Source organism: Microcoleus sp. Pol17C6, assembly GCF_036701145.1.
Taxonomy (GTDB): Bacteria; Cyanobacteriota; Cyanobacteriia; order Cyanobacteriales; family Microcoleaceae; genus Microcoleus.
In genome coordinates, this window is sequence record NZ_JAUBQH010000006.1 from 115,343 (window position 1) to 173,013 (window position 57,671).

At 46.6% G+C, this 57,671-nt stretch carries 51 protein-coding genes and 2 rRNA genes (2 of these 53 running past the window's edge); 30 read left to right on the forward strand and 23 right to left on the reverse strand.

Annotated features, from left to right (window positions below):
* On the reverse strand, positions 1 to 711 hold the 5' portion of the coding sequence (locus QUA25_RS05215; protein WP_333036114.1) for a thiamine phosphate synthase. 372 nt of this gene lie to the left of the window's left edge; the window shows 711 of its 1,083 coding nt (coding positions 1-711); it begins with the start codon at positions 709 to 711; its stop codon lies beyond the left edge, outside the window.
* A 222-nt stretch (positions 712 to 933) separates the two neighbouring features.
* On the opposite strand from QUA25_RS05215, the gene QUA25_RS05220 reads away from it, so the two are divergent.
* Complete coding sequence (locus tag QUA25_RS05220) at positions 934 to 2,811, forward strand: DUF1565 domain-containing protein (RefSeq protein ID WP_333036116.1); 1,878 nt, start codon at positions 934 to 936, stop codon at positions 2,809 to 2,811.
* 829 nt (positions 2,812 to 3,640) lie between these two features.
* Here the strand turns inward: QUA25_RS05220 and QUA25_RS05225 are convergent.
* Positions 3,641 to 4,318, reverse strand: a complete 678-nt coding sequence (locus QUA25_RS05225) for a peptidoglycan-binding protein (protein ID WP_333036118.1) — start codon at positions 4,316 to 4,318, stop codon at positions 3,641 to 3,643.
* Between the two features lie 263 nt (positions 4,319 to 4,581).
* Here QUA25_RS05225 and QUA25_RS05230 point away from each other — a divergent pair, with 263 nt between their 5' ends.
* The 4 genes from QUA25_RS05230 to QUA25_RS05245 all read left to right on the forward strand — a co-directional run bounded on the left by QUA25_RS05230 (position 4,582) and on the right by QUA25_RS05245 (position 11,010).
* Entirely contained in the window at positions 4,582 to 6,516 is a 1,935-nt protein-coding gene (locus tag QUA25_RS05230) for an SdrD B-like domain-containing protein (protein ID WP_333036119.1), read from the forward strand.
* A 181-nt stretch (positions 6,517 to 6,697) separates the two neighbouring features.
* Entirely contained in the window at positions 6,698 to 6,898 is a 201-nt protein-coding gene (locus tag QUA25_RS05235) for a hypothetical protein (RefSeq protein WP_333036121.1), read from the forward strand.
* 276 nt (positions 6,899 to 7,174) lie between these two features.
* Entirely contained in the window at positions 7,175 to 9,751 is a 2,577-nt protein-coding gene (locus QUA25_RS05240; protein ID WP_333036122.1) for an SdrD B-like domain-containing protein, read from the forward strand.
* A 398-nt stretch (positions 9,752 to 10,149) separates the two neighbouring features.
* Positions 10,150 to 11,010 (forward strand): SDR family oxidoreductase, encoded by an 861-nt coding sequence (locus QUA25_RS05245; RefSeq protein ID WP_333036124.1) that lies wholly within the window; start codon positions 10,150 to 10,152, stop codon positions 11,008 to 11,010.
* Between the two features lie 371 nt (positions 11,011 to 11,381).
* Here the strand turns inward: QUA25_RS05245 and QUA25_RS05250 are convergent, their stop codons facing one another.
* Positions 11,382 to 12,410 carry a hemerythrin domain-containing protein gene (locus QUA25_RS05250; protein WP_333036125.1) on the reverse strand — a complete coding sequence of 343 codons (1,029 nt, stop codon included), beginning with the start codon at positions 12,408 to 12,410 and terminating at the stop codon, positions 11,382 to 11,384.
* A gap of 302 nt (positions 12,411 to 12,712) precedes the next feature.
* Between QUA25_RS05250 and QUA25_RS05255 the strand changes: the two genes are divergently transcribed.
* From QUA25_RS05255 to QUA25_RS05265, 3 genes are all read left to right on the forward strand, one after another.
* A complete protein-coding gene (locus QUA25_RS05255; protein ID WP_333036126.1) occupies positions 12,713 to 13,978 on the forward strand; it encodes a pitrilysin family protein in 1,266 nt (421 codons plus the stop codon).
* A gap of 281 nt (positions 13,979 to 14,259) precedes the next feature.
* A complete protein-coding gene (locus tag QUA25_RS05260) occupies positions 14,260 to 15,528 on the forward strand; it encodes a pitrilysin family protein (RefSeq protein WP_333036128.1) in 1,269 nt (422 codons plus the stop codon).
* 100 nt (positions 15,529 to 15,628) lie between these two features.
* Positions 15,629 to 15,844, forward strand: coding sequence for a hypothetical protein (locus tag QUA25_RS05265; RefSeq protein WP_333036208.1), 216 nt, complete (start codon positions 15,629 to 15,631; stop codon positions 15,842 to 15,844).
* A gap of 19 nt (positions 15,845 to 15,863) precedes the next feature.
* Here QUA25_RS05265 and QUA25_RS05270 read toward each other — a convergent pair whose 3' ends face one another.
* Complete coding sequence (locus tag QUA25_RS05270; RefSeq protein WP_333036129.1) at positions 15,864 to 16,241, reverse strand: DUF6632 domain-containing protein; 378 nt, start codon at positions 16,239 to 16,241, stop codon at positions 15,864 to 15,866.
* 306 nt (positions 16,242 to 16,547) lie between these two features.
* On the opposite strand from QUA25_RS05270, the gene QUA25_RS05275 reads away from it, so the two are divergent.
* Entirely contained in the window at positions 16,548 to 18,368 is a 1,821-nt protein-coding gene (locus QUA25_RS05275) for an efflux RND transporter periplasmic adaptor subunit (RefSeq protein WP_333036130.1), read from the forward strand.
* Between the two features lie 303 nt (positions 18,369 to 18,671).
* On the forward strand, positions 18,672 to 19,937 hold the full coding sequence (locus QUA25_RS05280) for an ABC transporter permease (protein ID WP_333036131.1): 1,266 nt from the start codon (positions 18,672 to 18,674) through the stop codon (positions 19,935 to 19,937).
* Positions 19,938 to 20,261: 324 nt separating this feature from the next.
* Here the strand turns inward: QUA25_RS05280 and QUA25_RS05285 are convergent, their stop codons facing one another.
* The gene (locus QUA25_RS05285; RefSeq protein ID WP_333036133.1) at positions 20,262 to 21,464 is read right to left on the reverse strand and encodes a hypothetical protein; all 1,203 of its coding nucleotides are present in this window, start codon (positions 21,462 to 21,464) and stop codon (positions 20,262 to 20,264) included.
* 1,043 nt (positions 21,465 to 22,507) lie between these two features.
* Between QUA25_RS05285 and apcA the strand changes: the two genes are divergently transcribed.
* The 3 genes from apcA to QUA25_RS05300 all read left to right on the forward strand — a co-directional run bounded on the left by apcA (position 22,508) and on the right by QUA25_RS05300 (position 24,124).
* Positions 22,508 to 22,993 (forward strand): allophycocyanin subunit alpha, encoded by a 486-nt coding sequence (apcA, locus tag QUA25_RS05290; protein WP_333036136.1) that lies wholly within the window; start codon positions 22,508 to 22,510, stop codon positions 22,991 to 22,993.
* A 176-nt stretch (positions 22,994 to 23,169) separates the two neighbouring features.
* Positions 23,170 to 23,655 carry an allophycocyanin subunit beta gene (gene apcB / locus QUA25_RS05295; protein WP_006634930.1) on the forward strand — a complete coding sequence of 162 codons (486 nt, stop codon included), beginning with the start codon at positions 23,170 to 23,172 and terminating at the stop codon, positions 23,653 to 23,655.
* 265 nt (positions 23,656 to 23,920) lie between these two features.
* Complete coding sequence (locus QUA25_RS05300) at positions 23,921 to 24,124, forward strand: phycobilisome linker polypeptide (RefSeq protein WP_006634929.1); 204 nt, start codon at positions 23,921 to 23,923, stop codon at positions 24,122 to 24,124.
* 110 nt (positions 24,125 to 24,234) lie between these two features.
* Here QUA25_RS05300 and QUA25_RS05305 read toward each other — a convergent pair whose 3' ends face one another.
* A complete protein-coding gene (locus tag QUA25_RS05305; protein ID WP_333036138.1) occupies positions 24,235 to 24,657 on the reverse strand; it encodes an EamA family transporter in 423 nt (140 codons plus the stop codon).
* Between the two features lie 36 nt (positions 24,658 to 24,693).
* Between QUA25_RS05305 and QUA25_RS05310 the strand changes: the two genes are divergently transcribed.
* The gene (locus QUA25_RS05310; RefSeq protein WP_333036139.1) at positions 24,694 to 25,914 is read left to right on the forward strand and encodes an FtsW/RodA/SpoVE family cell cycle protein; all 1,221 of its coding nucleotides are present in this window, start codon (positions 24,694 to 24,696) and stop codon (positions 25,912 to 25,914) included.
* A 389-nt stretch (positions 25,915 to 26,303) separates the two neighbouring features.
* Here QUA25_RS05310 and QUA25_RS05315 read toward each other — a convergent pair whose 3' ends face one another.
* The gene (locus tag QUA25_RS05315) at positions 26,304 to 26,531 is read right to left on the reverse strand and encodes a hypothetical protein (protein WP_333036140.1); all 228 of its coding nucleotides are present in this window, start codon (positions 26,529 to 26,531) and stop codon (positions 26,304 to 26,306) included.
* Between the two features lie 143 nt (positions 26,532 to 26,674).
* Here QUA25_RS05315 and QUA25_RS05320 point away from each other — a divergent pair, with 143 nt between their 5' ends.
* Positions 26,675 to 28,924, forward strand: a complete 2,250-nt coding sequence (locus QUA25_RS05320; protein WP_333036141.1) for a CHAT domain-containing tetratricopeptide repeat protein — start codon at positions 26,675 to 26,677, stop codon at positions 28,922 to 28,924.
* An 18-nt stretch (positions 28,925 to 28,942) separates the two neighbouring features.
* Here the strand turns inward: QUA25_RS05320 and QUA25_RS05325 are convergent, their stop codons facing one another.
* Entirely contained in the window at positions 28,943 to 29,596 is a 654-nt protein-coding gene (locus QUA25_RS05325; protein ID WP_333036143.1) for a Crp/Fnr family transcriptional regulator, read from the reverse strand.
* A gap of 406 nt (positions 29,597 to 30,002) precedes the next feature.
* On the opposite strand from QUA25_RS05325, the gene hslO reads away from it, so the two are divergent.
* The 3 genes from hslO (at position 30,003) to QUA25_RS05340 (ending at position 33,682) form a co-directional block, all read left to right on the forward strand.
* Entirely contained in the window at positions 30,003 to 30,902 is a 900-nt protein-coding gene (gene hslO / locus QUA25_RS05330) for an Hsp33 family molecular chaperone HslO (RefSeq protein WP_333036144.1), read from the forward strand.
* Positions 30,903 to 31,148: 246 nt separating this feature from the next.
* A complete protein-coding gene (locus QUA25_RS05335; RefSeq protein ID WP_333036145.1) occupies positions 31,149 to 33,212 on the forward strand; it encodes a hypothetical protein in 2,064 nt (687 codons plus the stop codon).
* Between the two features lie 59 nt (positions 33,213 to 33,271).
* Complete coding sequence (locus tag QUA25_RS05340) at positions 33,272 to 33,682, forward strand: ester cyclase (RefSeq protein WP_333036147.1); 411 nt, start codon at positions 33,272 to 33,274, stop codon at positions 33,680 to 33,682.
* A gap of 137 nt (positions 33,683 to 33,819) precedes the next feature.
* On the opposite strand, the gene QUA25_RS05345 is transcribed toward QUA25_RS05340, so the two are convergent.
* Positions 33,820 to 34,293 (reverse strand): TspO/MBR family protein, encoded by a 474-nt coding sequence (locus tag QUA25_RS05345; protein ID WP_333036148.1) that lies wholly within the window; start codon positions 34,291 to 34,293, stop codon positions 33,820 to 33,822.
* Positions 34,294 to 34,594: 301 nt separating this feature from the next.
* Complete coding sequence (locus tag QUA25_RS05350; RefSeq protein ID WP_333036150.1) at positions 34,595 to 35,176, reverse strand: hypothetical protein; 582 nt, start codon at positions 35,174 to 35,176, stop codon at positions 34,595 to 34,597.
* A 364-nt stretch (positions 35,177 to 35,540) separates the two neighbouring features.
* Here QUA25_RS05350 and QUA25_RS05355 point away from each other — a divergent pair, with 364 nt between their 5' ends.
* The gene (locus QUA25_RS05355) at positions 35,541 to 35,855 is read left to right on the forward strand and encodes a zinc ribbon domain-containing protein (RefSeq protein ID WP_333036151.1); all 315 of its coding nucleotides are present in this window, start codon (positions 35,541 to 35,543) and stop codon (positions 35,853 to 35,855) included.
* A gap of 163 nt (positions 35,856 to 36,018) precedes the next feature.
* On the opposite strand, the gene QUA25_RS05360 is transcribed toward QUA25_RS05355, so the two are convergent.
* On the reverse strand, positions 36,019 to 36,903 hold the full coding sequence (locus tag QUA25_RS05360) for a DUF1232 domain-containing protein (RefSeq protein WP_333036153.1): 885 nt from the start codon (positions 36,901 to 36,903) through the stop codon (positions 36,019 to 36,021).
* A 79-nt stretch (positions 36,904 to 36,982) separates the two neighbouring features.
* Here QUA25_RS05360 and QUA25_RS05365 point away from each other — a divergent pair, with 79 nt between their 5' ends.
* A complete protein-coding gene (locus QUA25_RS05365) occupies positions 36,983 to 37,810 on the forward strand; it encodes an NAD-dependent epimerase/dehydratase family protein (RefSeq protein WP_333036155.1) in 828 nt (275 codons plus the stop codon).
* 285 nt (positions 37,811 to 38,095) lie between these two features.
* Here QUA25_RS05365 and QUA25_RS05370 read toward each other — a convergent pair whose 3' ends face one another.
* The 7 genes from QUA25_RS05370 to sufB all read right to left on the reverse strand — a co-directional run bounded on the left by QUA25_RS05370 (position 38,096) and on the right by sufB (position 45,844).
* Positions 38,096 to 38,719 (reverse strand): SAM-dependent methyltransferase, encoded by a 624-nt coding sequence (locus QUA25_RS05370; RefSeq protein ID WP_333036157.1) that lies wholly within the window; start codon positions 38,717 to 38,719, stop codon positions 38,096 to 38,098.
* A gap of 324 nt (positions 38,720 to 39,043) precedes the next feature.
* On the reverse strand, positions 39,044 to 39,460 hold the full coding sequence (locus tag QUA25_RS05375) for a hypothetical protein (RefSeq protein ID WP_333036159.1): 417 nt from the start codon (positions 39,458 to 39,460) through the stop codon (positions 39,044 to 39,046).
* A 96-nt stretch (positions 39,461 to 39,556) separates the two neighbouring features.
* On the reverse strand, positions 39,557 to 40,501 hold the full coding sequence (locus QUA25_RS05380; RefSeq protein WP_333036160.1) for a hypothetical protein: 945 nt from the start codon (positions 40,499 to 40,501) through the stop codon (positions 39,557 to 39,559).
* A 114-nt stretch (positions 40,502 to 40,615) separates the two neighbouring features.
* Positions 40,616 to 41,878, reverse strand: a complete 1,263-nt coding sequence (locus QUA25_RS05385; protein ID WP_333036162.1) for a SufS family cysteine desulfurase — start codon at positions 41,876 to 41,878, stop codon at positions 40,616 to 40,618.
* A gap of 121 nt (positions 41,879 to 41,999) precedes the next feature.
* Entirely contained in the window at positions 42,000 to 43,334 is a 1,335-nt protein-coding gene (gene sufD / locus QUA25_RS05390) for a Fe-S cluster assembly protein SufD (protein WP_333036164.1), read from the reverse strand.
* Positions 43,331 to 44,122: a Fe-S cluster assembly ATPase SufC gene (gene sufC, locus QUA25_RS05395; RefSeq protein WP_333036165.1), complete on the reverse strand. Its 792-nt coding sequence runs from the start codon at positions 44,120 to 44,122 to the stop codon at positions 43,331 to 43,333. The genes sufD and sufC overlap by 4 nt, the downstream gene beginning before the upstream one ends.
* A gap of 282 nt (positions 44,123 to 44,404) precedes the next feature.
* A complete protein-coding gene (sufB, locus tag QUA25_RS05400; protein ID WP_333036166.1) occupies positions 44,405 to 45,844 on the reverse strand; it encodes a Fe-S cluster assembly protein SufB in 1,440 nt (479 codons plus the stop codon).
* Between the two features lie 186 nt (positions 45,845 to 46,030).
* On the opposite strand from sufB, the gene sufR reads away from it, so the two are divergent.
* The 6 genes from sufR (at position 46,031) to QUA25_RS05430 (ending at position 49,965) form a co-directional block, all read left to right on the forward strand.
* Complete coding sequence (sufR, locus tag QUA25_RS05405) at positions 46,031 to 46,702, forward strand: iron-sulfur cluster biosynthesis transcriptional regulator SufR (RefSeq protein ID WP_333036168.1); 672 nt, start codon at positions 46,031 to 46,033, stop codon at positions 46,700 to 46,702.
* Positions 46,703 to 46,784: 82 nt separating this feature from the next.
* A complete protein-coding gene (locus QUA25_RS05410) occupies positions 46,785 to 47,192 on the forward strand; it encodes a hypothetical protein (RefSeq protein ID WP_333036170.1) in 408 nt (135 codons plus the stop codon).
* 196 nt (positions 47,193 to 47,388) lie between these two features.
* Positions 47,389 to 47,505: ribosomal RNA gene (gene rrf, locus QUA25_RS05415) — 5S ribosomal RNA — on the forward strand.
* Positions 47,506 to 47,639: 134 nt separating this feature from the next.
* Entirely contained in the window at positions 47,640 to 47,960 is a 321-nt protein-coding gene (locus QUA25_RS05420) for a hypothetical protein (RefSeq protein WP_333036171.1), read from the forward strand.
* A 79-nt stretch (positions 47,961 to 48,039) separates the two neighbouring features.
* Positions 48,040 to 48,156: ribosomal RNA gene (gene rrf / locus QUA25_RS05425) — 5S ribosomal RNA — on the forward strand.
* Positions 48,157 to 48,387: 231 nt separating this feature from the next.
* Positions 48,388 to 49,965, forward strand: a complete 1,578-nt coding sequence (locus tag QUA25_RS05430) for a cytochrome P450 (RefSeq protein ID WP_333036172.1) — start codon at positions 48,388 to 48,390, stop codon at positions 49,963 to 49,965.
* 237 nt (positions 49,966 to 50,202) lie between these two features.
* Here the strand turns inward: QUA25_RS05430 and QUA25_RS05435 are convergent, their stop codons facing one another.
* The 3 genes from QUA25_RS05435 to vapB form a co-directional block, all read right to left on the reverse strand.
* The gene (locus QUA25_RS05435; RefSeq protein ID WP_333036174.1) at positions 50,203 to 50,409 is read right to left on the reverse strand and encodes a hypothetical protein; all 207 of its coding nucleotides are present in this window, start codon (positions 50,407 to 50,409) and stop codon (positions 50,203 to 50,205) included.
* A gap of 111 nt (positions 50,410 to 50,520) precedes the next feature.
* Positions 50,521 to 51,747, reverse strand: coding sequence for an FAD-dependent oxidoreductase (locus QUA25_RS05440; protein WP_333036175.1), 1,227 nt, complete (start codon positions 51,745 to 51,747; stop codon positions 50,521 to 50,523).
* 48 nt (positions 51,748 to 51,795) lie between these two features.
* Entirely contained in the window at positions 51,796 to 52,011 is a 216-nt protein-coding gene (gene vapB / locus QUA25_RS05445) for a type II toxin-antitoxin system VapB family antitoxin (protein WP_333036176.1), read from the reverse strand.
* On the opposite strand from vapB, the gene QUA25_RS05450 reads away from it, so the two are divergent.
* Together QUA25_RS05450 and nadC are read left to right on the forward strand one after the other, a co-directional pair.
* Positions 52,010 to 52,159: a hypothetical protein gene (locus QUA25_RS05450; RefSeq protein ID WP_333036177.1), complete on the forward strand. Its 150-nt coding sequence runs from the start codon at positions 52,010 to 52,012 to the stop codon at positions 52,157 to 52,159. The two genes, vapB and QUA25_RS05450, sit on opposite strands and share 2 nt — an antisense overlap.
* A gap of 61 nt (positions 52,160 to 52,220) precedes the next feature.
* On the forward strand, positions 52,221 to 53,084 hold the full coding sequence (nadC, locus tag QUA25_RS05455; RefSeq protein WP_333036179.1) for a carboxylating nicotinate-nucleotide diphosphorylase: 864 nt from the start codon (positions 52,221 to 52,223) through the stop codon (positions 53,082 to 53,084).
* A gap of 178 nt (positions 53,085 to 53,262) precedes the next feature.
* Here the strand turns inward: nadC and QUA25_RS05460 are convergent, their stop codons facing one another.
* Both QUA25_RS05460 and QUA25_RS05465 read right to left on the reverse strand, forming a co-directional pair.
* Positions 53,263 to 54,297, reverse strand: a complete 1,035-nt coding sequence (locus tag QUA25_RS05460) for a C39 family peptidase (RefSeq protein WP_333036181.1) — start codon at positions 54,295 to 54,297, stop codon at positions 53,263 to 53,265.
* Between the two features lie 498 nt (positions 54,298 to 54,795).
* Positions 54,796 to 56,124 carry a pitrilysin family protein gene (locus tag QUA25_RS05465; RefSeq protein ID WP_333036182.1) on the reverse strand — a complete coding sequence of 443 codons (1,329 nt, stop codon included), beginning with the start codon at positions 56,122 to 56,124 and terminating at the stop codon, positions 54,796 to 54,798.
* Positions 56,125 to 56,362: 238 nt separating this feature from the next.
* Here QUA25_RS05465 and QUA25_RS05470 point away from each other — a divergent pair, with 238 nt between their 5' ends.
* Positions 56,363 to 57,220: an ABC transporter permease gene (locus QUA25_RS05470; RefSeq protein ID WP_333036184.1), complete on the forward strand. Its 858-nt coding sequence runs from the start codon at positions 56,363 to 56,365 to the stop codon at positions 57,218 to 57,220.
* Positions 57,221 to 57,595: 375 nt separating this feature from the next.
* Positions 57,596 to 57,671, forward strand: partial view of a DUF2997 domain-containing protein gene (locus QUA25_RS05475; RefSeq protein ID WP_015176940.1) — the beginning only. Its footprint extends 134 nt past the window's final position; 76 of the gene's 210 nt are visible here — the first part of the coding sequence; it begins with the start codon at positions 57,596 to 57,598; its stop codon lies beyond the right edge, outside the window.

The window sequence follows — 57,671 nt, forward strand, 5'->3', positions numbered from 1 at the left end:
CTTGCGCGCTTCCGCCACAGGCCAATCTCCCTGCCCTAAGTGTACGCCGTCGGCATCCGCTGCAATCGCCAAATCCACGCGATCGTTCACAATCAGCAAAGCATCGTAGCGGTGACAAAGTTCGCAAAGCTGGCGCGCGTTAGCCAACTTTACCCCGTCGTCTGAGCTTTTGTCGCGGTACTGCACCAAAGTCAGTCCGCCTTGCAAAGCAGCTTCCACAACTCCCATCAAGTTGTCTCTCGGCGAAGTTACAAGATATAACTGCGATCGAAGTAACTGCTGGTAGCGCCGGTAAGCCAGCAAATTGCTTTCGAGAGTATAAACCCGATAGCGCATCTGCTTAAAAGCCGCGCCCATATTCCGATCGTAAATTTTGCCATACTCTTCGAGTACCCGCAGAGCTTCTTCCACCCTACAGAAATTCGCTTCCAGTAGCTGCTGAATGCTCGAACGCTGCTCTTCCTGCGGGTGAGTCAACTCCGTACCCGGATCGGCAGGTGTATCCCTAGCACTGCGAAGTTCTGCGACGTGCCAAGCAGCCAATTCTTGACGCAGTTGCTTGCACTCGCCAGCTAAATCGGCGCTGTTAAGACCAAACCTGCACCATTCTTCAATAATTCTCAACCCTTCGCGCGATCGATCTAAATTTGCATCTAAAATCCGGCAGAGGGCTGGCTGTGCCGGTAAAGTTCTGTTTTGTTTGTCGGTCATTCAGAACCACCCTAATTATAATTAATCTTACCAATCAACCCGCTATATTCTCCCACGCCGTCAAGATTGTGGCAAAGCAGGCGGCTTAATTTTGGCATAAACCGATGTAAATTAGACAATAATTTTTTAAGTTTTATTGAATTTGATGAAAACAAAGCATAATAGATCAAACTTGATGAGAGTGGAATCGTTAAACTGCATACCACACTTCGGAGGAGAGCCGTGAGGTTAGCAGAACAACACAAAAGATTAACAGAAGAAAACCCCAGCAGGCGGGTGAAATCAAAGTTCGATCGCGAAAACCCGACACCGAACTCGGGAAGCGGAACTCGGACCGCAAATCAGTGGGGTTTATTTATGCTCCTAAATTCTCAATATAGCGAGTGCAAAGAAAAGCGATCGCAAAAATCTTGTTTGAGTTCTTGCCTTCTGCTCGTTTTTGCGATGACCGCCCTTTGCAACCCCCAACCGTCAGTTATCGCTGCCGGGATACCGGGAGTGCAGCTACTTTCTCAGACCCTGGAGAGCGAGATTAACATACTGTACGTCAGCTCGACAGGGGGCAGCGACACAGGAGGCAACGGCAGCGATCGAGCTCCCTTTAAAACCCTCACCTACGCCTTAAGCGTGGCCCCGCCCAAAACAGCGATTTTGCTAGCGCCCGGTACTTACAGCGAGCAAACCGGGGAAAAATTTCCATTAATGCTCAGGCCCAGCGTGACAGTTCAGGGAAATCCCAACACTCGCGGTCAGAATATTGTCATCAAAGGCGGAGGATACTTTATCAGTCCGACTTCGGCGGGTCAAAATATTGCGATTTTAGGCGCAGACGGGGCGGGACTCAGCGGGGTGACGGTGACCAATACCAACTATCGCGGTTACGCTTTGTGGATCGAATCGAGTTCTCCAACGGTTGTCAACAATACTTTTTCTGGCAGCACTCACGACGGAATTTCGGTAGTGGGTACTTCCAGGCCGACGATTGGCGGGAATGTTTTCTCGAAAAATGGAGCTAACGGCATTACTATTTTTGGCAGTTCCCAGCCGGAAGTTCGAGATAATGTGTTTGAAAACACGGGATTTGGGGTGAATGTAGCGCAGAACGCTTCGCCTCTGCTAATCGGTAACAAAATTACTCGCAATAAAGATGGCGTGGTGGTGCAAGCTAATGCTAGACCTGTGCTGCGTAACAATTATATCGAGAGTAATCGCCGGGACGGAATTGTGGCGATCGCGAGCTCTCTGCCGGATTTGGGAACTGCCGCCGAACCGGGGGGCAATGTCATTCGCAACAACGGTCAGTACGATGTCAACAATGCGGCTAAAGGTCAAGTAATCCCAGCTTACGGCAATCAATTGTTGAGCAGCCGGACGACGGGCTCGGTTGATGTGGCGGGAACTTTTACCCCTCCGCCAATGGGGGGAAGTGCTTTGCAGCTAACGATCGATCGACCTCCCAGCATCGGTGGCCCAGACACTTCTCTCCCGGCTTACACTCCCGGGCGGCTAAGCCCCAGAGTAGAAAGAGCGCCACTTCCCCCGCCTGCGCCAGTTTCCAGGCGACCAGTGCAAACTCGACCCGTACAGCCAAGCGCTGAGTTGCAGCAAGAACTTTCTCCGAGAAATGCCGCTGCTTCAGCAGTGGTCCCAGGGGCGATCGCAATTCCTGTTCCCGATCCGAATTTTCGATCGGTTTCGGAAAGTTCGGTACAGCAACCAATGATTCCTCCCAATTTTGATAGTTCGAGTTCGGTTTCTTCCGAGGGTAGATTGCCCGTTCCGGCCCGCAACATTCCTATCGGAAGGGGTGGCTATGTACCTGCACCTTTAGGGGGGAATTCTTTGCCCGATGCTGAGGATAATTCGCCGTCATTCGATCGAGCCAGAGCTTTGGGTTTCCGGTATCGAGTTGTGGTGGATACCGACAGTTGGCGCGATCGAGAAAAAATGCAATCCCTCGTTCCCGATGCTTTTCGCTCTTTTTCCAGCGGGCGATCGGTGATGCAGGCCGGTGCTTTTCGGGAACGCGAAAAAGCTGATGAATTGCTACAAATGCTCAGCGCTAACGGTTTGAATGCTCGAATTGAGGAGATTAAATGAAATGGTCATTAGTCATTAGTTAACTGTTGACTGTTGACTGTTGACTGTCAAAAACTACTGATATTAATTCCGCCCTTCATCGGAATTATTCATGTCTCTCATCTCTCTCTGCGTTCTCTGCGTTCTCTGCGGTTAAATTATTCGGATGTAACCGGAAGTGATATGATATCGTTGCCGGTTGCACGAGGGACATGATATAAAAGCCACAGCGCTGTCTCGAAAGCTGTGGGTAATATTAATTCTGATGCTACCGGATTTGATATCACAGCCAAAGGCTGCTGACTACTTCAAAAAAAAATCAAAATTTTAGGGCCTAGCATATCGGATGCCAGACCCTAAAAAGTTTGTAAATTAAGTTGATCCAAGTGGGTTTTTAGCTCTGCTGAGTTTCAGCAAACTACAACTAAGGTGGACTTTTTGGCAACTACTCTGTAGACGAGCTAGCTATCAGCGGAGTCTATTCAGACTTCTGTGTTTGACTGTTGTGCGATCGCCACTTTTGATTAATCCAATAGCCTCAAGCTATCTAACCAATACGAATCGCAATATCAACCTTTCTTTGCTAATAAGCTACACGGTTCAGGCGTTGCCTGCGGACTAGAGCCGAGCGGGACAAATACTCTAATTCCAAATTTTTTATCCAAGTTTTTTGTGCTTCTTGGTTTTGCCCCTCATGTTTTTAAGTTAACACCAACTGCGCGCATAAAAACAATTTGTTTACCAAACTTGACACTTTTTGATGTGATGAAATACTTCCAAAAGCGATTATTAACAATTTGTACGATCGCCCGATCGCGCAACGTGCATAGTCGGCACTATTCGTTGGCTGTCAACGCAGCAGAGCTTCCCAAGTTGCGCGGCCGACAATGCCGTCTGCTGGCAGTTGATATTGTCGCTGAGCCGCCTTCACAGCAGCTTGAGTTTCCGGGCCAAACACGCCGTCAGCACTCACCCGCAAAAATCCCTTGGCCCGCAGCCGTTCTTGCAAATCTCTGACTGCGGCCCCCCGCATTCGTCTTCTCAAAACCGGAAAATTTGTTGGCTGCCCTTGGGGGTTAATCTCTGGGTTGTCGGCAGTTACAGGAGCGTTGGCAATCGGGTTTTCTATCGCGCTCTGAGCAGCAGGAAACAGCCGGTTCCAAGTATCTTGACCGACTATGGCGTCGGGAGGCAGACCTGCTGCTTCCTGGAACTGAGACACAGCTCTAGCGGTGCTTTGTGAGAAAATCCCGTCTACAGTGTCAGGGTAAAAGCCCAATAATTTAAGAGCAGCTTGGAGTTCGATCACTTCTGAGCCGCGGCTGCCCAATTTGAGCGTGGGGCGGACGATCGCACCTGTTTGAGCGATCGGGCTGTTAATGTTACGTTGTTCGGAGGTAGGTAGCTGTGCTGCAACACGAGTAGGGGCGATCGAGCCTATTGCCAATAAACCGCACAAACTCCAGCCGAAGAGCAAACTCGGAACCTCGCGGGCTTCATTCGAGCTTGCTGTCAAGTTTTGGGACATTGGGAATTCGACCTCTGCAAAACTGGTAGCGATCGTACATCAAATCTGCAAAAAATAGGGAATTTAGGCATAGGGCATTGGGCTAAGGCATTAACTGATTCCCTGGCTATGTCTGCGAACCAGTTAACTCAAAACTCACTACTTTTCCCCCCTTCCCTTTCCTCAAAATAATTTATCCCCTGAAATAGCTGCAATTGGCAAAAAAACTGCTAGATTGCCCTACAGAAAACATTGAACCGCGTTCATTGGGCCCCAGCAACACCATGTCCGAATCCAGAACCGCCAGCCAAATAGACATCGGCAACGTCAACATCGGGAACTTCCAAGTCGGCAGCATCAGCGGCACTAAATACAACGATTTTAACGCCAACGGCCTCCCTGATCCCGGAGAAGTCCCCATTCCCAACTGGCAAATCTATCTCGACCTCAACAACAACGGCCAGCCAGAATTTAACGAACCTTCCACCCTCACAAACCCGCAAGGCAACTACATCTTCGCCAACCTGCCGCCGGGCACTTACCAAGTTAGGGAAGTCCAGCAGCCGAACTTTCGCCAAACTACCCCTAATCCTGCACCTATCACGATTACTAGCGGCACGAACGCTGGCAATATCAATTTTGGCAACAACTTTAACGCAGGGACGATCGCAGGCACAAAATTCAACGACATCAACAACAACAGCAGCCGAGATCCGGGCGAACAAGGGCTAGCTAACTGGCAAATTTACCTCGACCTCAACCGCAACAACAGGCTAGACGGCGGCGAACCTGTTACTTTGACAAATTTTGAAGGCAATTACGCTTTTGTCAATATTCCCGCAGATACATATTTGGTCAGAGAAGTCCAGCAACCGGGTTTTCTCCAAACCACACCTGACCCCGGTCCGGTTAACGTTACTTCCAACGCCACTGTCAACAACATCAATTTTGGCAATGTCTTTTTTGTTGGCAGCATCAGCGGTCTCAAGTTCAACGACCTCAATGCCAATAGCGTCCGAGATGCGACAGACCCGCCTCTGACCAACTGGCCAATTTACATCGACCTCAACGCCAACAACAGCTTTGATCCGGGCGAACCCAATACCATCACAAACCCACAAGGCAACTACACTTTTGCCAATGTGTCTCCCGGCCGGTATTTGGTGAGGGAAGTCCAGCAACCTGGATGGGTACAGACTACGCCAAATCCAGGCCCGATCGACATCACCGGCAATACCAACGTTGTTGGCGTCAATTTCGGCAACAATTTTCCTACCGGCAGCATCAGCGGCTTCAAGTTCAACGACCTCAACGCTAACGGTATCAACGAACCGACGGAACCGAGAGTTGCCAACTGGCCGATTTACCTTGATTTCAACAACAATGGCAGTTTAGATCCGGGCGAACCTTCAACTTTAACGAACCCCGAAGGTAATTTCTCTTTTATCAATTTGCCTCAAGGAACCTATGTGGTGAGGGAAGTCCCGCAGCCAGGTTTTCGACAAACCACGCCCAATCCGACTCCGATCACCGTGGGTAATGGCACAAATGCCACTAATCTCAGCTTTGGCAACGTGTTGGTGACTGGCACGATCAGCGGTGTGAAATTTAACGATTTTAATGCCAACGGTCGCCTAGATCCTGGGGAACCCCCGATCGCCAACACTCAAATTTACATCGACCTCAACAACAACAGCAGTTTAGATCCGGGCGAAGCGAGTACCTTAAGCGACCTTCAGGGCAATTACAGTTTCCGCAACGTTCCGGTAGGTAGTTATGTTGTCCGCGAAGTTCCGCCGCCCGGTTTCATCCTAACTACTCCGCCTGCGGTGGTTGTTGTCTCGGCAGATATTCGGGCTAGCAGCATCGATTTGGTGACGGGAGATGTGGTAACGGCAGATGCTGAGGGTACGTTGGCTAAATCCTTGAAGGACGACCCGCTGACGAATGCCAGCAGCTATGCGGGACTGGAACCTGCAGGTAATATGGTGGCGGATAGCTTGCCTTGGAGCCAGGGTCGTGATAGGGATCAAATTAGTAAATTTTTGAGTGATGAATTTTTTGCAAATTTAGGCAATATTCCTAACTTTGGGCAACAGAATGTCGGTCGGGAGCCTAATTCACAAGTTAGTAATTTTGTCAAGACCAATGAATTAAATAAAGGGGCGATCGCTCACTGGGTTGTGCCGATGGGCCCGAGAGATTTCTCGGTTATGTAGGGTGACACAAAAGTCGATCGCCCCGAATCCCAAACCGCAGATAAAAATCCGGAAGAGGTGAAAGGGCGATCGCGTGATACCCTATTGTTGGCAACCTCCAACACTCAAGCCTAAGTTCCGGCAAATCCGAAGCAGGCTTGTATATTGGGTGCAATATTCAGAGGCAGTAGCATCTCTGTGAGTGAAAAACTATCAGGTAATTCCCCCAAACCCGATCGGCGTATTTGCAGGCAAAGCAAGTCATATCAAGTCTGGTAGCTCGATCGATGCTGGTTCTCTGTCCTTGGCAATCCCAGAGGAGGCGATCGTCAATGACAGCGAACCAGGACAAACAAGAACGATGCCGCCGGACTTGATATCAGGGGGGAGAAGTCTGTCTTAGGCTTTTTAAAGCTCGAAACAGCAAGTATGTACGGACAGAGAAGGTGTGCAAATCTTGAAGATGTTGCCCTCAAATTGCCAGGGTTCTTCAAAACCTGATATACTTGCCAGCGACAAAGCTTGAGGCATTGTTGTGTGAGATGGGAACATTACCTCAAGTGCAGACGTATGTAAAATCGAGTAGCGGTTGTCAGCTATTAGTAAAAACTACTCAGCAAGTTACAACCCATACAGTAGTCTGTAATTTACGTGGATTTAGGTGTGAAGGAGAGAAATCATGGCAGATTTAGATTTAACTAACGAAGAGCTCAGTGCCAAGCAATTACAGCCAGTTGTGGTTGGGAATGCTGGCCCGGCAATTCTAGGCCTCAAGTTCTTTGACCAGAACCGCGATGGCATCAGACAGCCAACTGACATAGGTCTGGCGAATGTCCCCATCCTTCTCGAATCAGCAACAAGCACCAACGGTGTACTTGATGCTGGTACTGGAGAACTCTTAACCACGACGGACGCTAACGGCGCGTTCTCATTCATAAATCTTGTCCCGGGCAATTACGTACTCACGGAAACCGTAATACCTGGTAATTTGATCCCTACTACTCCCAACCCCCTCGCTGTCACCGTTGGCAACCGAAATGTCAACGTTTTCTTTGGCAACGGCCCAGTAGAAACACCTCTAGGCAGCCGAATCGTTGGATGCAAATACCTAGACATAGATGCCGACGGCTTCCGAGACGGGAATGAACCGGGGATTAAAAATGTCAGGATATATATTGATGCCAATGGCAACGGTCAACGCGATGCAGGGGAACAGAACACTTTAACAGACAAAAATGGTGCATGGTCGTTCAACGTAGCACCCGGAACATACAAGATTCGGGAAGAACGGATTAGACGACAGATTAATTCTGTTACCGGACTAGAAGTTAATGCTACGGACGCAGAACCCTTAGAAACACAAGATTTTCCCCAAAGCACTCCCCCCGGCAACGTTCCGGTACTGGACGTGACGGTAGCAGCAGGTCAAACCTTTGCCTGCGCTCAAGTGGGCGATACTCCGCTCTATCAAATTGAAGTTAACAAATTTCGAGACATAGACCGCAGCGGAACGCGAAATGTTGTTAGTGGAGTCTTGGAACCCCCCATTGCCCGAGTACCGTTTATTTTAGATGTCAACGCGAACGGTCGCTGGGATGGAGCAGGCTCCGAACCGATAGCCATCACAGATGCGAACGGAGTAGTTACCTTCAAGGATTTGCGAGCTGGCGATTACAGAGTGTTGGAAATTTTTCCAGGTGTACTGCCTCCAGAAGTAGGTGGCGGTGTCCCAGGAAACCTCAATGCTCCAGTAGCAACCACTCCAAACCCCACTCTGGTTTCGGCACCAGGGCCGCAGGCACGATTCCAGGGTACCATCAGCAGAGAGCAACCGCTGCTAGTAGCAGACTCAACCTACACGCTGAAACCAAACGACCCTAAATTCATAGACTCCAACCGCGACGGCGTTCAACAACCAGGTGAAAGATCGATCGCCACCACTGGTGAGCGGCCGATTTTTGCAGCGCCAGTTACAACTTTACCAGCCCCCAACCCCTCGCCATCACTTACCTTTACTCCTGTGGGAGCAACTCAGGGTATTGGCAACAATGCCGGTGTGGGCAACACTCGACCGAACATCACTGTCTTCAAATACAATGACCTGAATGCCAATGGTCGCTTTGAACCAACTCAGGGTGAAGCGCCAATTAGCGGTGTCACTGTCTTCCTCGACAACAACAATAACGGCACTCCCGACGCTGGAGAACAGCAAATCCAGACAAATGCCCAGGGTAGAGGAGCCTTTACCAACTTGCCAACAGGCAACTATGTCGTTCGAGAAGTTGCACAGCCCAATTTCTCTCCTTCTACAGCAGATCGCGTCGATGTGACCCTCAGCACTCAGGATGCCAACGTTACCTTTGCCAACACACCTAACAGCAACATCACCGGGTGTAAGTTTGAGGACTTCAACCTGAACGGTTATCGAGATGGGAATGAACCAGCTATTCCTGGTGTCACCATTTTTATCGATAGTAATCGTGACGGTCAGTTGCAAGCAGATGAACCCACTACTACTACCAATGAGTTTGGTGTCTTTGCATTCAACAATTTGCGCCCCGGCAATTACAGCATTCGAGAAGTAACGCCTCCTGGTTACTTCCAAACGACTCAACCAGTAGATGTTGTTCTCGGTGCAAATCAAACCTTTACTTGTGCTTTGGTCGGTAACTCTCGCCGCTATGACCTCTTGGTTCCTAAATTCCGGGACGATAACCGCAACGGTGTACGGGACCCCAATGAAGAGCCCCTTTCCAATATACCATTCACCTTGGATTTGAACGGCAACGGCCGCTATGATGCTGCAACAGAACCGCTGGCGAGAACTGATGCTGCTGGTATTGCTCGGTTTAATAATTTGTCTCCAGCCACTTACTCGGTTTTGGAAGTCTTCGATGCGAGCGTTAATAACCCGTTCCCAATCCCAACTGGGCCCAACCCAGTTAGCTTTGACGTGCCGGGCCCTAACACAGTACCGACAACTCCAGAAAGAGCTATTCAGAGCATCCCTGATGAGCTGACTGGCGGCACGGTTGCTGCTTCTGCGGTAACTACTAATCCCGATATTCTCAATGACAGCGGTTTATTCGCTTCACAAGTCAGCATGACTGATTTGATCGCACCTCAGAGTGCAGGTGTCAGCTTTGTTGATGACATGAGCTGGAGGAGGACCGCGAGTGCACACACTGTATTGTTGCCTGAAGATAAGAAGGAGTTTCTGTTAGCTGCTCCTGTTCCTTCTCCGACTGGTTTCTAATGTTAAGTTGAGTCTCTAGTTCGAGACTCAGCAATTAGCAGCTAGCTTGTTTAAACTGCACGTCAAATAATGTTTTGGCGTGCTTTTTGCTGTTGTGACAATAATTAGAGGCTCGCGCGGCGGGTTTATCGATTTCTTTAATTACCGGAAATATTTTTCGTGAAACCCGCCTCTACAACAAATATATCCCGATGCTCGTAGGGGCGCTTTTTACTGACAATCTTTGAGAAAAACTCACAATTTATATAAACCAGCCCGCCACAATCATGGGTTCGGCTGACGGGTTTATTTATCTCTTTAATTACTGTCTTTAGTCGTAGGGCACGATCGGCAAAAAGAGCGATTCCCTAGTTACAGAAAACCTTTATTTATGGAGGTAGAACGTAGAGGAATTTTTTATGCCAACCGAACAGAAGATTAATCCGGCTCAACATCAAGAACAGCAACCCGGTATTGAATCGCAAATGACCCCGCAACCCCAATCCTTCGCGGAGGGATATCGCGGTAGCGACAAATTGCGGGACAAAGTAGCCTTAATTACGGGCGGAGACAGCGGTATCGGGCGTGCGGTGGCGATCGCCTTTGCCAAGGAAGGCGCTAACGTAGTCATCAGTTATCTTAACGAAGATGATGATGCCAAAAAAACCAAAGAGGCGATCGAACAACAAGGCCGGCGCTGTATTGCGATCGCCGGCGACATCGGCGACGAAAGCGTGTGTCAAAACCTTGTAGAACAAACAGTTAAAGAATTTGGCCATCTCGACATCTTAGTCAACAACGCCGCCGAACAGCATCCCCAAGAAAGCATCGAAAACATCACCGCCGAACAATTAGAGCGCACCTTCCGCACCAACATTTTCTCGATGTTTTATCTCACAAAAGCCGCTCTCAAACACCTCAAAGAGGGAAGTGCAATTATCAACACTACCTCTGTCACCGCCTATAAAGGCAATCAACAATTACTAGATTACTCCTCCACCAAAGGAGCAATTGTTGCCTTTACTCGCTCTTTGTCTCAAAGTTTAGCTGAGAAAGGAATTCGCGTCAACGGAGTCGCCCCCGGCCCGATTTGGACGCCTCTAATTCCTGCAACTTTCTCTGAAGAAAAAGTGGAGAAATTTGGTGCAGACACGGCCTTGGGACGCGCCGGTCAACCCGATGAAGTTGCCCCCAGTTTCGTGTTTTTAGCTTCAAAAGATTCGTCTTACATGACTGGTCAAATTTTGCATCCCAACGGCGGATCTGTTATTAACGGGTAGATTTGGCGCGAGTTAATATATAGCCTTTCTCAGTAACATGAGGTGTTCTTGGGCATTGGGCATTGGGCATTGGGCATTGGGCATTGGACATTGGTCATTGGAAGAGTACCTTACTTTCCTGAGAACCGCTATATAACCGCATTTTTTAGGCGCGGGTGTCACCCACAATCTCACATCATAACTCAGAATCTAAATCAATCCGCCCCTACAACCAGCTTAGCCAGGGCGGGTTTATTCATTTTTTTAGTGAGTTTTTGAACATTTGTGAGTTTACACAAAACAGTAATCCCGCTACCCATGTAGCGGGATTGATAGGTTGCAGTTTAGCTAGTTTTGAGCTCACCTAGAGCTACAATTAGCTCGCTGCTGAATTAGCTCAGGTTAGCCATTTCTTGCTGGATGGTGCTTTTGGCTGCTTTGAATTGAGTAGCCATTTGTTCCATTTGTGCTTCGCTCAAGTTGCGGCGAATTTGAGGGAACATATCGTTTTCTTCTTCTTTTACGTGATCTTTAACTGCTGTTTGGAGCTGTTTGATTTGGGCTTTGAACTCAGGAGAGCTCGGGCTCATTGACTTAATCTTGGCGAGCATTTGCTTCATTTCTGCTTGCTCGTCGTAAAGCTCTTGAGTGTTGCTGTAGTAGCTGCGAATTGCTGGGTAAACAACTTGTTCTTCGGCTTCGGCGTGAACGCTGAGGTCTTTGTAAAGTTGACCGAAGAATTCTTGTAGTTTTTGAGGATCGTCGGTGCTTGCGATTTCCATAAATAGGGTATCGGCTTTGCGGTGATCCATGGAGATGATTTCGGTGATGTTCATCTCATCTTTGCTGCGGGTAACTGCACCGCCGATGATGCCGGTCATGGCTGCCATTGCATCTTGCACGCGGGCCCAAACGCCTTGGTCGGGGTCTTTGCCGGTTAGTTCGCGCACGCCCAAGATTTCCATAACTCCCTTGAGTTGCTCTTGGTGAGCGCGGTTTTCAAAGTTAACTGTGTTGAGGGGAGTAATGGCGGCTTCGATGTCTGCGCCGACTATTTGAGCGGCTTTGTGTACTAACAGACCGGCCATTGTTTGTTTGTGTTTGAGCAGTTCGTGCTGAGCGACTTTTTCAAACAATGTTAGTTCAGAACCTTTCATGAGTTTCTGAACTTCTTCGATCATTTTTGTGAATGTTTCTTTGGGTTCGGTTTGAATTCCGTATTGAACGATTACGGTTTCTAATACGCCCAAGTTTTTGCGATCGTCCTCAAGCATATCCCGGAAACGATCGCACAGTTCGGAGTCGTTGCAGGAATTGATGAACAATTGCTCGTTGGCGATCAACAAGTTTTGCAGCGCTTTCATGTCTGCTAATTTAGTCGCGATCGCTTGGCGCTTGGTATCTTCTAGGGTAGCTACCATCTGTCGTTTCTCCTCTCAATGTCTTTAGTGTTCTTACATCTTTTAATTTATTGATATATTCTGATAACATCCTCTTTCTCCCGACTGATTAATTAATATCCCGCGCAACCTATTGACTTTTGAACAAAAAAATGGTAAGTATTTGAGACTGCTTGAAAAAAAGCAAAAAGCAAAAAATAACTGATGAGTAAGGATTAATGGCAGATGAGTAATGATTTCTGTATCAATTAATCCCGATCGCAGAGCTGTAAAGCGCTACCATAGTTGCAGCCGAAGTTAACTAAAGTTTAAGAATAACTAGCTTGTCTCAACTGCTCACTGCTTTAGAGTTCCCAGCAAATGTCTGGAAGCTCAACAACGGGTTAACGGTCATTCACCAGCGAATTTCGGCCACACCGGTGGTCGCGCTAGACGTGTGGGTGAGGGCTGGCGCTACGCTGGAGCCGGATTCTTGGTCGGGAATGGCTCATTTTCTAGAACACATGATATTTAAAGGGACGGATTCGATCGCCCCTGGAGAATTTGACCAGGTAATCGAAAATCGCGGGGGTGTCGCCAACGCAGCTACAAGTCACGACTACGCCCATTTTTTCGTCAACGCTGCGGCCGATTATTTAGCAGAAACAGCGCAGCCACTGGCAGAATTGCTGCTGCGGGCTTCGATTCCGGATCGGGAATTCGATCGCGAGCGAGATGTGGTGCTAGAAGAAATCCGCCAAGCTCAAGACAATCCCGATTGGCTGGGTTTCCAAGCCATGATGGAAACAGTTTACCAGCGGCATCCCTACAGGCGATCGGTATTGGGCACGGAAGAACTGCTGATGTCGCGAACTCCCCACGAAATGCGCTGTTTCCACCGATCGCACTATCAGCCGGAAAATATGACTGTGGTGATAGTCGGGGGAATTGATGAACAACAAGCCAGAGATATTACGGGGAAAGCATTCGAGCAGTTTTCGGATCGGTGGGATTGTCCCAAATTAACGGCAGAGGCGGAACCGCCACTGATAGAAATTCGCCGTCAGGAACTCTGTCTCCCCCGATTGGAACAAGCGCGGCTAATGATGGCCTGGACAGGCCCGGGAGTTGAACACTTGCAAAGTGCTTGCGGTTTGGATTTGCTGTCGGTGTTGCTTGCAGACGGGCGGACTTCGCGTTTAGTCAGGGAATTGCGGGAAGAATTACAATTGGTAGAGGCGATCGACAGCACTTTCTCGCTGCAACGGGAATCGAGTTTATTTACTATCAGTGCAGTCTTGGACGCGAAAGATATTGAACAGGTGGAATCTCGGATTTGCGATCGACTTTGGGAATTGCAGTCTGAGCCAGTTTCCGAGGTAGAATTGCTCCGCTGTAAGCGTTTGCTGTGCAACGATTTTGCTTTCTCGCTCGAAACGCCGGGACAGCTCGCCGGTCTTTACGGATATTACAATACGATCGCCACTGCGGAATTAGCGCTCAGCTATCCCACCAGGATTAAAGCATTTGGGCCCTTAGACCTCCAGCGCCTAGCTCAACAATATCTCTCTCCCCGACGCTATACAGCCGTGGTACTCAAACCAATCTAATTGGTAAACGGGTGAAAATACATATATTTTTGATACCGGAGAGATGTTCGGCATTTGTCCGGGACTCTTTGTGCTTGTGGCGCACCCTACGGGATAGATGTTGTTACATTTAGATGTTGTGGGTCAGGCCCTGCCCGGTATGACATCATACAAGATCCGCATGGAAAATAGAAAAATGGCAATCAAGTAATTACTAATTACCAATTACCAATTACCAATTACCCATTTTCAATTACCAATACTTCAGCTACTCTCAGTACAAGTTCCCAACTAAATTAACCATGAAAAATGAAATCCAGCGCACGGTTTTAGACAACGGTATTGTTGTCTTAGCAGCAGAAAATCCAGCAGCAGATATTATTGCAGCTAGGATATTCCTGCGGGCCGGCAGTCGCTACGTGCAGCCGGAACAAGCAGGATTGTGTCACTTGCTGTCGGCGGTAATGACTAAGGGAACCGATCAACTGTCTTCGCTGGAAATTGCCGAGCGTGTAGAATCGGTGGGAGCGAGGTTGAGTGCCGACTCTACTACAGACTATTTTTTAGTGAGTTTGAAGACGGTTTCTGCGGATTTTGAGGAGATTTTGGAGTTGGCTGCGCAATTGACGCGATCGCCCAATTTCCCGGAAGCTGAAGTCGAACTCGAACGCCGCATTGCCATATCGGCAATTCGATCGCAACAAGAACAGCCATTTGCGATCGCCTTCGAGCAATTGCGGCACGCGATGTACCAGGAACACCCCTATGCTTTCTCTCCCTTGGGCACGGAAGCTACTATGTCAAAGCTCACCAGAAACGAGCTCGAAGAGTTCCACAAAACCTATTTCCGTCCCGATAATGTAGTTATTTCTGTCGCCGGCAGAATATCCACCGAAGATGCGATCGCCCTGATCGATCGAACTTTTGGGGACTGGAAAGCGCCTTTAACACCCTTACCAACTTTAAACGTCCCCCCTCTCTACCCCTCCCCTGAATCGGTCGTTACGGCGCAAGATACCCAGCAATCAGTGATTATGCTGGGCTACCTCGCACCCTCTGTCAAAAATCCAGACTATGCAGCGATTAAGTTGCTGAATACTTATTTGGGTAACGGTTTGTCGAGCCGGTTGTTTGTGGAACTGCGGGAAAAGCGGGGCTTGGCTTACGACGTTTCTGCGGTCTACGCGACGCGCTTGGACACGGCTCAGTTTGTCGTGTACATGGGTACGGCGCCGGAAAATACGGCGACTGCTTTTGAAGGATTGCGCGCAGAAGTCGATCGACTCGCCAACACCGAACTAAGCGAGGAAGAATTGCAAGCTTGCAAGAATAAAATGCTCGGTCAATATGCTTTAGGAAAACAAACTAATTCGCAAATTGCCCAAGTTTTAGGCTGGTACGAAATTTTGGGATTGGGAATTAAATTTGACCAGCAGTTTCAAGAAGAAATTGCACAGGTGACAGCTTCACAAGCGCGGGATGCTGCTAAGAAATATTTTGTAGAACCGTATATTTCTTTGGTGGGCCCGGAGGCAGCGATTACAGAGTTGGGTGTAGTGGCTGTTTGTTGAGTATGAAATTGGCGATCGAACTTTTCAAAAGTTCGATCTGTTCGATCTGATTATACGCGATCGCCCGGACACGATATAAGCTCCAGCAGAATATGTCAATATCCCACCGATGGTTGAATATTCACTAACATCATTAGGTGAAATTTTCCTTGAGCCGATCGCAACGCTTTACGAGTGGGGTGAGATACATCTTGCTGACTTAGCAGCGATTGCTACTAATAGAGAAAATGCACTATCAGCGATCGAACAAATCAAATCAGCGGCCCTAGATGTCTTTAACTCAGCAGCCCGGGTTTCGTCTGTCTGCTGGATTTGATTTGTTCTGCCGCGCCCGTTCATTCACTTGGCACCACTTCGCGTGACGCTAGGAAACCAAGGACAATTGCCACCAAAATCAATGCTGGAACATCGCCGAGGAGGTGTCCGCGTTCCGCAGAATCAATCACTGCGTGTACCGCCATGATCAGCCCGTGGACTACACTCGACCAGACTGTGAACCAGATTAAGCTGAGATGTGTTTCTGGTTTTCGAGAAGCCCACAGCAAAAAGACACCAAGCGTCGCATAAATGCCGACGATCATCTGTTCGTATTCGTATTGGCCTGGTTGCCATGACCAGCCAGATGACCAAACCTTCATCAGTGGATAGACAAGCAGAAAGGCAATTCCGACAACAACAAGGGCGATTCGCAAGTATCGATGATGCTGATCCATTGCTCTAACCTCCTATTATTTTCCAGTATAGTCTCTACCAACTAGATTCGTATTTGCGCAGTAAATATCTTGAGCTCGATCAAAATCATACCTCCGACGATTGTGGTGCAGTCCTAAACGCTTCTGAATCAACCAGAAAGAAGGTGCTTATAAAGATCGGCTTCCCGCCACACCCCCATAGAGGACTTGTCGCATAACGGTTGATTTGAGCGACAAACGCTCCATCCTAACTAAAAATATCATAATTGAACGTTTTCTGTTCCCGATCGGTCTAAATTGAACAGACGCCCGATATGTCTAATTTATATGTACTTAGTAAAGCACTTTCAGATAAAAAAAGAGCTGACTCCGTGGGTTAGCGGACTCCTCGCCGCTTCCCTGCTTGCAGGAGTAGGCTACACAGCTTACAGCCAACTCACAGTCAAATCCAGCCGCGAAACCAGGCGCAAGGAAAAAACCGTTGCTGTCGAAAGGGTGAACCTGCCGATTACAATTTCGGCAAACGGCACAATAGTGCCCGAACGTTCCGTTAACGTCAGCCCCAAAACTTCAGGAATGCTCAAAAGTTTGCTTGTCAAGGAAGGAGATAAGGTTGAACAAGGGCAGATTCTCGCCTACATGGACGACTCCAACCTCCAAGGACAACTTACCCAAACTCGCGGACAACTCGCAGCCGCCGAAGCAAACCTGCAAAAATTGCTCAACGGCAATCGAACCCAAGACATTGCTGTGGCTAAGGCAGTGTTGGCAGAACAACAGGCAAGTCTGGAAAAATTGCTCAACGGCAATCGAACCCAAGACATTGCTGTAGCTGAGGCAGCGTTAGCTGAACAACAGGCAACGTTGCAAAAATTGCTCAACGGCAATCGAAGCCAGGATATTGCCGTAGCCGAGGCACAACTAGCTGAACAACAGGCAAATTTACAAAAATTGCTCAAGGGCAATCGGCCTGAAGACATCGCCCAAGCGATCGCCAAACTCAGAGATGCCGAATACGCCAAAAACCAAGCAGAGGAAGACTTTCAGAGAAATCAGGAGCTCTATAATGCTGGAGCCATTGCTTTGCAAGTTGTCAACAACTCCCGCACCGCGCGCGATCGAGCTCAAACGCAAGTTAGACAAGCCGAACAAGCTGTAGCTTTGCTGCAAGCGGGTACTCGCCCTGAAGAAATCGCTTCTGCGCGGGCTGCTGTCGAGCAAAAACGGCAAGCTTTGACCCTGGCGCGATCGGGCGCACGCCCGGAAGACATCGCAGCAGGGCGGGCCGCTGTGGAGCAAAAACGGCAAGCTTTGGCCTTGGCGCGATCGGGCGCACGCCCGGAAGACATCGCTGCGGGGCAGGCCGCAGTGGAGCAAAAACAGCAAGCTTTGGCGCTGCTAGAATCTGGTTCCCGCCCCGAAGACATCGCCCAAGCCCGCGCCCAAGTTCTCGCTGCTAGAGGCAGCCTGCAAAGCGTTCAAGCGCAGATTAACGATACTGTGCTGCGGGCTCCTTTCACCGGCACTGTTACCCGCAAGTACGCCGATCCGGGCGCTTTTGTGACTCCCACTACGGCAGGTAGTGCGGTTTCTTCAGCGACTTCTTCTTCGATTTTGTCCTTAGCTTCAAAAAATCAATTAGTAGCAAACGTAGCAGAAACTAATATTTCTCAGATTAAGATTGGCCAGGCTGCATCTATTCAAGCCGATGCTTTTGCGGGAAAGACTTTTACAGGTAAAATCACTCAAATTTCGCCTCAGTCGATCGTCCAGCAAAATGTGACAAGTTTTGAGGTAAAAGCAGCAATTATTAATGACGATAAACAAATGCTGCGATCGGGCATGAATGTAAATGTTGAGTTTAAGGCCGGTGAACTCAAAAATGTTTTGGTAGTTCCGACTGCGGCAATTGTCCGCCAACAAAGGGAATCGGGGGTTTATGTTCCCGGTGGAGAAGATGGTAAACCTGCTTTTATGCCGATTAAGACTGGTGTGACGGTGGATGACAAGACGGAAGTGCGATCGGGTTTGAAAGGAAATGAAAAAGTGCTGATGAGTTTCCCCCCGGGATTGCGGCCTAGATCCCAAAATCCCTCGTCGGGTGGAATTCCGGGTTTGCAACCTGGTGGGGGAACGCGCTTGCGTTAGTGGTCAGTAGTCATTAGTTAGTCCGCGAGAGAGTCCGACAGTCCGACAGGGATTGAAATCCCTGTCTCATAGCGAAAGTCCTCTGAAAGAGGACTGAAGAGTTAGTTGATATACATCAGTTTCAGACGAATTTTCAGTCGGTTTCAAGCGACTTTAGCTATGAGACGGGGGTTTCAACCCCCGGCGGATTGTGCCACAAATCATATCGTTTCCGGTTGCATCGTCAGGTGATAAATTAGGGACTAATTTAGGCATACTTCTTAGAAGTTGCCACCAAATAATAAATAATAAATAACAAACAACATGAAATTACAGACTTGCCCCCGCACCAACAAAATCTCTAATGTTCAAATCGCGTTCATGGCGACAGAGGCGCTGTGGAATAATAAGTTGCGTACCAGTTTAACTATGCTGGGCGTAATTATTGGGATATCTTCGGTAATTGCCATTACTTCGGTGGGACAGGGAGTACAAAAATCAACAGAAGAACAGTTAAAGGCTTTGGGTACAAATGTGCTGTTGGTTTTATCCGGCGCTTCGCGATCGGGCGGTGTCAGTCAGGGAAGCGGTTCTGCTACTACCCTTACTTGGGATGACGCTAAGGCGATCGGCAAACAAGCTCCTGCAGTTAAGGCGATTTCGGCTTATTTGCAGCGCCAAGTGCAAGTCGTTTATGGCGGACAAAATTCATTTACTGCTATTTTGGGAACGGATTTAAACTATCCAGATGTGAAGAACATTCAACCCCAAGAAGGACGGTTTTTTAACGAGGATGAATTGAATGCTGCTGAGCCAGTAGTTGTCCTCGGTTCTAAGGTGCGAGACGAACTTTTTGGAGCCGGAGTTAATGCGCTATCCTCTGATATTCGCATTCAGGGAAACCGCTACAAGGTTATTGGAGTGATGGAAAGCAAGGGGTCTGTAGGGGGAACCGATCAGGACGATCGAGTGTATATTCCCCTGAAAAATATGTCTTCGCGGATTGTGGGGAGAAATTCTTTAGCGGGGATTGCGATCTCGGGTTTTTGGTTGGAAACTGCGGGCGAAGCTGATTTAGCCGATGCTCAATTTCAAGTAGAAAATATCATGCGCTTGCGCCACAATATTTATCCGCCACAACCGGATGATTTTCGAGTTGTCAATCAAGCTGAGATAGTTAATACTTTCAGCAATGTGATAGGTTTATTTACGGTTATGGTGGGAGCGATCGCCGGAATTTCTTTGGTGGTTGGCGGCATCGGTATTGCTAATATTATGTTGGTTTCTGTTGTGGAACGCACTAAGGAAATCGGGATTCGCAAAGCGGTAGGCGCTACTAATGCAGCAATTCTAATTCAATTTATGGCGGAATCTATTTTAGTTTCCACGGTGGGGGGAACGGCTGGTATTGGGTTGGGAATTGCGATCGCCTTTGGGGCCTCGACAGCGTTCAAATTTCCGTTTGTGGTTTCTGTATGGTCTATCGCAGCAGGTTTTGGGCTGTCTTTTACCGTCGGGTTGTTAGCTGGAGTATTGCCGGCTCGGAATGCCGCTCGCTTAGATCCGATCGCAGCCTTGCGGAATGATTGAACTTAGTGACGTTCGCCCCAGTTAAATTGAACAGTCCTGGACGCCAATGTGACAAATATAGTCGTGGACGCACGAGTGGTCGGAGGCGTTGCTGAATACAGGTATTAATTCAAGATTTCCCAATTGCTCTAAGCCAAGTTGGGTGAGTTTTGTAACTTCAATCGAAAAGGTGATTCATACCCTGATTAAGCAACGCCTTGTTTTCCACGTTATCGCTCCTACCTCCTAACATCAGAAAATGCTGTAATTAAATGGGGTCGCAAAATCAAAAACAAGGGTAATGCTTGTATCACAGTTTAAATGTGCAACAGCTTACTCTCTTACTTACACAATTTCGCCCTCTAATTCACCGAATTCGATTTGAGTTCCCAACGCCAAAGTCAGGGTACTTTCAGGTTCTACCATTTTTATATCGCCTTGAATGTCTGTAGCCCACCAAGCGCGATCGCACAAATTGGTCAATCCTAACGAAAGCTCGTTTCTCGATCTAGAAGTGACTATAGCTACAAGACCGTTAGATGCTGCGGCTGTTAAACTCGGTATGTCAGAGGTGAATAGTTGAGTTCCCGCACTCAGAGGAATAACTCGACTTCCTAATTTCAGGGAAAATTGACCGCTGGTAAAAGAATTTACTGCGGGCTGATCTGATATAAAGGTAGGCGGAATATTTGCCGATGTTGGGGCTGGCAAGTCCGAGTTTCCTACTGTAATTGTACAGTTGCCGATTCTCTTTTGGTCGCCCGATCGCAAATAACTAACCGCTCCGCTATCCACATTCTCGCAAACAATTTGACCTGCTTCCAACTGAAACCGCATTGCCAAAGGCGAAACATTAGGAATGCAGATAATAGACAAATTTTCATCACTGCCAAAAGTCACCGGTTCCGAACCCAGAGTGAGAGTGCGATTTGCTCCGGTGTCATAACTAATTACCAGCCAAGCTTTGTTGAACAAAGTTTCAGCTACAACCAACATAATTCCTATCCAAAAACCGATCGCAGCACACCCAGCTAAACGGCCTGCTGTACCGGATAGATTGTAAGCAAACAGAATAAACAAACAGCCGCCCAAAACTCCTCCAACACCGCCGCCTCCCATGCCGCGAAGCGCTCCCAAATTAGGAATCCGCTGTGCCAGCCCCAGTCCTAACAAACTGCCAGCTATTCCCCAGCAAATTACTCGTAATAATTCGTTGTTTCCGTCGCCAATTCCGCTGTAAATACCTTCGGCGATCGCCCCAGAAATTGCTCCTGCTATTAAACCAAACAATCCGCCATTTTTTAAAGCTTGTTTAATTTGAGGCTTGCCTTTGATATAGTAATAATAGCCGAACATGATAGCCGTAGCAATGCCACCGCCTACCAATCCAAACCACCGAGCTGTGGACAATACACTGTCAAAAACAGATTCCGAACCAGTGAGTCCCTGCATGAAAGGTTCGGTGATTAGATTGCCGACGAAACCGCCGACAGCACCGCTAATGCCAAACTGTAAAGCTTTTTTAAGGGCTGATGGATTTCTTTTCACGGCGCACCAGATTAAAAGTGAGAGTCAAATCTAGCTACAAGCTCGAAAGTTACGATTTCCGATGATATTAATATCTGGCATCGCGAGCGAGAACAGCGCCGACGGCCTGTTGCACAAACACAAAGAGTGAGTTTTATTGTGGGTAGTAGGGGTTGGGCAGGAGAGCCCGCCCGTCGAAGACTTATTCAGAATGGTGCAAGATGTGCGATCGTCTCACATCTCCCCCCTCATTGGTGTCAGCTTAAGGTAAAACCGATAGCCCGTCAGGGGGGGAAACAAGAGCCTCAAAGCGAAAGTCCTCGCTTCCGAGGACTAAGGAGTTCTTCAGTCCTCGGAAGCGAGGACTTTCGCTATAAGACAGGGAATTCATTCCCTGGCGGACTGCCTGGTGAGTGGGAGGAATGGTGGACTAAAAGCTTAAGTTGACACCAATGAGCCCCCCTGCCTCCGGCCTGTCTCCCTTCCCTCTGAGGGAAAAGTCTTTGATGGTTGCGCCGTCGCCCGTCACAATTCCAGCTCAATGCTCGATCGCCTGTAAGCATTGCTGCGAGATAATTTTAGCAATTTTTTAACTGTGAAATTTTAACCGAGAACACCCAAGCGAGGGCCCAAATATGAAAAAGAATGTTACAAACTATTACAGTAACACTCAGAATGTGAACATAATGCCTCAAAATACTTGCGAGAGGTAGTTGTGTCAGAGAAGCAATATCCTTACTAACTGCCCGACAGTCACTCGATCGCCACTAAGTGGCCTGCTGCAATCTTGATCATAAATTAAAGATCGCATCAGTCATTTATGGTATTGTAAGCGACAGGCTTAGTGCGAGCACTCACAAGCGCACCGGCGTGAAGAACCAGCGCCGTTAAGCACCGAAGGCAGTCACCCCCCAACAACTTCAACAGTTGCTGATTGTGGAAAGTCCAGCCTTCCCCGTCAAAGCTCCTGCCTGAGCAGGAAAGATACGGGACGCAAGCGCCCGCCTTCGCTAGCTCAGCGCAGAGCAGTTCATATAGCAAAATATCCAGCGGGTACACACAAGATGAGTATCGTCACCAAATCAATCGTCAACGCAGACGCCGAAGCTCGCTACTTGAGCCCAGGTGAATTAGATCGGATCAAGAGCTTTGTCACCTCTGGTGAACGCCGCGTCCGCATCGCCCAAATTTTGAGCGAATCCCGCGAACGCATCGTCAAGCAAGCAGGCGACCAACTTTTCCAAAAGCGCCCTGATATTGTTTCTCCCGGCGGCAACGCTTACGGCGAAGAAATGACCGCAACTTGCTTGCGCGACATGGACTACTACCTGCGTTTGATTACCTACGGAATCGTAGCTGGCGACATTACTCCGATCGAAGAAATCGGTATTGTCGGCGTCCGCGAAATGTACAAATCTCTCGGCACCCCGATTGAAGCCGTCGCCGAAGGCGTTCGTGCTATGAAAAATGCAGCAAGCTCGCTGCTGTCTGGAGAAGATGCTTCCGAAGCTTCCTCTTACTTCGACTACGTTATCGGTGCGATGCAGTAAGGAATTTCGATTTTAGGTTTTCGATTTTAGATTGAAAAATTGGGGGTTGCCGGCAACAAGTTAAAAGCTTTTGCAAATAACCAGCCAGTTAAAAATCTCAAATCCCAAATCCCAAATTCCAAATTCTAGCTCCAAAATTGGACTGACTCAGCCACTTTCTAGGAAACAAGACAACCATGCAAGACGCAATTACCGCCGTTATCAATTCCTCTGACGTTCAAGGTAAGTACCTGGACATCAGCGCTCTAGACAAGCTCAAGAACTACTTTGCTTCTGGCGAACTGCGCGTCCGCGCCGCTACAGCCATCAGCGCCAATGCAGCCACAATCGTCAAAGAAGCAGTTGCTAAGTCTCTGTTGTACTCTGACGTAACTCGTCCCGGCGGCAATATGTACACCACTCGTCGTTATGCAGCTTGCATCCGCGACTTGGACTACTACCTCCGCTACGCCACCTACGCTATGTTGGCTGGCGACCCTTCCATCCTCGATGAGCGCGTGCTCAACGGTTTGAAAGAAACCTACAACTCCTTGGGCGTGCCCATCGGTTCTACCGTACAAGCAATCCAAGCAATGAAAGAAGTCACCGCCGGTTTGGTCGGTTCTGACGCTGGTAAAGAAATGGGCGTCTATTTCGACTACATCTGCTCTGGCTTGAGCTAAGACTCAGGAAGAAGGAAGAAGGAAGAAGGAAGAAAGAAGAAGAAATAACATTTATTTCTTGCCTCTTTTAACTTTTAACTTTGGACTTGTTACCTTTGGCTTTGAAAAGAGGTCAGGGAAGTTGAGAGTGATTGCTAGACCGTCAAAGGCTGGTCGAGAAAGCCCGACGAGTTTTAACGAGCTAGTTTTGACTCCTAACTCCCTGCCTTCAATCTTTAAAAAATCCATCTAATAATCTGTAAACCTACTCAGGAGTTAGTTTCCCATGAGAATGTTTAAGGTGACTGCTTGCGTCCCCAGTCAAACTCGCATCCGCACTCAGCGCGAATTGCAAAATACCTATTTTACTAAGCTCGTTCCTTACGACAACTGGTTCCGGGAACAGCAAAGAATTATGAAAATGGGCGGCAGAATTATTAAAGTGCAACTGGCTACCGGTAAGCCCGGAGCTAATACAGGTTTGCTTTAAGAGCCGAAGCTGGATTAGTAGAGGGGTAAGAGGTCGCATCGACCTCTTTTTTGTTTGTTATTTTAAACGAAGAATGTCCAGCGTTGTTAATCTAATCATTGACAAATATTTCAATAAGCAGAAAGTATAACTGCGATTATGGCTAACAAAACAGCAAGCATTTGCGGTAATGTAATAGCCTCTTTCAAGAATAAATACGATAATAATATAGTAATCAGCGGGTAGATAGAAGTAACACTCACTACATTGGCAACTTCACCTTTGCCAAGGGCTATAAAAAATACTAATGATGCCACCGTGCCACAAACGCCAACTAACATGGCAAACAAAATTCCCCTAACATCTCCCTCAAAACTAAAATTATTAGTGTGGAAAATAATAAATAAAGTAGTTAAAATAGCGCCAATTGCTTCATAAACAAAAGCAGTTTTGTAGTCAATATATTTAGTCGCTAAATTACCAAAAAATCCCCACAAACCATATAATAGCGAACAGATTAATGCGTAAATTAACCAATCTGGTACTTTAGCCATCTTTGTTAGAGTTTATTGAGAGCATTCTAAAATCCTATGGCTAATGACATTCGACGCTTGATTCCCTTTTTTGACCCCAGCGCGTCTCAATGGGCCGCTGAGGCTCGGTGGCTGAGGTGGCTGACTTTTCTGTGGCTGTTTGTAGGGCTGACAGCATTGTTTTCGGCTTCCTATCCCATTGCAAATTATGAATTTGGAGACGGCCTTTATTATTTTAAACGACAGCTAGTCGCAGTGGCGATCGGGCTGGCCGGCTTTAACTTGATGGTGTACTCCCCACTGCGCTACATCATGAAAACATCTCAGTTAGGCGTTTTGTTGCTGCTGGGATTACTGTGGCTGACCTTGGTTCCGGGGGTGGGAACCACAATCAACGGGGCGACTCGCTGGATATCTCTGGGCCCGGTTCCGATTATTCAACCTTCTGAGTTGATTAAGCCGTTTTTTGTTCTCCAAAGCGCCCGCATTTTCGGCAACTGGCCTCGGTTGACGAATAAAGTTCGCTTAACTTGGCTGTTAATTTTCGGTGCAATGCTGTTGGGAATTTTGTTGCAGCCGAATTTAAGTACCACGGCTTTGTGCGGGATGACTTTGTGGTTGGTGGCTTTGGCGGCGGGCTTGCCTTACTTGCAGTTGGGCGCAACGGCAATGGGGGGAATGCTTTTAGCCGTTTTAAGTATTAGTTTTAGGGAATATCAGCGCCGCCGGATTATGTCTTTTCTCAATCCTTGGGCTGATCCGATGCAAGACGGCTATCAATTGATTCAAAGTCTCCTGGCTGTGGGTTCTGGGGGCGTTTGGGGTGTGGGTTTGGGGATGTCGCAGCAAAAGTTATTTTATTTGCCTATTCAGTACAGCGATTTTATTTTTGCTGTGTTTGCTGAGGAGTTTGGTTTGGTGGGAGGTTTCTCTCTGTTGCTGATGTTGGCGGCTTACTCTACTGTGGCGTTGAGAGTAGCGATGAAGGCTCGAAATAGTGAGAGTCAGTTGGTGGCGATTGGGGTGATGGTGGTGATGGTGGGACAGTCGCTGCTGAATATTGGGGTGGCGACGGGGGTTTTGCCGACTACGGGGTTGCCACTGCCGTTTTTTAGTTATGGGGGTTCTTCGATGTTGGCAAGTTTGTTGTTGTCGGGGTTGCTGATTCGGGTGGCGAGGGAGAGTTCTGAGGCTGATGTGGTTTCTTTAAACGGCCTCCGTGGAAAGCCGGGAAAGCCGAACTTGCGATCAAACAACGCAACTACACAAACTGAATAATTTGTCAAGTTATTTCTTTGACGCGCGGGTAGCTAGAAACCGGGTTGTTTAACCAAAATATTTGGTTAAAACCTTCAATAAGAGTCAAAAAACCCGGTTTCTTTACCTTCTACGGCCCTGTCATTCCGGGCGATCGACTATTTCCGCCCGTCACCCTTATTGGGCGGTTCTTCTTGTTGTTCTTGAGGTTTAGCTGTAATGTCAGTTAATTCTTTATTGTCTGGTTGCGGTGTTTCTTGAGTTGAGTTAGCCATTGAGTTTTTTCCTAAATAAATGCACCGCTTAATGATATCTTTTCTGGCTACAAATGTATGGCTGTAGATAGGGGGAGGAAAATCAAGACAGACAATTCTGATGCAATTCGATGAGAGCTTTAATATTAGACAGCATTATGTAGATGCAAATGGCTGTCGCTTGCTATACTGCTGGAGGGTTGCAGCCAAACAAATCGGAGGCGGATACAAAACACCTTTGTTAAGAATTAAATGCCGAGATGGCCATCTCGACTGATTAACCCTTGCTGCTGCAATTTTCCCATCATTCGCGTTACTGTTACCAGACAGAATTGGTTTAAAGCCCAAAGCCCGATCGGGAGAAATTAAAAGAAGACTATTCATTACTCGAATCCTCTTCCTTCCAGTTAGAAGTCGCCCCGCGTGCGGTCAACAGTCAACAGTCAACTGAACCGCGTCGTGCAAATCGCATTAGCAATATCTTGATGTGTCAAGTGGATATTCAAACCAGTGGCCTGTCAAAAGTTATGAAACTGCAAAAAATTGGATTGTCGGGACTGATCTCAATCTTAGCGGCGCTGACTGTAGGTGAGTTTCGGTTTATCCCTAATTCTCAATTTAAAATCCTCAATTCTCAGGCCTTGGCTCAAACGCAAGCTGAGCGGAAAGTTGAAGCAGACCGACTGTTAGACCAAGGGATTGAGCAGTATCAGATTAGTCAATTTCAAGCTGCATTGCAGTCTTGGCAACAGGCACTAATAATTTATCGAGAAATTAAAGACCGCCAAGGTGAAGGGAAAGCTCTGGGAAGTCTGGGAAATGCTTACAATTTCCTCGGCGACTACGCCAAAGCCATTGAGTACGTTCAGCAGGACTTGGCGATCGCGCGAGAAATTAAAGACCGCCAAAGCGAGGGGGCGGCGCTGGGAAATCTGGGAAATGCTTACTTTTTCCTCGGCAACTACGCCAAAGCCATCGACTACCAACAGCAGTGGTTGGCGATCGCGCGAGAAATTAAAGACCGCCAAAGTGAGGGGGCGGTTCTGGGAAATCTGGGAAGTGCTTACTTTTCCCTTGGCGACTACGCCAAAGCCATCGACTACCAACAGCAGTCGCTGGCGATCGCGCGAGAAGTAAAAGACCGCCAAAGCGAGGGGACATCTCTGGGAAATCTGGGAATTGCTTACGATTCCCTCGGCGACTACGCCAAAGCCATCGACTACGCTCAGCAGTGGTTGGCGATCGCGCGAGAAATAAAAGACCGCCTAAACGAGGGGGGGGCTCTCAACAATCTAGGACTTGCTCTCTCCAAATCTGGCAATCTCGCAGCAGCAGAGAAAACCCTACTTGATAGTATTAAAGTTTGGGAATCTCTCCGTGCTGGATTAGACGATGCCAATAAAGTGTCAATATTTGAAACTCAAACTAGGGTCTACGGCATTTTACAAAAAGTCTTCATTGCTCAGAAAAAAACTAATGACGCTTTAGAAATTGCCGAACGGGGTAGAGCCAGAGCTTTTGTCGAGTTATTGGCATCTCGCCAAGCCTCATCTGCATCTGCCCAAACTACTATCAACCCACCCAATATCCAGCAAATTCAACAAATCGCTAAAGAGCAAAACGCTACCCTCGTCGAGTATTCAACTATTGGGAATCAAGCCCTTTATATTTGGGTCATCAAGCCGACTGGTGAAATTACCTTTCGCTTCGTTGACCTCAAATCTCTTAACATCAATCTACCCGAAGTCACCGAAGGGGCAAGAGTATCTGCTGCTCTGGGGACGAGAGGATTAAATGATCGAGATACCGCCATCGCTGAGATGATTCGCGGCACTCGCGAGGCTCTGGGTGTATCGGCGGGGGACACTCCCAATAAACAAACAGCTAATCCCCCTGCTTCTACCACTGCTAATTCTCGGATAATCTACCCCAAATTACAGCAAAGTTATCAACTACTCATTCAACCCATTGCCGATCTTTTACCTACTGACCCGAATGCTCCTATCATCTTCATTCCCCATCAATCCCTGTTTTTAGTTCCCTTTGTCGCCTTACAAGATCCGACAGGTCAATATTTGATTGAAAAACATACCATCCTCACTGCTCCCGCCATTCAAATTTTGCAGTTAACCCGCCAATCACGGCAAAAAGTCCGACAACTTTCTCTCCAGGATAACTTAGTTGTAGGCAATCCAATTATGCCCAAAATTGGCACACCGCCGCGCCAATTAGATCCCTTACCGGGCAGCGAACGGGAAGCAATTACAATTGCCCAAATTCTTAATACTAAACCGATTACAGGCTCTCAAGCGACTAAAGCATCGGTTGTTCAACAGATGCTAAAAGCCCGGATTATTCATCTGGCAACTCACGGATTACTCAATGAAGTGAAGAGACGAGATTTACCGGGAGCGATTGCCCTTGCTCCATCAGGAAATGATGATGGGTTGCTGACTTCGAGCGAAATCTTGGATTTAAAATTAAATGCTGAATTAGTGGTATTAAGTGCTTGCAATACTGGCAGAGGAAAACTCACAGGTGATGGTGTGCTTGGATTATCTCGTGCTTTCATTAGTGCTGGTGTTTCCAGTATTATCGTTTCTCTGTGGTTAGTGCCGGATGAGCAGACAGCGGAATTAATGGCAGAATTCTATCGCCAGTTACAGAAAAACCCTAATAAAGCTCAAGCTTTGCGGCAAGCAATGCTGACAACAATGAAGATGCACCCAACTCCGCAAGATTGGGCCGCGTTTACGCTGATTGGCGAAGCAGAATAAGATTTTTCTCTGCGCTTGCTACACTGCTTGAGGGTTGCAGCCAAACAAATCCGATGTGGACGCAAAAACATCTTTGTTAAGAATTAAATGCCGATCGCCATCTCGACTGATTAACCCTTGCTGCTGCAATTTTCCCAGGATTCGAGTTACAGTTACCCGCGTCGTGCAAATCGCATTAGCAATATCTTGATGTGTCAAGCGGATATTCAAACGAGTTCCCTCAACCACAGGCTGACCGAATTCCTGTTGCAATAATAGCAGTAGCTGATACAAACGGTCATCTACTCGCCGCTGTCCGGCGATCGCTAAAATTGCTTCCATTTGCCGCAGCCGCCGTACCATTTGAGGCAGCAACTCGTGAGCCAATTGAGGATAAGCTTCGATTTCCACCATAGAATACCACATCAAATAAACATCTGATGTCGCCGTAGCTCGGTAAGTCTGCAAGCTTGTCAACCACAAACCGAAGCACATCGAAGGCCCAACCCAACCCAACAGTCCTTCTTCCCCGGTTGGATAAAGCGTGCTTAGTTGTGCTAGACCTTGACAGACTCGCCAAAGACCGTGCGACATCATAGGAATGGTTTCGCCCTTGGCATAGAAATGCAAGTTTCGGCTCGCTCCTGTGTTATGCTGGATTTCCGCTAAAAGTGCTTTGGATGTTGGTGGCATATCCCTTATTTCCAGCTAAAAAACATTTGTCTGAGACCTACGCCTCTCACTCTAGCCGGCCAAGGTAAAGGTTTGGTAATCGTCTGGTTAGCGCCAAGATAAGCTTTAGTCATTAGTCATTAGTTGTTAGTTGTTATAAAATAATGACTGACGAGACGCTGGCTTAAATAAAATAAATGTGCTCGTTATTCGGGCTTTTTCAAATAAATATTTAAGTGGAAAAAATCCGCCGAATATTTGTTAATAAAGAGTCGGTTAATCAAGGTTTTATAGAAAAGAGAGGCGAGTTCTGAATTTCGATCGCACTCCCAGGCCCGCCGAGTCAACTGCTGCTATCTGCTGCCACAACCTTCAAGAACTTCTAAAATAGTTCAAGAAGGTATCAAAAGACAAAGTAAGGTTTTTCATGGCCGATCAATTAATTCGCGCTACAGCCGCAGAGGGCGGAATTCGCGCTGTAGGCGTCATTTCCACCCGCCTCACCGAAGAAGCAAGACAGCGGCACAAGCTCTCCTACGTGGCTACAGCGGCCCTCGGCCGCACAATGTCGGCAGGGCTGTTACTCGCCTCCAGCATGAAACGGCCCGAATCGAGAGTCAACATTCGCATCAAAGGAGATGGGCCGCTGGGCGGGCTTCTGATTGATGCGGGACTCGATGGAACAGTTCGAGGTTATGTGGAGAATCCCGAAGTGGAATTGCCGCCCAATGCTCAAGGCAAACTTGATGTGGGCGGGGCAATAGGTGACGGTTATTTGTACGTGGTGCGGGATGTTGGATATGGCTTCCCTTATTCAAGTACGGTAGAATTGGTTTCCGGCGAAATTGGCGACGATCTGACTCATTATTTGGCAACCTCGGAGCAAACGCCTTCGGCTCTAGTTTTGGGGGTGTTTGTAGGGGCGGGCGGGGTAGAAGCGTCTGGGGGTGTGCTGTTGCAGGTTCTGCCGAAGGCGGCAACGGACGAAAAATTGGTGCAAACTTTAGAATCTAGAGTTGCTGAATTGTCCGGCTTTACGCCGCTGCTGCGATCGGGCAAAACGCTGCACCAGATTCTCGAAGAGTTACTGGGAGATATGGGCCTGGAAATTTTCCCGGAAACTCAGATGGTGCGGTTTCACTGTGGGTGTTCGTTCGATCGAGTTTTGGGAGCTTTGAAAATGTTGGGCGAAGCGGAACTCCAAGACATGATTGAAAAAGATGGGGGGGCTGAGGCTACGTGCCATTTCTGCAACGAGGTTTACAAAGCTAATAGCGACCAACTTGCAGAACTCATCGGCGATTTGCGATCGAACTCCGGTTCTTGAGACGATAATGTGTAATTGGCTCTATTGAGTGCGAGTTAGGGATGATGGCCTTGACCAATTGCCAATTACGCATTATCAATTACCTAATCACAAAATTTTGATTTTGGCGGTTTGGCGATCGGCCCTTGCAGTCTAGGGCCGACGGGAGTATGTAAAAGTGATGAATACATTTTATAGAGCAGTTGATAGCAGCGCTCGCAGTTTTTAAATAACTAACGCTGGCTGGTTGCTGTTTGTGGTGAGGATATGAGTCAAGATCGCAAAATACCAGGCCGTTGGTCTGCATCAGAATCCTTGGAGTCAACAAAGGATACTTCGTCGCTGGTGCGCTTACCAGCAAGGAAAAACCGGGCTGAACGACTTAAAGAGCTCCGAGAGTTGGTTACTTCGGGAAAACTGCCGGGAGGGCATCTGGAACTACCGCCGAATTTGTCTGGGGAAAACTCGCAGCCGCCGGGGACACACAATCCGTTTTGGCGGAACTGGTCGAATAAGTGGCAGTTTTGGCTGGCGCTGAGTTTGATGCTATCGGTGGGCATGGGGTTTGTGGCAATTGCGTCTTTACTCAACCTGACCTCGCAGTCCAATTGCTCAAAGATTTTTTGGCCAACGGCTTCTGCTAACGATCGCTTTTTTTGTGCTCAAGAAGCAGCAAGCAAGCGGACGGCGGATGATTTGCTCAGGGCGATCGAATTAGTGAATGCTTTGCCACAAAACCATCCCCTGCGGCCGAGAATTAACACTCAAATCGATCGGTGGTCGGAGGATATTCTTAGACTGGGAAATGCTAGTTTCCAAGAAGGAAAGCTGGATGAGGCGATTGCGCTCGCTCGCAAGGTTCCTAAAAACGTTCCCGCTTACCCGAAGATGGAAAAGCAGATTGAAAAGTGGCAGTCGATATGGAGCGATGCAGAGAAAATTTACCGCAAGGCTGAAGACCACTTGCGTCAGGAAGAGTGGACGCTGGCTTTCAGCCAAGCTACTCTGCTTTTGGATTTGGGAAATACTTTCTGGGAATCGGCTAAGTACGAGGAATTGACTAAGCTAATTCAGACGACTCGGGCTGAGGGCAATAAGTTGCTAAAAGCCCGGAATACTGCCTCCGAGGGAGGTCTCGACAATCTGGTGACGGGGATTAAGCTGGCTCAGGGAATTGGTCAAAACAGTTATTTGTATCAAGCTGCCAATAAGGCAATCGCGGAATTTAGCAAGAAAATTCTGGATATCGCCCAAAAACGCTTGCAAGCAGGGGATTGGCAGGAGGCGATGGCGATCGCTAACAAGATTCCAGAGTCGGCAAATTTAAGGGAACAAGTACAGGATTTTAATGAGTTGGCGAATGCTACTTCTCAGGCTTTGACTGGCTCTGTTGAGGGTTTCTCCAAGGCGATCGAGATTGCTCAAAAGTTGAAGTCCGGCCGCCCTTTATACAAACAAGCTCAAGATTTAGTCGGCCGCTGGCAACAAGAAATGGCTGATGTGAAAGTTTTGGATTTGGCAAGCAGGCTGGCGGCGCCTGGTGGGGTAAATGATTTGAGGGCTGCGATCGCGCAATTGCAAACAGTCCCGGAATCAAATCCCCGCGCTTCGGAAGCTCGCAGTCAAATTAGCACCTTGAGCCGTCAAATCGAGCTGCTGGAAGACAGTCCGTATTTGCAAAGAGCGAACGATTTGGCAAGTACAGGCGATCCGAATGCTCTGGAAGCGGCCGTTGCTCAAGCTTCTCGGATCGCTAGAGGTAGGGCGCTTTACGTGGAAGCTCAAACCAAAATTCAAGCTTGGATCGAGAGGAGACAGCGGCTTGTTGACCAGCCGTTTTTGGATAGAGCTCAGCAGCTAGCGGCGAGCGGCAATTTGGCGGGGGCAATTGAGATGGCCCGCCGGATTCGATCGGGACGGGTGCTTTATGAGGAAGCTCGATCGAACATTCGGACTTGGGAGGCTCAATTTCAGGGCGAGCAAGGTTTGGAGAACGCCCGTCAGGCTGCCCGAGCGGGGACTGCGGAGGCTCTGCAAACGGCAATTGGGCTGGCTCTTCAGGTGCCGGAGTCGAGTTCGCTTCGGTGGCAGGCGAGTGAGGCGATTGATGAGTGGAGCCAGCGAATTTTGGCGCTTGGTGTGGAAGAGTCGTCGTCGGATCTGGCTGGGGCGATCGCGACTTTGAAGAAAATTCCCTCGGGTACTCGGGCTTTTGAGCAAGCTCGATCGCAAATCAAAGTTTGGGAGGAGTCGCTGAACCCTCCCGATGCTGAATCTCCCCCTCCCGATCCCCCGGAAACTGAGCCTCCGAGCAGCCCTCCGAGTCGGTAAATTTGAGGGTGAGAAGGTGCTAACTAATATCTTTACTTATCTGTATTAGAGAACCAAAGATGAAAACGCCCAAGCAAGTTCTTCAAGACTGGGTTTCTGCTTATAACGCTCGTGACCCTCACGCCCTGATCGAGCTTTATCACGACGATGCAGAGAACCATCAAGTTGCCTTTGGCGATCCTATAAACGGGCGTGAGGCATTGCTTGAGAGTTTTGTTACCTTCTTCCAAGCCTTTCCAGACAATTACACGCACGTTGAGAATCTGTTTGAGGATGGCGAGTGGGCGATCGTCGAGTGGACTGGTGGCGGAACATTTCTAGGTGAGTTTGGTGGCAACCTACCAACTGGCAAAAGTTTTACGCTAAAAGGCTGTGGCTTCTTTCATATTGTTGATGGCAAAATCCATTTTCAACGCGGTTACATAGACAAGCACACTTGGTTCATGCAGCTTGGGCTACCGATATCATAAGCTTCCAGTTGTGCAACTGTACAATTATTTGGCATCAAGTCTTTGCTGACTCAAACCTGCGTTGCAGCTAGAGACTACCGAAAAACAGTGCTTTTTCCCGATGCTTGCCATCCCACTAAAAGGACTAATTCCAGATCCTAAACATCCGCCGGATTGAGGTGCATCATTGCCCAAGTGGTGTAAGTGCCGATCGGACTCCAAAGTATGTAAGGCAGCAATAACAGGGCGGCCGGCTCCGAAACTGGCAACACCGTTAAAGCGAGGATAACGCTTAAAATAGCGCCCGTTCCGCCGATTATGGTGCCGACTTTTAGGCTCCTAACTTTGCACATAACCGAGGTGTAAGATATAGTTACTATTTCTAAAAGCAGGTACAAACCCATTCTCAGCCAAGTCTCCTGAGTTCCTGGTTCTTTTTCCCACACAATCACTGCTGACCAAGCTGCACAAATAAAAATTACTGTCCAAATTAGGGGAATTGCTTTTTCAAATACTAGCCATCTCGGACGCTGCAAGCGGTTGAACCATTGGATGTCGCTGGGCGCGATTATGTTAGCAGCTAAAGCTACTACAAAGGCGACGCCTCCAATTACCATCCAGGATTTAATCATTTTTTTACCTTGGGCGAGGTTGACAGGTTCAATTCAGCAGATATTATCTCTAATTTTGGCGATCGCGCCATCTGTCCCTAGTTATATTAGGTTAGGTTGAGTTGCGAAACCCAACATTAGTTGAAAAGTAATTTATACTTCTGGGAAACCTCAATGTATTGTCTTCAATTCCGCTTCATAATATAAAAAATATGACTTTTGCTCCCTCCCCTTGACAAGGGGAGGGTTAGGGTCGGCTTTTCAGTAAATTTGACCAGTAAATTGAACAAAAAGTCTCTTAGTCTTTCAAAAAAATCGGCGACTAGCCGAGCCGATGATGCTGTTCTAATTCTAAACTAGAGTCATTCTCTTTTTTGGGAATCAAAAGCGTATTTTCGCTGCTCGGTTGCAACACGGCTTTAATCACTTGGAGAAAACGGTTAGGCTTTTTAGTTTGACCGTTGAGAGTGCGGCGGTCTTTGACTTTTTGAGAAAGGTGTCGCATCACAGATAAATCGAGTTCATCTATGAAATGGTCTGCTATACGTTCTCCCATTAAATCAATAGCTTCAGCATACTGATCTGTCAGGGTTTCTATGGCATCGTATGCTTCGTCAGCAACTTGACTTGCTACTGTTTTATTTTGGTCGCCTGATGTCTGGGAATGGCTGCGGCGCCGATCTAAAAGACTTTGGTAGTCAGCAATGCTCATTCCCAAATTGTAAAGATGGTGGTGAGCGTGATCCATCAAATCTACTTCACTCGGATAGAAGAAACCGCGAGTGCTGTTGATGCCGTGCAGTTTTGCCCAACGCCGCAGATTTGTCTCATCTTGCAGTTCGTATCGCTCTAACATTTGAGCTGTGTTCAGCTCTACTTCTGGCGTAACTTTGAAATCGCTCATCGGTAAATCCTCGCTGGTGAGTAAATAAATAAAATTGAAACTTAGAATCTGTGATTTGCGTACAGTCTGAAAATGATGATCAATCCTTTGACGGCATCCACGGAAGTCTTGCGGGCATTTGCTAGGCGTCGATCGTGCGATCGTTGGATCGAGTCAGAGGATTTCAGGGTACTTTTGAGCTTTGTCTCGATCGCATCCGGGAGCAAGCACACAGGGTTAATAATATAGCTGATTTAAGGTTTCAACAACCGTTAAAAATAGTAAAGTTTGATTTTTAGGGTTGAATTATTAGTAATGTTGAGCTATAATATTCTCAATAACCGTGCAATTAGTAATTTTAGTAGTTGCAAACGAGATTCTTAGTATGCCTGTATACGATTATTTGTGTCCCGAAAACAACCAGCAGTTAGAAGTTTGGCACAGCATGAACCTGGAAGTTTCCACTTGGGGTCAACTGTGTGAGTTGGCTAAGTGCGAACCAGGGGAGACTCCCGCAGATGCTCCGGTACGCCGGCTGCTGAGCGCTCCGAGGTTGATGAAGCCGACATCCGACACCGATTATAAAAATTCGGGTTTCAGCAAGTACGTGAAGCGGGATGAAGGGGTTTATGAAAATGTCACGGCTAAGGATGGTGAAAGCCGTATTGTCAATCGAGATGGTAAGCCGATTAAAGACTGAGAATCCACAATAATCAAGTTTTCAGTTGAGTGAATTACAGATATTGGGTAGGGACACGGCAGTGTCGTGTCCTGTCTTTTATCCGATTGACAACTCCTATATTATTCCGATTATATTATGCGGATGCCGACGGAAACAAAACGCTCCACCGGACATAATATTATTAGCCAAACCAATCTTTCATTTTTTGTTTGGCTTGTTCTTTAGTATCAGCATTAATGTATACTGACACAGTAGCTATTGCCGCCAGCAATACTCCCAAATCGTCGGTAAATCCGATGCCGACTAATATATCGGGAATGGCATCAACAGGAGATATAAAATAGGTCAAAGCTCCAAGTACAACTCCTTTTGCCCAAGCAGGCACATTTGGGTTCTGAGCCGTATAGTAGAGAATCAAAGCTTTTTCAACTACTTCTCTTCCTGCGGTTAAAGCAAAGTTTTTAAGTTTAATCCAAAAACTTTCATCTGAATAGTTGATTTTGGGGTTGCTGAGGTTTGTTGTGGTTCCTTTCCGGTCGATTAAATCGAGAGGGATGCCCTTAGTTTTAAGCTGGGAAACAGCAGAATTGAAGGAGGCTGATGCCTGATTTTTATTGGGGGTGGCCTCCCGTATTTGTTTCATGTCTGCGATGAATTCCTGCATGGCTTGGATTTGCAAGTCGGAAACGGTCAGGAGTTTTTTGGCGGATTGGATCGCCTCACTTTCTCCGGGATGCAGCGTCTTATTTGCCCCAGCAATGTTAATTAAAAAATACATGACTCCCAAACGCAGCGCTTCTTCTGACTTGCTGAGTGTTTGCAAACAGTCGCTGAGTGATGGGGGACGGGCTGTGTAGGATTGGATTTGAGCCTTTGCAGAGTCAGAAAATTTGTCTAAATTTATGGTTTTAAACAACAAATCTAGTTCGTCAATATCAACGGAACCATCGGCGGCTGCGATCGCAAACAAAGAACCATAAAAAGCTAAAAGTTCGCTTTCTGAGGATGTGGCAAAAATATCTCTCTCGGACACGCTGCTACTCCGCTTGATAACGATGCTTTGCATTTTACCACAGAACTCAGCGCGCCATAATTTCAGAAACAGGCAATAATTTGAGAGAAGATGACACAATGGAGAATTTTTTATGAAAGTTGCGATCGTCGGCTGTGGCTATGTGGGTACTGCGACAGCCAAACATTTACGCGGCAAATCTGATTGTACCGTGACGGCGACAACTACGACGGCGACGCGAGTAGTTGAGTTGGAGGGTATCGCCCAGCGGGTAGCCGTGCTCAAAGGAAATGACAAAGAGGCAATGACGGCTGTATTGCAAGAACAAGATGCTGTTATGCTGTGCGTAGGTGCTCCAAATTCTCAGGCTTATCGGGAGAGTTATTTAGAGACTGCGACAACTTTAGTATCGGTTTTACAGCACATACCGACAGTAAAGCAGGTTATTTATACGGGTACTTATTCTGTGTATGGCGATCGCCAAGGTGAATTAGTAGATGAAGATTCACCTGTCGCGCCGGCTAATCCAAACGGTGAAATTCTCGCAGAAACAGAACGGGTTTTATTAGCAGCATCTAGTCCCCATCTTCAAGTCTGCATTCTCCGTTTGGGAGGAATTTATGGGCCAGGGCGAGAATTAGTTAAAATCTTTGGAGGTTGGGCTGGGAGCACTCGTCCAGGTAGGGGGGAAGATGCTACTAATTGGGTGCATCGGGATGATATTGTTGGGGGGTTAACGTTTGCTTTGGAAAATCGATTGCAGGGAATTTACAATTTAGTCGGGGATGTGTCGCTATCGAGTGGTGAATTGCTCGATCGTATTTTTGAAACTCACAATTTGCCGCCAGCTTCTTGGGATAAATCTGTTACCAGCGTGCGGCCTTATAATGCGAGGGTGTCGAATCAAAAAATTAAGGCGGCTGGTTATCAATTTATACATCCTGAAATTAGGGAGTATTAATGGAGGAGTGAATGGCGTCATTGAGGGCGATCGCTCTTTTGTGATGTTCGTAATTAACAAGGCGAGCGCTCTTTGATTTATATCAAGTCTGGTCAATCACTCACAATAATAGTGTGAGATATCTATCGGCGCAGACTTTTGATCCCATTCGTCCTCAGTACAAACTTAATTAATTATAATTATTGACGCGGGCTTGATATTATTGACAGATAAAGGCAAAGAAATAAAGGGTGATCCCGAACTAATTGTAGATGCACTCTCGGGAAAATTATCGGCTGGTATCATTTACAACCGCTGAAACAAATCCATCCGATAGCGTTTGTGATGGCGCGCTAAATCTAGCATCAAAAAACGTTTGCGGGGGTCACCAAGATGCTTCAAAAACTGTGCAGAATCGTGGAGGAAGGTATCGTGAACAATCTCGCCATTCAAGATAAAACTTTCCACTGGATACCGAAAGTGAACCATCAAAAGATAACCGCCAGGAAGTAATTGGTTAATGATTTTTTCCTTGGTTGCCTGGAGGTCATTTTTGCTCAAATAATAACCCACTTCTGAGAATAAAATGAAATCGAAATTCTCAGTTGGAAACTGTTGGGGTATTTGCATCTGCTGAAAGCGAACCTGTGGAAGATCGTGGCAGCGTTTGCGCGCTTCTTGTAATCCTACTTCAGAATAATCTACTGAAAGCAATCTGTCACATTTTTTGGCAAGTTTCTGGGTGAGGACGCCGATAGCACATCCGATTTCAAAAGCATTTTTGAATCGGACTTTGGGCAAGCATCTGATCGTTGTTCTGAATTTACTGGTTTCATAAAAGCTAGACGTGTATCGCCAAGGATCTGAATTTTGGCGGTAGGTTTCATCAAAGAAGCTAGATTGTACTGATTCCGGTTCTGAAGGTTTCATTGTTAACCTCTGTAAGTTACACAATATCTAACTAAATATACTACAACAAAAAATAGATTCAGGACTTACTAAATAATTTAACTTTTACACTATATGTAGGGTTACTGTCGTAAGTGTTCACCCTAGATATAGAGTCTGTACGTAATTGCTGATATCGCATCCTTCACTTTCTTCTCACTGATGAATGACAGGTGGGACGCCTGTCGCACAATACATCTAATGAATAAAGGGCGATCGCACTTCACTTAGATTGTGGTAAATATTGTTTTATTACAGCATTACTAATGCTTTCTCTTCTTCCCAAGACAGCGAAATATTATTTTATTACAGCATTACTAATGCTTTCTCTTCTTCCCAAGACAGTGAAATATCGAGTTTTCCTGATGCTGTAAATGTTTTATCTGGCAACAGAGGCGTCTCTAAATTTACACACATTCTGGCGGAATAATTACCTTCTTGTCCGCCGACAACTAGCTTTTCTATTGCATCGAGTTTGGATGGATATACTAAATTAGGGAACCTAACGTTATCAAAAGTTACGTTAACAATATATTTGCCGGATTCACCTCCGCCAATGCTCATATAACACTCGTCATCTGCACCCAAGGTAACTAAATTTTTAGTTGTCACATTTAACTCGCGGATACCTTGTTCTATTGGGCTCCAATTAGGACTTTCTATTAAATCACCTTCATCCTGGTTGCCAACCCAATTTTCTGCTGATAGGTTTAACACAAACATTATCACCTGATTATATTTGGGGTGGCTCGCTCTCTTCTTCATCCGGGTTCATCCGTGTTCATCTGCCTTCATCTGCGGTCAAAAAAAGGGCGAGCGCTAAATTAAATAATTATCTCTATAGCGCTCCTGTGCCATTTGTCGTGCTTCCAATTCATTCCATTGCGCGATAGGTCGTAAAGTTTCTATAGTTGTCAATTCCTCGGGAATTGGTGTACCTATTATTTGATTGATTACTTCGGCTATTAGCCGACAACAGCTTTGTGGCCAACAGACTACTTGCTCCTCAGCAAATCTAATGACTATCCATCCTTTTTCTAAAAAAAGTTGATGGCGCTCATTTTCTTGGACAAGCACTTCGTAATTTTTAGGCTCACCGCTTTCATAGTGATAAGGTTTATCAATTGTTATATCAATACGTAAATTGGTTAACTTATCAAAATAAGAAATTTCAATACAGTAAGGTTGATAGGAATGGGATTTTTGGATGATTAAATTGTTATTAATTTTATCTGGGAATAATTGCTGTAAGTTCTTATAAAATTTACTTTCAAGCCACTGAGACTTTGTACTGACAATTCTCCCTTCAGGAGGGACGGTTTTTATGATAATATCTTTAATTATCTGATAGCGATACTGTTTTATTTTTTCAGGTTTTTGGGATTCTGCTATCTGCCGTTTATGCTGAATCTCACGCTTTTGCCATTCTCCTAACAAATCTTTATAATCGCGCATTTGTTGCTTGTATTGATTAAGTGTTCGTAAGTAAGACATTTGTTGTTGCCAGAAGTTCAAGGCAGTAACAAAAATCCCCCCTAGAGAAATATAGACAGTGATGATAATATTCCTACTGGCAATCAGAGAAATAGTTGCAAAAGGAATAATTAATGGGAGAGATTTATAAAAAAACAAAAATACATCAATTGGTTGGGGCTTATAACTAGGAGGTAAAGGTTTTGGCTCACTAAATTTCCATGTAAATGGAACTGCATCCAGAGCTTGAATAACAGGGTCGGGCAAGAGGATAATAGGATATTGATTCATGTTTTTTAGTAGTTGTATTATTAAACTATAATACTCAACTATTTTCACGAGATATTCCGCTCGGCCAAGGCAAACGATGTTCTAACAAGGTGGGCAAATGCCCACCTCGCCAAATTATCCCATAATCCCACCAAAAAAGTCGATCGTCTCTTTCAACGCTTTGACAAACACATCAATCTCCTCGCGAGTATTGTAAAAATACAAACTTGCTCTGGCAGTAGATGAAACATTCAAATAGCGGTGCAAAGCTTGCGTGCAGTGATGCCCGGAACGAATCGCGACTCCCTCCTGGTCTAACATGGTAGACAAGTCTTGAGGGTGAATTTCTCCCGCAGTAAATGCCGCCAAAGCTGCCCTACCTTCGCCGTTGCTGTCTGGTGGTGGTCCGTAAATTTTGATTTCGGGAATTTGCCGCAATTGTTGGAACATATAAGCAGTCAATTCAGCTTCGCAAGCGTGAATCTTATCCATGCCAATGTTACTAAGATAATCGATTGCTGCACCAAGGGCGATCGCTTCTCCGATTGCAGGCGTGCCGGCCTCAAATTTGTGCGGCAAATCGGCATAAGTGGAATAATCGAGAAACACGTCAGCAATCATCTCGCCGCCACCGAAAAACGGAGGCATTTCTCTCAGCAAGTCCAGTTTACCGTACAGAAAACCGATGCCCGTCGGAGCGCACATTTTGTGACCGGAAGCAACCAGCCAATCGCAATCTATTGCTTGCACGTCTACTATCATGTGCGGCACGCTTTGGCAAGCATCAATTAAAACTCTTGCACCGTAAGTGTGGGCAATTTTGCAGATTTCTTTAACTGGACTGATGCAGCCTAAAGTATTAGAAACGTGAACCGTTGACACCAATTTAGTTTTATGGGAAATCAGCGTTTTAAACTGTTCCAAATCAAACTCGTTAGTTTCCGTTAACTCGACAAACTTCAGTACCGCACCAGTTCTTTGAGCAATCATTTGCCATGGAACGAAATTGCTGTGGTGTTCCATCACCGACAGAATAATTTCATCTCCAGGTTTGAGATTGGTCAAACCCCAAGAATAAGCAACCAAATTAATCGCTTCGGTGGCGTTGCGAGTATAGACAATTTCTTGCCGCGACGCCGCATTCACAAAAGCCGCAACTTTGTCTCTAGCAGCTTCGTAAGCATCAGTCGCTTTGGCGCTGAGAGTGTGAGCTCCCCGGTGGACGTTAGAATTGTATTTCTCGTAGTAGTCGCGCCAAGCATTGATGACAGCTAGAGGTTTTTGAGAAGTAGCTGCATTGTCTAAATAAACTAGCGGTTTACCGTTGACTTTTTCATTCAAAATTGGGAAGTCGCCGCGAACTTTTGATGCAAGTGTTTTTTCTTGAATAAGTGTCATAAATTTCAGAAGTTAATAATGATTTGGGCGCGGTTGTTGGTGGTTCTGGGCGGGCTAGAAGCCCACGCCACAAGAACATTTAATGTTTGTGGAACAGGCTTCTAGCCTCTGGGTGATTCTTTTATCCTTGGATAGCCACACAGGTAGAAAGCATTTTCGCCACGCCCAGAATCGGTAATTGATTGAGCATTTCCGCCGCAAAAGCATCAATCAGCAAATAGCGACTTCTTTCTAAATCCAAACCGCGACTTTGCAAGTAGAAAAGTTCATCATCTTCTAATTGACTTACAGTTGCACCGTGGGAACATTTAACGTTGTCGGCGACAATTTCCAACTGCGGTTTGGTATCTACACGCGCTCTGGGCGACAGCAACAAATTCCGGCTCAATTGTCCGGCATCTGTCAATTGTGCGGCTTTGCGAACGAAAACTTTGCCGTTAAATACAGCGCGAGCTTTGTTACCGACAATGCACTTGTGCAATTGGCGACTTGTACCGTGTGGGTGATTGAAATCGATTAAACTGTGAGTGTCAGTCAACTGTTCGCCAAAGGCTACGCTTAAGCCGTTTAAAGTTGTTTCAGTGGCTTCGCCGCGCTGAAAAACTTCTAAATTGTGCCGCGATATTTTGCCTCCCAAGCTGATAGCATGGCAAGTGTAACGGCTATTACGAGATTGCTCGATCGCACTTTTGCCGATATGAACAACCTCTCCACCTTCCCGCTGCAGCCGAACATGATTCACAGTAGCGTTTTCGCCGACAACAACATCGGTTACAGCATTCGTAAATGCAGCGACATTACCGATAGTTGCGTAATCCTCAACCAGCGTGATGCTGCTTCCAGGCTCAGCTATAACCAAGCAATGCGGCTGGGACATCGTGGGAAATGCACCGGGCGCTGTCAGGAACAGCAAGTGAATCGGAAGGTCGATCGACATATTGGCCGGCACGAACACCACCGCAGAATCCGCCAAACCAGCAGTATTCAGCGCCGTAAACACCTCGGTTTGCTGTCTGTGCTTGCTCAAAACATCGCTGATGCGCCCTTGATATTTTTCGGGTACATTGGATAGATTACCTGCGTAAAAGTCGATTGGCAAATTCGGCAAATTCAGCGTTGATAAATGCGGCGCATAAAAACCATTGACAAAGACCAATCTTAATGGTAAATCTGCCTTGTCTTTCACAGGCATCGTAATATCAGACAGCTTAATTTCTGACTGATTGCTGGTCGGCAAATGCAAGGGGATTTGCAACAGCGGCGACAAATCTGTAAAACGCCATTCTTCATCCTTCACTGTCGGAAAATGAGAAGAAAGCACATATTGACTTGCAATATCGCGCAAATCATCCAACCCGTAAACAGAACTTTTGAGATGAGCAGCGCCTAACTTTTCGCACTGATTCACCAAATCAGTCAAAAACATTTCCCTACTAGCAACTTGCGTATTCATCATCGCGCGCCTACTCCTGCTGCTTCCTCTTCCACAACCCAGTCATAACCGCGTTCTTCCAATTCCAGCGCCAACTCTTTCGGGCCAGTCAAGATAATTCGGCCCGCTTCCATGACGTGAATAAAATCAGGAATAATGTAATTCAGCAACCGCTGATAGTGAGTAATCACCAACATCGAATTTTCAGCAGTTGACAACTGATTCACACCGCCGGCGACAATCTTGAGAGCATCGATATCCAAACCCGAATCAGTCTCATCTAAAATAGCTAATTTCGGTTCCAACAACGCCATTTGCAAAATTTCATTCCGCTTTTTCTCGCCGCCGGAAAAACCCTCATTTACGCTGCGGCCTAAAAAAGAATCATTCATCTTGACAATATCCAGCTTGTCCTCGATTAAATCTTGGAAATCAAAAGCATCCAATTCTTCCAAGCCGCGATGTTTGCGGTGAGAATTGTATGCCACGCGCAAGAAATCCAGATTGCTAACGCCGGGAATTTCTAAAGGATATTGAAAAGCCAGAAATACGCCAGCCAGAGAACGTTCTTCCGGCGCTAGTTCCAGCAAATTTTGACCTAGAAAAGTAACTTCTCCGCCCGTTACCGTATAAGCAGGATGGCCAGCTAATATCTTGGATAAAGTGCTTTTTCCCGAACCGTTCGGACCCATAATCGCGTGAATTTCACCCGATTTAATTTCCAGATTCAAACCCTTCAGGATTTGGGTATCTTCCACATTCGCAGTTAAATCGCGGACGGATAGCACCACTTGACTATTTTCTACAATCATCTATTTTTGTCCTTTTCCTCAATGCACTTTACAGTTTTTTCTTCTCGTTGCTAGGCTGTACCCAGTGGTGACAAATCAACGTGAAACCGATAGTCCGCCAGGGAATGAATTCCCTGTCTCAAAGCTAAAGTCCTCTGAAGAGGACTGAGAAGAAAATTTTTAAACTCATTAGTCCTGTTTAGAGGAGTTTAGCTATTAGCCAAGAAATTCATTCCCTGGCGGACGGGGAGCTTAAGTTGTCACCGATGGACTCGGCCTGGAAGGGTTTCTTGGCCGCGAAAATTATCCGACACTTCCTTCCAGCTTCAGACTCAACAGCTTATCAGCTTCCGCCGCAAATTCCATCGGTAACTGATTGAAAACATCTTTACAGAAACCGCTAATCATCATCGAAATAGCATTTTCTGCGGAAATTCCCCGCTGTGCGAAGAAGAACAATTGCTCTTCCCCAATCTTAGAAGTAGAAGCTTCGTGTTCCACTTTAGCAGTGTGGTTCTGCACTTGAATATAAGGGAAAGTATTCGCTTGAGCGTTATCCCCAATCAACATGGAATCGCACTGAGAGTAATTGCGAGAGCCTTTAGCATTAGGCCCCATTTTTACCAAGCCGCGATAGCTGTTGGATGAATTTCCCGCTGAAATTCCCTTAGAAATAATCGTGCTGCGAGTGTTTTTACCAACGTGGATCATTTTGGTGCCGGTGTCAGCTTGCTGCTTGTTATTTGTCAGCGCTACCGAGTAGAATTCGCCTACCGAGTTGTCGCCGACTAACACGCAACTGGGGTATTTCCAAGTAATTGCGGAACCGGTTTCTACTTGTGTCCAAGAAATCTTAGAATTAACTCCCTGACACAAACCCCGTTTCGTCACGAAGTTGTAAATGCCGCCTTTGCCGTTGGCGTCGCCAGCGTACCAGTTTTGCACTGTGGAGTATTTGATGTCGGCATTGTCCATTGTTACCAGTTCCACGACGGCGGCGTGCAGTTGATTGGTGTCAAACATCGGCGCGGTGCAGCCTTCTAGGTAAGACACAGAACTGTTTTCTTCTGCAACAATTAGGGTGCGCTCGAACTGCCCGGAATCTCCGTTGTTGATGCGGAAATAGGTTGACAATTCCATCGGGCATTTGACGCCTTTGGGAATGTAAACGAAGGAACCGTCGCTGAATACGGCGGAGTTGAGGGCTGCGAAAAAGTTGTCGCCGACTGGTACAACGCTGCCGAGATATTTTTCTATTAGTTCAGGATAATCTTTGACGGCTTCTGAGATGGAACAGAATATAACGCCGTCTTTGGCTAGTTTTTCTCTAAAGGTTGTGGCAATTGAAACGCTGTCAAAAACGGCGTCAACGGCGACATTTCCGAGCCGTTTTTGTTCGGAGAGGGGAATGCCGAGTTTCTCGAAGGTTTCTAGGAGTGTCGGGTCTACTTCATCCAAACTGTTGAGCTTTTTGGGCTTTTGTTTGGGCGCGGAATAGTAGATAATTTGTTGGTAGTCGATCGCGGGATAGTTGACGTGGGGCCAGGTGGGCTCGGTCATTTTCAACCACTGCCGGTATGCTTTGAGGCGGAATTGCAGCATGAATTCCGGTTCGTTTTTCTTGGCGGAAATCAGGCGGACTACATCTTCGCTCAAGCCGCGGGGGATGGTGTCTGACTCGATGTCGGTGACAAAACCGTACTTGTAGGGCTGGTTGACTAGGGTTGTGACTGTAGAGCTCATTAATTTTGCGCTTTCGAGTGTTCTGGATAAGTCTCTCAAAGATGGCAGACGCTGAACTGTCGGGGGCCCGGCCAGTTCTGGGGGCTGCTCTGGTAAGTAAAACAACTGATTTGTTGCTTTAGTATATTTTAAGCTACATTAACAACAGTGATATTGTCAAAGTCAAATTAATAATTTTTTGTGAAGATGATGGAGACTACTCAGCAGACTTCCACGAAACAAGACATCCTGGAATATTTGCTCAAGGAGGGGCAGGGGACGGCTCTTGAGTTGGCGGAGTCTTTGGATATCAGCCCGCAGGCGATTCGCCGTCATTTGAAGGATTTGGAAGCGGACGGGCTGATTCAGTATCGGTCGGTTCAGGCTGGGATGGGGCGGCCGCAGCACATTTATGAGCTTACCAGTCTGGGGCGCGATCGATTCCCGAATCGTTACGGCGATTTTGCAGTCTCTTTCTTGGATACTTTGGCGGAAACCGTCGGCCGCGAGCAAGTGATTACTATCCTGCGAAAACAGTGGCAGCGCAAGGCTACGGACTACCGGCGGCTAGTGGGTGCGGGTTCGCTGCAAGAACGGGTGACTAAGTTGGTGGAACTCCGCAGGGCTGAAGGTTATATGGCTGAGTGTTATCCTGTAGAATCTGTAGAGGTTGGGATCTGCGATCGCGCTGGTTTGGGCGAGCGATTTGTGTTGATGGAACACAACTGCGCGATTTCTAATGTTGCTGAAACTTTTCCGAGTGTGTGTGGCAATGAGTTGGAAATGTTTGCAGCGGTTTTGCCGGACTGTATTGTGGAGCGGACTCACTCGATTATTAATGGGGAACACCGTTGCGGTTATTTGATTGCAAAGAAGTAGTCAGTGGGCAGTGGGCAGTTGTCAGTAGTAATAAATAACCAATAACCAATAACCAATAACTAATAACAAGTAACTAATAATTATGCAACCCTTAGCTGATTTTTTAAAGCCGGAAGAGTGCGCGGAAGTTGATATGGCGCTGCTGTCGTCGAAGGAAAAGTTTTCGGCGCGGCTGGCAATTTATGCTTTGAGGGTGCTCAAGCAAATTGCTGGGGAGACTGGTTTGCCGGTGGCTGAGGTGAGTAATGGGCAGGTGATGGATTGGATTAAGAATGATGAGAGTATTAAAGGGTCGATCGAACTTGATGCTAGTTTTGAAAACTTTTTTACGAATTTGGTGGTGGCGTCTTTGCGACCTTTGAGGCAAATTGCGACAGAAGCCGAGCTCGGGATCGAACAATTAACAGTTAAACAGGTCGTGGCGTGGTTTGTGAAGGACGGGAAGATTCGCAGAGAACAGGGCACCGCGGCGGCGTTTTTGGACTTGTGAGTTAAAGGTCGATCGGCAACACTGGCAAATAATACGTCAAACTCGGCTATTGGGGGCTGTTTCGGGCGCTCAAAAAAAAGTTTTGACTTTGGGGTTGACAGACAGGGGAAAACTTGATAAGGTAATTAAGTCGAGCGAAAGAGATGCAGCGCATCAAACAAAACGCAGACACAGGATTAAAAGTTATCAAAGCTTTCCTGGTGCTTATGATGTAATGGAACCACTCCGATCCATCCCGAACTCGGTTGTTAAACGTTGCTATGGCGAAGATACTCGGCGGGTCACTGCCCGGTAAAATAGCTCAGTGCCAGGTTAATAATAAATTAAAGCTCTTTTCCCGCAACAACGGAAAAGGGCTTTAGTTTTTTAGGGAGTTATTAAGCATCTACACAACAGCAAGTCTTGGGCCCTTTGTAGAAATCTCAATATTCTGGGCCAGCAGCAGATTTGTGGTCGATCGAACTTGATGCTAGAAAGGAAAACTTTTTTACGAATTTGGTGGTGGCGTCTTTGTGGCATGAGAGGCAAATTGCGACAGAAGCTGAAAGCGCGATCGAACAATCAACAGTGAAGCAGGTTGTGGCATGGTTTGTGAAGGACGGGAAGATTCCCACAGAGCAGGGAACCGAGGTGGCTTTTTTGGATTTGTGGATGAAAGGTCGATCGGTCACACTGGCAAATAATACGTCAAACTCGGCTATTGGGGGCTGTTGCGGGCGATTTAAAAAAACTTTTGACTTTGGGGTTGACAGCCTGGGGAAAACTTGATACAGTAATTAAGTCGAGCGAAAGAGATGCAGCGCATCAAACAAAACGCAGACACAGGATTAAAAGTTATCAAAGCTTTCCTGGTGCTTATGATGTAATGGAACCACTCCGATCCATCCCGAACTCGGTTGTTAAACGTTGCTATGGCGAAGATACTCGGCGGGTCACTGCCCGGTAAAATAGCTCAGTGCCAGGTTAATAATAAATTAAAGCTCTTTTCCCGCAACAACGGAAAAGGGCTTTAGTTTTTTGGTGAGTTACAGATGTTTATAATATGACAAGTGCGTAAGTCCAGAGCTTGTTGCGTATTTGAAAAGGAGTTAAGGCTAGAGCCACATCTGGCAATTACCAAGTCGAACGTTTTATATTTAATTACGTTGACTTACTTAATCTCCATTTCAAGGTAGTATATGGGTAATAAAAAACTATGGACTTGGGCAGATTTATGTTTCAAAGCATTACTTCTCAAATAAATGGTTCTTCTTCCTTCTTGTCATATTTAGTAATGGTATTAGGCGTTACTAGCATAGCGTCTATACTGAGTTGGCGATGGTGGAAAGGAAAGGAAACGTATAAATCGCTACAATCACTCCCGTCGCCTCCCCAATATTGGGTGTTAGGAAATCTACCACAAGTATTAGCAGCAGTAAAACAGAAGAAATTATTTCAGCTATTTTTTGATTGGAGCCAGCAGTTAGGCCCGATGTACGTCATCTGGAATGGTAGGACTCCATCTGTGATTTTAAGTAAACCAAAAGTAATTGAAGATACCATTATCAATGGGATGAGAGATGGTAGCTTAATTAGAGCCAAGCAAGTACGTCAAGCATGGAACGATATGAGCGGTTCTATTATGCTCGGAGAAACTGCAACCGAGTGGCAGTGGCGACGGCAGGCTTGGAATCCAGAATTTAGTTCGAGCAATATTTCCAAATATCTGGAAATAATTAGCCAAGCTTGCGAACAAGTCATTGAGACACTGAAACAAGTTGCCCCCCCAAAAGAGGTGGAGGTAGATCCTGTGTTTGTGGAACTAACAATGAGGGTGATTTCCTCTTTTGTACTAGGTATTCCTGTAGATAGAAATAGTACCAGTCAGGAAGGTCCTCCCCTGGAAGTTAGCAATGCGTACGAAGCGATGTCTATTGTAGGCTATCGTTTCTTGCGACAAGCTGCGGGGGAGAAAAGATGGATGAAATATTTGCCAACTCAGAATTCACGGGATTATTGGGCAGCAAGGCGATATTTAACGGAATTCCTTACTCCGCGCGTTGACTTAGCTTTACAGATGAGAGAACAAAATCAAACTGATTTCCCACAAGTCAGTAGTTTGTTTAGGGAATCAATGTTAGTCAAAATCGCGGCTAAAGAACCAAAATACGATCGCGAAACCTTAATATCAGAATCGATTGAACTATTAATCGCGGGGACTGACACCACAGCCCATACTTTATCCTTTGCAGTTGGGGAATTGAGCTTAAATCCAAGAGTATTTCAACAAGCACGAGATATCGTTGACCAAGCTTGGCAAAAAGAAAGTGGGTTCAACCTAAAAAACCTCAAAGAATTGGCTTATATTCGTGCCATTATCAAAGAAACACTGCGCCTTTATTCAGTTGGCTCTGGCTCAAGTCCATTGGAGACTGAACGGGATACTTTAATTGACGGTACAGTGATTCCGCGTGGGACAAGAGTGTCCTGGTCAATGCTTGCAGCCGGAAGAGATCCAGAAGTTTATGCTAACCCAGAGGAATTTCTGCCCGAACGTTGGCTAGACAAGAATAAGGAAACAAGTTCACTGCCAATGATACACTTTGGCTCAGGGTCGCATCGTTGCTTAGGAGAGCATCTATCAATGCTGGAAGGAACGATGATGTTAGCATTATTGGTGCGCCACTTCGATTGGGAGTTAGTCAACGGTCGTTCTTCTCTCGAAGAATTACAGCAAAACCTGTTAATTTATCCGTCAGATCGAATGCCAGTACGCTTTCGAGGGAGAAACTGAGCCTAAACTTTTCAAACACCGCAATTTTTAGGAATATACAAGATAGCCGGATTAGCGCTCTTCTGTCACTCTAAGCAGAAGAAAATAGGTAATCAGGGGTTAAATTCGTTTGAGGAATAGGAATGGGCAAGAAATTTATCAAAGAAATCAGCCTAGGAAATCCCAAAGATTATTGCGGAATCGGAAATATCTTCAACCAGCTTTGGATGAGATTGAAGTAGATACAGCATATTCCATTTATATGCGGTACACACAATTTTGTTGTAAGTAGCGATCGACTTCCTCGAACCTTTTTGCCCAAGCTTTGGCAATATCGTCTGGGAGTTGGGGTTCAGCTATTCTATTTTGGTGCTTGTGCATCACAAAGTCTATGAAGTCGCTGACTTCTGGCAAGAATGATTCTGGAAGTGGCTGCAATTTTGCCGTGATATCACGAATAGTCATAATAATTAACTCTTTCAGTGGTCTTTATTTTAATTGGGGGGTCAAATGTTTGACAGGCAAATTGAAAAAATCTACACAGCTTGTCTCTTGCTTGTCTGCTTCACCCCATGATTACGCTGCTTCTTGCTGCTCCCATATCATGCCAGTGGAATTTGGTAAAGGTTCAACTGCGAGGGAGTGCGCCAATTGTTGAATTAAATGCCCGCGATTCACTTCACGACAAACTCCCAATTTTGCGAGATGCTCAATTGTCTCAATAGCATCAAGTACAGCGGTACTTGCTTGCCCACCGAACGTCACAAAATAATTTGGGCAACTATCAGTAGAATAAACTTTATTTACACTGCCTGGAGGATCGCCAACCAACCTACCGTGTACTCCTGACATAGAGAAAAGCTGGTTTTGAAGTTCTGAATCTGAAAGTTGCCGTAGTTGCCGCAAAGGTTGGAAATAATCGTATCCAGTTGAATAAAGCTCATAGTCAATTGGGTTTTTCAGATCGATCGGTCGCCAACCTGCATTTTGCTCCCCTTCTGGAGAGTCTAACTGCTCTAGATCAGTCTTGCAGTCAATCGTGATCCATCGTTCATGTGGAATAGCACTCGGAGCTTTCTTGGTTGGCTCAACTATGACAGTTACTTGCTTAAGTGGGATGAATCCTTCTGACCGCAGACATAGAAGCCTCCAACGAAACCATTCAACAGTAAATAAAGGATTGCCGTCCGTGATTGTTACTGTATTGCACCACCTCGTACTGGCATTGATAATGACATCGGCTTCCAGCGACTTACCATTTTCTAATTCAAGGAAAACTGTATGATCTTGTCGATGTACCCGTATTGCTCTCTGGCTTGGTAACAATGTTCCACCTTGGTTTTCAAAGGATTGAGCAAAACGACCTGCAACTCTAGCAGGGTTGAAGGAGAATTCAGGCACTTGAACAACGGTGCTAAATTGATCGATGTTGATCCATTCATTCTCGATCTCGTTTCTTGAAAGCACACGATAAGGAATTTGGTTGGCATCACACTTGGAAATGAATGCCACTAATTCCTCCTCCCTTTCAACGCAGTAATGACCTTCCGATAAGCAGGTAGTTATCGCAGGTAGCTGACGCATCAATGAAGATCCCAGCATTCGCCTCCTGATTAAGTCATCAGTTTCTGTTCGCCAACCTGATGTACCTAAATGTAGTCGCCCATGATTAGTCGAAGTCGTCCCAGAAGCAACTTTATCTTGGTCAACAAGTCGAATCTCAAACTCGTCTGTCAAAGAGAGAAGTACAGCAATAGCAGTTCCTTTGATCCCAGCACCCAGTACGATAGCTTTGCGCTTCATAGATGTTTCACTCAGTTTTACAAAAGTAGAATATTTGTGAATTTATTCTTACAGATAATCCTTTAAATCTTCGAGAGGTTCATCAAAATCATCAGACATCCAGATTTTACCTTTCCACATTCCAAGTCCGCTTCGCTTTGTTGGCTTTTCTTGAGTTGAGTTTTTAGCCTGCTTTTCAATCAAAAACTCAATGTAATGAAGCACTTCTGTCTGAAGAGACTCAGGGAGTTCTGCTAATTTTTCTAAAATGACTGGCTGTATCATGGTTTCTGCTCGCGATCGCCCTATCTATTCCATTAAAGCACCAACACCCAATGTCAGCAACAGAATACCCCATCATCTAGCCCGATCGCCCTCACTCTACCCAAATCCCGATCGCACTAACATCATCATAATTGTGCAACTTGCCTAAAATCGCCCGATCGACTATTCTTCCTAGTAGATATGATCTTGATATAAGAACCAACAAAAACATGACAGCAATATTACCGCCTTGGATTGTTTTAGACTCCCTTTTGCACAACTGGCTACTAGAAGATATCGGTAGGGGCGATCGCACAACATCGGCCTTATTTCCCGCAAACAGCATCCAGGGTACAGCTAAATGGATTGTCAAAGAAGCGGGAGTCATTGCGGGATTGCCAATTGCCGATCGCACATTTAAACTTTTAGACAGCAGCCTCAGTTTCATCCCCCAAGTACCGGAAGGGAAACTGTGCGAAAAAGGAGAAGTAATTGCCGAGATTTCCGGCAATTTCGACGCGCTGCTAACCGGAGAAAGAGTAGCATTAAACTTAGCAATGCGTTTGAGCGGCATCGCTACTTTAACTCAAAAATATGTTGACAAAATTGCCGATTTGCCAGTGCAATTAGTGGATACGCGCAAGACAACACCGGGGTTGAGATTGTTGGAAAAATACGCAACTCAAGTCGGCGGTGCTTGCAATCACCGGATGGGATTAGATGACGCGGTGATGATTAAAGATAATCACATTGCGGCGGCTGGAGGAATTGCAGAGGCGATCGCCCTAATTCGCAATTCTATCCCCTATCCGCTGACGATCGAAGTCGAAACCGAAACTCTGGCTGAGGTAGAGACAGCTTTGCAGCACAAAGCCGATATTATCATGTTGGATAATATGTCCTTTGATTTGATGAGGCAGGCTGTGGGAATAATTCGCCAAAAGAGCGATCTGGTAAAAATTGAAGCTTCCGGCAATGTTACTTTAGAAACAATTAGAAGTGTAGCCGAAACCGGAGTGGACTATATTTCTACCAGTGCTCCGATTACGCGCTCGACTTGGCTGGATTTGAGCATGAAAATTCAGAGTCATTAGTCATTAGTCAGCAGTCATGAGTGATAGAAAATATTGCCAATACCAAATCAATTTTAATAGCCATTTTACTTTTTAGTCTCCCTCAACTCCGACTTCATTTGACTATTAAGCGATTTGAATCGCCGAATAATTCCAGAGGTAACTTATCTCTTAGCTAATGACTAATGACTAATGAATCTTAACAATGATTTGAGATAAAATGAACCCAGAAATTCCCGTCAGGCATACAGAGGCTGCGGATTAAGCGGTAAGTATAGTGCAAGTAAGCACCGCTGATACTTGTATCGTAGCCAGTTCGGAACCACTCGCCATAGGGATCGTGAACGAAGAATCCCTCGCTGTCATAGCCTGATGCAACTATAATGTGACCGAAAGACGTGAAGTATCCGTGGATGACAGCGGGATTTCCGCTGGCTAGCCAATCTTGAACGTCATCAATAGTTGCATTCTCGGTAAAGAAATCTTGAGCGCCGTAATCTCTAACAATCTTTGCTAAATCGTAGGGGTCCCAGCGACTGTAACCTTTGGCGATCGCATATTCGTACAGTTCGTCTTCATATTGCCCGGTTTGTTTACGCCGTGGCACTTTCAAAAAGTCCATACACATCGCTAATGAAGTTACATTGCAAGAACCTGTAGGATTGTTCAAGTTATCCATTTGCGATCGGTAAGGAATGCCCAGCCTTACAGTTGGGGGATTAGGTTTGGGAAAAAACAGAACGCTGTCTTGAGTAATTTGAGCGTGTGCCCCAAAAACATACCAAATTCCTGAACCTTTGAAAGACTCGTTGCGGAAAGCAACTCTGATGTGACCGCGAGCCGGAGCAAAAGCCAGGATCTCAAACTCTTTTCCGGCTGGTATTACTTGTTTTTCCGAGTCCTGAAGTTGAGAAGACGCCAGCGGTTTCGATTTCAAAATCGTGTCTCTAAGCGTTTTCAGGATCAGGGGAGGTGTGATAATCTCCCCTGGTTTGGTTTCGATTAGCTTTTTGGCTGTGACTGCTCCCAAAAAACCCGGTTCGCCACACTTCATCAGAGTTTGAAATCGGTGGAGTGCAGCAGTAGAGAGAGGGCCAAATTCCCCGTCTACGGGAGGCTTCAGTAAACCCAGGTCAATGAGGCGGCTTTGAATTTGACCACTGAGTTCGTCGTCTGCAGCAATTGCTTTGGCATCGTACCTAATTTTTGAGTTGAGAAAGTTTTGTAATTTCATGCTTGCGTGCCCCTGTCAATCGATTTTAGATTCTAGATGTTAGATTTTAGATTTTAGAATTACGATCGCCGATAAATCTGGTTTCCCTAGACTAAATTGCTTGCTCGTCCATAATTCCCAGTTTATCGTCTCATAAAATTACGGTAATTTTGCCGAGCAATCGATTTTAGATTTTAGATTTTAGATTTTAGATTTTAGATTTTAGAGTTACGATCGCCGATCGATCCGGCTTCCCTAGACTAAATTGCTGACTCGTCAATAATTCCCAGTTTCTCGTCTCATAAAATTACGGTTATTTTGCCGATCGTCCGTACCTTAAAGGCTTCATATTAATTATTTGATACAAAACCTTCAAGGCGAGGGCCGATCTAATTTCACGCACTATTGACTAAAAATCCCTCGTGCGCGCTGACATTGTTTCTGCCGAATGCCGAATGCCGTTGGATGGCTCAAAAGCAGAGGGATGGGAGAATTGCCCTGTTGAGGCGATCGACCAATTTATGCTTCGTCGGGGCGAATTACCACAACACCCATTGCGTCGGGAGAGAGATATTTGACGGCGGCTTCTCGGAGATCCTCGGCAGTCTGAGCTTGGATGCAGGCGGCATAGTTGAGGGCAGGAGCGATATCTCCTACCATCGACTGATAGTAACCGTACAAACTTGCTCGATCGCTCGGAGTTTCGTTACCAAAGATAAACCGATTTGCTACTTGAGTGCGGATGCGGGAAATTTCGGCATCTGTTACCAGTTCAGTTTGGAGAGTGCGGATGTGTTGGACGATCGCAGCTTCCACTGCTGCCAAGTTTTCTGTTGCTAGTTGAGCGGAAATCGAGAATACGCCGCCGAGCCGCTGAGTCATGTTGCTGACCGAAATTGACGAGACTAGCCCTTTTTCTTCCCGCAAATCCTGAACCAAGCGAGTTGTGCGGCCGTGACCCAATATTGTCGCCAAAACGTCGAGGGCATAAGTTTCGGACATTTCCATGAAACCTGGCACTCGCCACATCACGATCAGTCGGGCTTGCTGAAGGGCAGAGTCTACAAATTCGCGGCGGACTGTTTCTGTAAACGGCGATTCTTGGCCGTAGTTCAGGATTTGGGATTCTGGGTGAAAGTTGCCGACAGCAGGCACATTTATTTTGTTGTTTTGTGCTGTACTTTTTGCTGCAAAACTGTCTGCGACAATTTCTATTAGTTGCTCGACTGGCAAATTGCCGACAGCTACGGCTGTCATGGCCCCTGGGTGATATCTGCTGCTGTGGAAATCCCGCATTTGTTGCGCGGTAAGCTGTTCGATTACCGCAGTCGGGCCGAGTACCGGTCGCTTGTAGGGCAGGACTTCAAATGCTAATTCCATCGATCGCTGATAGGTGCGGCGGCGGGGATTGTCTTCCGATCGTCTAATTTCTTCTAAGACTACCAGCCTTTCTCGATCGAAGGCGTCGTCGGGAATGCTGGCGTTGAGCAACACATCGACTTGCAGGGGAGCTAGTTCGGCAAAATCTTTAGGAGCTGTGGTGATGTAATAGTTAGTGTAATCTTGGCTGGTGGCAGCATTGGTGACAGCGCCGCGTTGCTCGATCGCGCGCTCAAATTCGCCACTGGGAATGCTGGGAGTTCCCTTAAAAATCATGTGTTCTAAAAAGTGAGCCATGCCGTTAATGTCGTCGGGTTCGACGGCTGAGCCTAAATTGAGCCACACGCTGAGGTTAACCGCATCGACCGGCAAGTGTTCGGCTATAACGGTGAGGCCGTTGGGGAAATGGCGGATTGTTGGGGCGTTGAGGGGCGATCGAGCTGAGGTTTTGAGTAGGATTGATGTCATTGTGCTTTTAAATTTATCTTGTTCTCTATATCTTAAAGGGTCTTTAAGGAAGGACTCAGGCATTCGCCATTTGGCGCGAAAAATGCAATTGGATGTGGACGGTAATACACGCACCGAGTTTTTGGTCTCCCGGAAGAAGTCTTGTTAACGTATTTCTGCGATCGCGATCGTTAATTTATCCTAATAGTTGCCCAAGTCCTCTGTTTTTTGGTGACAGCATTCGATGGAAAATCGAAGATTGAATAAAAACTTAGTATTTCCACAACCAGCTTTTCAACGATTTTGGCGATCGACTTCGGGGAAAATCGGCTTAATTTTGACTTTAACGCTGATGATCTCGGCACTGTTGGCCCCCCTACTTTCCCCTTACGATCCGGCGGTCGATCGAGATTATTTGTCGCGCTTGGTGGCTCCTAGCGCTAAACATTGGTTTGGCACCGACGGTTTGGGGCGAGATTTGTTGGTGCGGGTGTGGCACGGATTGGGGATCTCTTTAGTCGTCAGCCTGGTTTCTGTGGGTGCGGGTTTAATTGTGGGAGCGCTTTTGGGGCTGGTGGCCGGGTATTTTCGGGGGTTGCTGGAAATGGCGATCGGCACTTTGGCGGATATTTTGTTAGCTTTTCCTTCGATTTTACTGGCGATCGGCGTTGTTACCGTCACCGGGCCGAGCCTGCAAAGCGTAATTATCGCCGTCAGCCTCGTGCAAATTCCGATTTACATCCGCTTAACTCGCAGTATGGTGCTGTCTCTGCGGGAACAAGAATTTGTTTTGGCTGTCAAGGCCTTGGGCGCCAGCGACTTGCGGATTATTTTTCGCCACATTTTGCCGGGAAGTCTGGCGCCTCTAGTTGTACAAGCAACTCTTTCGACTGGTACGGCAACACTAGAAGCTGCCGGTTTGGGTTTTTTGGGTTTGGGCGCACAGCCGCCGGTTCCTGAGTTGGGGACGATGCTTTCTGATGCTTTTAAGGGCGGATACGCTCTTTCGTCTCCTTGGACGATCGTGTTTCCAGGTTTGCTGATTACTTTGACTGTTTTGGGTTTCAACCTTTTGGGCGATGGCCTACGAGACGTTTTAGATCCCAGAGGAAATTAAAGGGGGAGTGGGGGAATTTATATTTTTGCGTTTTGCCTTCTGCCTTTTACCTTCTGCCTTCTTCCCTCTGCGTCCTCTGCGCCCTCTGCGGTTCATCCCCTCTTCCTTCTTCCTGACTCTCCAATCTCAAATCTCATCAAATAGACTGACTTGACTGCTGTCACGATCTACGCGAAACTTTACATACAACTGATGTATTGCTTCTACCTATTAATAAGTTCTGTTAAGTTGTGACTCAAAACCTATCAATTCGTCAAAATTGATATAGCGCTTTGTCAGTCAGCCAACTCTCAAGAAGCTACTTCAGGAGGCATCGTCCCTGGCTTGCTGGTGTCGGTGTCTGTTCTCAATATTCCTATTCAGTCAGCCCGAATTATGGAAACACTAGAGTTTGTGATCTATCCAGATGGCCGCGTACAGGAAACAGTCACCGGCATTGTAGGTGCTTCCT

What these genes read in the sequence shown, in the direction of transcription:
- QUA25_RS05225 (WP_333036118.1), bottom strand. Translation starts at nt 4,318, where the DNA reads ATGTCCCAAAACTTGACAGCAAGCTCGAATGAAGCCCGCGAGGTTCCG.
- QUA25_RS05230 (WP_333036119.1), top strand. Translation starts at nt 4,582, where the DNA reads ATGTCCGAATCCAGAACCGCCAGCCAAATAGACATCGGCAACGTCAAC.
- QUA25_RS05240 (WP_333036122.1), top strand. Translation starts at nt 7,175, where the DNA reads ATGGCAGATTTAGATTTAACTAACGAAGAGCTCAGTGCCAAGCAATTA.
- QUA25_RS05245 (WP_333036124.1), top strand. Translation starts at nt 10,150, where the DNA reads ATGCCAACCGAACAGAAGATTAATCCGGCTCAACATCAAGAACAGCAA.
- QUA25_RS05250 (WP_333036125.1), bottom strand. Translation starts at nt 12,410, where the DNA reads ATGGTAGCTACCCTAGAAGATACCAAGCGCCAAGCGATCGCGACTAAA.
- QUA25_RS05260 (WP_333036128.1), top strand. Translation starts at nt 14,260, where the DNA reads ATGAAAAATGAAATCCAGCGCACGGTTTTAGACAACGGTATTGTTGTC.
- QUA25_RS05270 (WP_333036129.1), bottom strand. Translation starts at nt 16,241, where the DNA reads ATGGATCAGCATCATCGATACTTGCGAATCGCCCTTGTTGTTGTCGGA.
- QUA25_RS05275 (WP_333036130.1), top strand. Translation starts at nt 16,548, where the DNA reads ATGTACTTAGTAAAGCACTTTCAGATAAAAAAAGAGCTGACTCCGTGG.
- QUA25_RS05280 (WP_333036131.1), top strand. Translation starts at nt 18,672, where the DNA reads ATGAAATTACAGACTTGCCCCCGCACCAACAAAATCTCTAATGTTCAA.
- apcA (WP_333036136.1), top strand. Translation starts at nt 22,508, where the DNA reads ATGAGTATCGTCACCAAATCAATCGTCAACGCAGACGCCGAAGCTCGC.
- apcB (WP_006634930.1), top strand. Translation starts at nt 23,170, where the DNA reads ATGCAAGACGCAATTACCGCCGTTATCAATTCCTCTGACGTTCAAGGT.
- QUA25_RS05300 (WP_006634929.1), top strand. Translation starts at nt 23,921, where the DNA reads ATGAGAATGTTTAAGGTGACTGCTTGCGTCCCCAGTCAAACTCGCATC.
- QUA25_RS05305 (WP_333036138.1), bottom strand. Translation starts at nt 24,657, where the DNA reads ATGGCTAAAGTACCAGATTGGTTAATTTACGCATTAATCTGTTCGCTA.
- QUA25_RS05310 (WP_333036139.1), top strand. Translation starts at nt 24,694, where the DNA reads ATGGCTAATGACATTCGACGCTTGATTCCCTTTTTTGACCCCAGCGCG.
- QUA25_RS05315 (WP_333036140.1), bottom strand. Translation starts at nt 26,531, where the DNA reads ATGAATAGTCTTCTTTTAATTTCTCCCGATCGGGCTTTGGGCTTTAAA.
- QUA25_RS05320 (WP_333036141.1), top strand. Translation starts at nt 26,675, where the DNA reads ATGAAACTGCAAAAAATTGGATTGTCGGGACTGATCTCAATCTTAGCG.
- QUA25_RS05325 (WP_333036143.1), bottom strand. Translation starts at nt 29,596, where the DNA reads ATGCCACCAACATCCAAAGCACTTTTAGCGGAAATCCAGCATAACACA.
- hslO (WP_333036144.1), top strand. Translation starts at nt 30,003, where the DNA reads ATGGCCGATCAATTAATTCGCGCTACAGCCGCAGAGGGCGGAATTCGC.
- QUA25_RS05335 (WP_333036145.1), top strand. Translation starts at nt 31,149, where the DNA reads ATGAGTCAAGATCGCAAAATACCAGGCCGTTGGTCTGCATCAGAATCC.
- QUA25_RS05340 (WP_333036147.1), top strand. Translation starts at nt 33,272, where the DNA reads ATGAAAACGCCCAAGCAAGTTCTTCAAGACTGGGTTTCTGCTTATAAC.
- QUA25_RS05345 (WP_333036148.1), bottom strand. Translation starts at nt 34,293, where the DNA reads ATGATTAAATCCTGGATGGTAATTGGAGGCGTCGCCTTTGTAGTAGCT.
- QUA25_RS05350 (WP_333036150.1), bottom strand. Translation starts at nt 35,176, where the DNA reads ATGAGCGATTTCAAAGTTACGCCAGAAGTAGAGCTGAACACAGCTCAA.
- QUA25_RS05355 (WP_333036151.1), top strand. Translation starts at nt 35,541, where the DNA reads ATGCCTGTATACGATTATTTGTGTCCCGAAAACAACCAGCAGTTAGAA.
- QUA25_RS05360 (WP_333036153.1), bottom strand. Translation starts at nt 36,903, where the DNA reads ATGCAAAGCATCGTTATCAAGCGGAGTAGCAGCGTGTCCGAGAGAGAT.
- QUA25_RS05365 (WP_333036155.1), top strand. Translation starts at nt 36,983, where the DNA reads ATGAAAGTTGCGATCGTCGGCTGTGGCTATGTGGGTACTGCGACAGCC.
- QUA25_RS05370 (WP_333036157.1), bottom strand. Translation starts at nt 38,719, where the DNA reads ATGAAACCTTCAGAACCGGAATCAGTACAATCTAGCTTCTTTGATGAA.
- QUA25_RS05375 (WP_333036159.1), bottom strand. Translation starts at nt 39,460, where the DNA reads ATGTTTGTGTTAAACCTATCAGCAGAAAATTGGGTTGGCAACCAGGAT.
- QUA25_RS05380 (WP_333036160.1), bottom strand. Translation starts at nt 40,501, where the DNA reads ATGAATCAATATCCTATTATCCTCTTGCCCGACCCTGTTATTCAAGCT.
- QUA25_RS05385 (WP_333036162.1), bottom strand. Translation starts at nt 41,878, where the DNA reads ATGACACTTATTCAAGAAAAAACACTTGCATCAAAAGTTCGCGGCGAC.
- sufD (WP_333036164.1), bottom strand. Translation starts at nt 43,334, where the DNA reads ATGATGAATACGCAAGTTGCTAGTAGGGAAATGTTTTTGACTGATTTG.
- sufC (WP_333036165.1), bottom strand. Translation starts at nt 44,122, where the DNA reads ATGATTGTAGAAAATAGTCAAGTGGTGCTATCCGTCCGCGATTTAACT.
- sufB (WP_333036166.1), bottom strand. Translation starts at nt 45,844, where the DNA reads ATGAGCTCTACAGTCACAACCCTAGTCAACCAGCCCTACAAGTACGGT.
- sufR (WP_333036168.1), top strand. Translation starts at nt 46,031, where the DNA reads ATGATGGAGACTACTCAGCAGACTTCCACGAAACAAGACATCCTGGAA.
- QUA25_RS05410 (WP_333036170.1), top strand. Translation starts at nt 46,785, where the DNA reads ATGCAACCCTTAGCTGATTTTTTAAAGCCGGAAGAGTGCGCGGAAGTT.
- QUA25_RS05430 (WP_333036172.1), top strand. Translation starts at nt 48,388, where the DNA reads ATGGACTTGGGCAGATTTATGTTTCAAAGCATTACTTCTCAAATAAAT.
- QUA25_RS05435 (WP_333036174.1), bottom strand. Translation starts at nt 50,409, where the DNA reads ATGACTATTCGTGATATCACGGCAAAATTGCAGCCACTTCCAGAATCA.
- QUA25_RS05440 (WP_333036175.1), bottom strand. Translation starts at nt 51,747, where the DNA reads ATGAAGCGCAAAGCTATCGTACTGGGTGCTGGGATCAAAGGAACTGCT.
- QUA25_RS05450 (WP_333036177.1), top strand. Translation starts at nt 52,010, where the DNA reads ATGGTTTCTGCTCGCGATCGCCCTATCTATTCCATTAAAGCACCAACA.
- vapB (WP_333036176.1), bottom strand. Translation starts at nt 52,011, where the DNA reads ATGATACAGCCAGTCATTTTAGAAAAATTAGCAGAACTCCCTGAGTCT.
- nadC (WP_333036179.1), top strand. Translation starts at nt 52,221, where the DNA reads ATGACAGCAATATTACCGCCTTGGATTGTTTTAGACTCCCTTTTGCAC.
- QUA25_RS05460 (WP_333036181.1), bottom strand. Translation starts at nt 54,297, where the DNA reads ATGAAATTACAAAACTTTCTCAACTCAAAAATTAGGTACGATGCCAAA.
- QUA25_RS05465 (WP_333036182.1), bottom strand. Translation starts at nt 56,124, where the DNA reads ATGACATCAATCCTACTCAAAACCTCAGCTCGATCGCCCCTCAACGCC.